At 64.9% G+C, this 57,671-nt stretch carries 50 protein-coding genes and 1 pseudogene (2 of these 51 running past the window's edge); 28 read left to right on the plus strand and 23 right to left on the minus strand.

Annotated features, from left to right (window positions below; genetic code table 11):
- Positions 1-624, minus strand: the 5' portion of a protein-coding gene (locus VF716_RS17910) for an ATP-binding cassette domain-containing protein (RefSeq protein ID WP_011912225.1). The gene continues 192 nt to the left of window position 1, outside the view; the window shows 624 of its 816 coding nt (coding positions 1-624); the start codon lies at positions 622-624; the stop codon falls past the left edge of the window.
- Between the two features lie 280 nt (positions 625-904).
- Between VF716_RS17910 and VF716_RS17915 the strand changes: the two genes are divergently transcribed.
- The 10 genes from VF716_RS17915 to VF716_RS17960 all read left to right on the plus strand — a co-directional run bounded on the left by VF716_RS17915 (position 905) and on the right by VF716_RS17960 (position 7,912).
- Complete coding sequence (locus VF716_RS17915) at positions 905-1,879, plus strand: KpsF/GutQ family sugar-phosphate isomerase (protein WP_125852603.1); 975 nt, start codon at positions 905-907, stop codon at positions 1,877-1,879.
- Positions 1,879-2,403: a KdsC family phosphatase gene (locus tag VF716_RS17920; RefSeq protein WP_011912223.1), complete on the plus strand. Its 525-nt coding sequence runs from the start codon at positions 1,879-1,881 to the stop codon at positions 2,401-2,403. Before VF716_RS17915 ends, VF716_RS17920 begins: the two co-directional genes overlap by 1 nt.
- Positions 2,404-2,411: 8 nt before the next feature.
- A complete protein-coding gene (gene lptC / locus VF716_RS17925; protein ID WP_045631864.1) occupies positions 2,412-2,984 on the plus strand; it encodes an LPS export ABC transporter periplasmic protein LptC in 573 nt (190 codons plus the stop codon).
- The gene (lptA, locus tag VF716_RS17930; protein WP_108241534.1) at positions 2,971-3,516 is read left to right on the plus strand and encodes a lipopolysaccharide transport periplasmic protein LptA; all 546 of its coding nucleotides are present in this window, start codon (positions 2,971-2,973) and stop codon (positions 3,514-3,516) included. The genes lptC and lptA overlap by 14 nt, the downstream gene beginning before the upstream one ends.
- A complete protein-coding gene (gene lptB, locus VF716_RS17935) occupies positions 3,516-4,241 on the plus strand; it encodes an LPS export ABC transporter ATP-binding protein (RefSeq protein WP_011912220.1) in 726 nt (241 codons plus the stop codon). The genes lptA and lptB overlap by 1 nt, the downstream gene beginning before the upstream one ends.
- A gap of 146 nt (positions 4,242-4,387) precedes the next feature.
- Complete coding sequence (locus VF716_RS17940) at positions 4,388-5,896, plus strand: RNA polymerase factor sigma-54 (RefSeq protein ID WP_440552828.1); 1,509 nt, start codon at positions 4,388-4,390, stop codon at positions 5,894-5,896.
- A gap of 74 nt (positions 5,897-5,970) precedes the next feature.
- Positions 5,971-6,279 (plus strand): ribosome hibernation-promoting factor, HPF/YfiA family, encoded by a 309-nt coding sequence (gene hpf / locus VF716_RS17945; protein ID WP_011912218.1) that lies wholly within the window; start codon positions 5,971-5,973, stop codon positions 6,277-6,279.
- 8 nt (positions 6,280-6,287) lie between these two features.
- Entirely contained in the window at positions 6,288-6,752 is a 465-nt protein-coding gene (gene ptsN, locus VF716_RS17950; protein WP_011912217.1) for a PTS IIA-like nitrogen regulatory protein PtsN, read from the plus strand.
- A gap of 15 nt (positions 6,753-6,767) precedes the next feature.
- Positions 6,768-7,625 (plus strand): RNase adapter RapZ, encoded by an 858-nt coding sequence (gene rapZ, locus VF716_RS17955; protein WP_011912216.1) that lies wholly within the window; start codon positions 6,768-6,770, stop codon positions 7,623-7,625.
- 14 nt (positions 7,626-7,639) lie between these two features.
- Entirely contained in the window at positions 7,640-7,912 is a 273-nt protein-coding gene (locus tag VF716_RS17960) for an HPr family phosphocarrier protein (protein WP_011912215.1), read from the plus strand.
- A 50-nt stretch (positions 7,913-7,962) separates the two neighbouring features.
- Here VF716_RS17960 and pmbA read toward each other — a convergent pair whose 3' ends face one another.
- On the minus strand, positions 7,963-9,309 hold the full coding sequence (gene pmbA, locus VF716_RS17965) for a metalloprotease PmbA (protein WP_440552829.1): 1,347 nt from the start codon (positions 9,307-9,309) through the stop codon (positions 7,963-7,965).
- 115 nt (positions 9,310-9,424) lie between these two features.
- Between pmbA and yjgA the strand changes: the two genes are divergently transcribed.
- Positions 9,425-9,946, plus strand: coding sequence for a ribosome biogenesis factor YjgA (gene yjgA / locus VF716_RS17970; protein ID WP_011912212.1), 522 nt, complete (start codon positions 9,425-9,427; stop codon positions 9,944-9,946).
- Positions 9,947-10,002: 56 nt separating this feature from the next.
- Here the strand turns inward: yjgA and tldD are convergent, their stop codons facing one another.
- The 9 genes from tldD to mreB form a co-directional block, all read right to left on the minus strand.
- Complete coding sequence (tldD, locus tag VF716_RS17975; protein ID WP_011912211.1) at positions 10,003-11,445, minus strand: metalloprotease TldD; 1,443 nt, start codon at positions 11,443-11,445, stop codon at positions 10,003-10,005.
- A 2-nt stretch (positions 11,446-11,447) separates the two neighbouring features.
- The gene (locus tag VF716_RS17980; RefSeq protein WP_053527254.1) at positions 11,448-12,293 is read right to left on the minus strand and encodes a carbon-nitrogen hydrolase family protein; all 846 of its coding nucleotides are present in this window, start codon (positions 12,291-12,293) and stop codon (positions 11,448-11,450) included.
- Between the two features lie 42 nt (positions 12,294-12,335).
- Positions 12,336-16,136, minus strand: a complete 3,801-nt coding sequence (locus VF716_RS17985) for a YhdP family protein (RefSeq protein ID WP_125872851.1) — start codon at positions 16,134-16,136, stop codon at positions 12,336-12,338.
- A gap of 49 nt (positions 16,137-16,185) precedes the next feature.
- Positions 16,186-17,643 (minus strand): ribonuclease G, encoded by a 1,458-nt coding sequence (gene rng, locus VF716_RS17990; protein WP_014595940.1) that lies wholly within the window; start codon positions 17,641-17,643, stop codon positions 16,186-16,188.
- Positions 17,644-17,730: 87 nt separating this feature from the next.
- Positions 17,731-18,321 carry a Maf family protein gene (locus VF716_RS17995; protein ID WP_020306511.1) on the minus strand — a complete coding sequence of 197 codons (591 nt, stop codon included), beginning with the start codon at positions 18,319-18,321 and terminating at the stop codon, positions 17,731-17,733.
- Positions 18,322-18,419: 98 nt separating this feature from the next.
- The gene (locus VF716_RS18000) at positions 18,420-19,568 is read right to left on the minus strand and encodes a PEGA domain-containing protein (RefSeq protein ID WP_125842214.1); all 1,149 of its coding nucleotides are present in this window, start codon (positions 19,566-19,568) and stop codon (positions 18,420-18,422) included.
- Positions 19,569-19,747: 179 nt separating this feature from the next.
- Positions 19,748-20,236 carry a rod shape-determining protein MreD gene (mreD, locus tag VF716_RS18005; RefSeq protein ID WP_095460656.1) on the minus strand — a complete coding sequence of 163 codons (489 nt, stop codon included), beginning with the start codon at positions 20,234-20,236 and terminating at the stop codon, positions 19,748-19,750.
- On the minus strand, positions 20,233-21,204 hold the full coding sequence (gene mreC, locus VF716_RS18010) for a rod shape-determining protein MreC (protein WP_013981912.1): 972 nt from the start codon (positions 21,202-21,204) through the stop codon (positions 20,233-20,235). The genes mreD and mreC overlap by 4 nt, the downstream gene beginning before the upstream one ends.
- Before the next feature lie 125 nt (positions 21,205-21,329).
- On the minus strand, positions 21,330-22,367 hold the full coding sequence (mreB, locus tag VF716_RS18015; RefSeq protein ID WP_003292433.1) for a rod shape-determining protein MreB: 1,038 nt from the start codon (positions 22,365-22,367) through the stop codon (positions 21,330-21,332).
- A 318-nt stretch (positions 22,368-22,685) separates the two neighbouring features.
- Here mreB and gatC point away from each other — a divergent pair, with 318 nt between their 5' ends.
- From gatC to VF716_RS18045, 6 genes are all read left to right on the plus strand, one after another.
- On the plus strand, positions 22,686-22,973 hold the full coding sequence (gene gatC, locus VF716_RS18020; RefSeq protein WP_011912202.1) for an Asp-tRNA(Asn)/Glu-tRNA(Gln) amidotransferase subunit GatC: 288 nt from the start codon (positions 22,686-22,688) through the stop codon (positions 22,971-22,973).
- Between the two features lie 14 nt (positions 22,974-22,987).
- Positions 22,988-24,439 carry an Asp-tRNA(Asn)/Glu-tRNA(Gln) amidotransferase subunit GatA gene (gatA, locus tag VF716_RS18025; protein ID WP_045159307.1) on the plus strand — a complete coding sequence of 484 codons (1,452 nt, stop codon included), beginning with the start codon at positions 22,988-22,990 and terminating at the stop codon, positions 24,437-24,439.
- Positions 24,440-24,452: 13 nt separating this feature from the next.
- Positions 24,453-25,898: an Asp-tRNA(Asn)/Glu-tRNA(Gln) amidotransferase subunit GatB gene (gene gatB, locus VF716_RS18030; protein WP_020306519.1), complete on the plus strand. Its 1,446-nt coding sequence runs from the start codon at positions 24,453-24,455 to the stop codon at positions 25,896-25,898.
- Between the two features lie 138 nt (positions 25,899-26,036).
- On the plus strand, positions 26,037-26,438 hold the full coding sequence (locus VF716_RS18035; protein ID WP_013981909.1) for a septal ring lytic transglycosylase RlpA family protein: 402 nt from the start codon (positions 26,037-26,039) through the stop codon (positions 26,436-26,438).
- Between the two features lie 70 nt (positions 26,439-26,508).
- Complete coding sequence (locus VF716_RS18040; protein WP_011912198.1) at positions 26,509-27,594, plus strand: calcium/sodium antiporter; 1,086 nt, start codon at positions 26,509-26,511, stop codon at positions 27,592-27,594.
- A 34-nt stretch (positions 27,595-27,628) separates the two neighbouring features.
- On the plus strand, positions 27,629-28,714 hold the full coding sequence (locus VF716_RS18045; protein WP_045159226.1) for a calcium/sodium antiporter: 1,086 nt from the start codon (positions 27,629-27,631) through the stop codon (positions 28,712-28,714).
- A 31-nt stretch (positions 28,715-28,745) separates the two neighbouring features.
- On the opposite strand, the gene VF716_RS18050 is transcribed toward VF716_RS18045, so the two are convergent.
- The 6 genes from VF716_RS18050 to VF716_RS18075 form a co-directional block, all read right to left on the minus strand.
- The gene (locus VF716_RS18050) at positions 28,746-29,171 is read right to left on the minus strand and encodes a bactofilin family protein (protein WP_045159225.1); all 426 of its coding nucleotides are present in this window, start codon (positions 29,169-29,171) and stop codon (positions 28,746-28,748) included.
- Between the two features lie 16 nt (positions 29,172-29,187).
- On the minus strand, positions 29,188-29,544 hold the full coding sequence (locus VF716_RS18055) for a hypothetical protein (RefSeq protein ID WP_013981906.1): 357 nt from the start codon (positions 29,542-29,544) through the stop codon (positions 29,188-29,190).
- The gene (locus VF716_RS18060) at positions 29,525-30,499 is read right to left on the minus strand and encodes a M23 family metallopeptidase (RefSeq protein WP_041755395.1); all 975 of its coding nucleotides are present in this window, start codon (positions 30,497-30,499) and stop codon (positions 29,525-29,527) included. The genes VF716_RS18055 and VF716_RS18060 overlap by 20 nt, the downstream gene beginning before the upstream one ends.
- Before the next feature lie 197 nt (positions 30,500-30,696).
- The gene (locus VF716_RS18065; RefSeq protein ID WP_011912193.1) at positions 30,697-31,638 is read right to left on the minus strand and encodes an AEC family transporter; all 942 of its coding nucleotides are present in this window, start codon (positions 31,636-31,638) and stop codon (positions 30,697-30,699) included.
- A 127-nt stretch (positions 31,639-31,765) separates the two neighbouring features.
- The gene (locus VF716_RS18070) at positions 31,766-32,326 is read right to left on the minus strand and encodes a response regulator transcription factor (protein WP_011912192.1); all 561 of its coding nucleotides are present in this window, start codon (positions 32,324-32,326) and stop codon (positions 31,766-31,768) included.
- 33 nt (positions 32,327-32,359) lie between these two features.
- Positions 32,360-33,613 carry an ATP-binding protein gene (locus tag VF716_RS18075; protein ID WP_013981903.1) on the minus strand — a complete coding sequence of 418 codons (1,254 nt, stop codon included), beginning with the start codon at positions 33,611-33,613 and terminating at the stop codon, positions 32,360-32,362.
- A gap of 153 nt (positions 33,614-33,766) precedes the next feature.
- On the opposite strand from VF716_RS18075, the gene VF716_RS18080 reads away from it, so the two are divergent.
- From VF716_RS18080 to VF716_RS18105, 6 genes are all read left to right on the plus strand, one after another.
- Positions 33,767-34,471 carry an SIMPL domain-containing protein gene (locus tag VF716_RS18080; RefSeq protein ID WP_013981902.1) on the plus strand — a complete coding sequence of 235 codons (705 nt, stop codon included), beginning with the start codon at positions 33,767-33,769 and terminating at the stop codon, positions 34,469-34,471.
- A 178-nt stretch (positions 34,472-34,649) separates the two neighbouring features.
- Positions 34,650-36,872, plus strand: coding sequence for a TonB-dependent receptor domain-containing protein (locus VF716_RS18085; protein WP_125872847.1), 2,223 nt, complete (start codon positions 34,650-34,652; stop codon positions 36,870-36,872).
- A 157-nt stretch (positions 36,873-37,029) separates the two neighbouring features.
- Positions 37,030-37,623, plus strand: coding sequence for a PepSY-associated TM helix domain-containing protein (locus VF716_RS18090; protein ID WP_017246392.1), 594 nt, complete (start codon positions 37,030-37,032; stop codon positions 37,621-37,623).
- Between the two features lie 9 nt (positions 37,624-37,632).
- Positions 37,633-38,142 (plus strand): DUF2271 domain-containing protein, encoded by a 510-nt coding sequence (locus tag VF716_RS18095; protein WP_014595931.1) that lies wholly within the window; start codon positions 37,633-37,635, stop codon positions 38,140-38,142.
- Positions 38,143-38,156: 14 nt separating this feature from the next.
- Positions 38,157-39,029, plus strand: coding sequence for a DUF4198 domain-containing protein (locus VF716_RS18100; RefSeq protein WP_049325324.1), 873 nt, complete (start codon positions 38,157-38,159; stop codon positions 39,027-39,029).
- Positions 39,030-39,099: 70 nt separating this feature from the next.
- On the plus strand, positions 39,100-40,653 hold the full coding sequence (locus VF716_RS18105; protein ID WP_041755394.1) for a sulfite reductase subunit alpha: 1,554 nt from the start codon (positions 39,100-39,102) through the stop codon (positions 40,651-40,653).
- Positions 40,654-40,712: 59 nt separating this feature from the next.
- Here the strand turns inward: VF716_RS18105 and VF716_RS18110 are convergent, their stop codons facing one another.
- Complete coding sequence (locus VF716_RS18110) at positions 40,713-42,974, minus strand: TonB-dependent receptor (protein WP_068506374.1); 2,262 nt, start codon at positions 42,972-42,974, stop codon at positions 40,713-40,715.
- 137 nt (positions 42,975-43,111) lie between these two features.
- Between VF716_RS18110 and VF716_RS18115 the strand changes: the two genes are divergently transcribed.
- The gene (locus VF716_RS18115; protein ID WP_011912183.1) at positions 43,112-43,792 is read left to right on the plus strand and encodes a Fe2+-dependent dioxygenase; all 681 of its coding nucleotides are present in this window, start codon (positions 43,112-43,114) and stop codon (positions 43,790-43,792) included.
- On the plus strand, positions 43,792-44,550 hold the full coding sequence (locus VF716_RS18120; protein WP_095460652.1) for a tetratricopeptide repeat protein: 759 nt from the start codon (positions 43,792-43,794) through the stop codon (positions 44,548-44,550). Before VF716_RS18115 ends, VF716_RS18120 begins: the two co-directional genes overlap by 1 nt.
- 58 nt (positions 44,551-44,608) lie before the next feature.
- On the opposite strand, the gene VF716_RS18125 is transcribed toward VF716_RS18120, so the two are convergent.
- A complete protein-coding gene (locus VF716_RS18125; protein WP_011912182.1) occupies positions 44,609-45,772 on the minus strand; it encodes a type III PLP-dependent enzyme in 1,164 nt (387 codons plus the stop codon).
- A 405-nt stretch (positions 45,773-46,177) separates the two neighbouring features.
- On the opposite strand from VF716_RS18125, the gene VF716_RS18130 reads away from it, so the two are divergent.
- Together VF716_RS18130 and VF716_RS18135 are read left to right on the plus strand one after the other, a co-directional pair.
- Positions 46,178-47,761 (plus strand): peptide chain release factor 3, encoded by a 1,584-nt coding sequence (locus VF716_RS18130; protein WP_013981893.1) that lies wholly within the window; start codon positions 46,178-46,180, stop codon positions 47,759-47,761.
- Positions 47,762-47,817: 56 nt separating this feature from the next.
- Positions 47,818-48,242 (plus strand): annotated as a pseudogene (locus tag VF716_RS18135) (endonuclease domain-containing protein).
- 448 nt (positions 48,243-48,690) lie between these two features.
- Here VF716_RS18135 and VF716_RS18140 read toward each other — a convergent pair.
- The 4 genes from VF716_RS18140 to ptsP form a co-directional block, all read right to left on the minus strand.
- Positions 48,691-51,081, minus strand: coding sequence for a membrane-bound PQQ-dependent dehydrogenase, glucose/quinate/shikimate family (locus VF716_RS18140; RefSeq protein WP_279645408.1), 2,391 nt, complete (start codon positions 51,079-51,081; stop codon positions 48,691-48,693).
- A gap of 122 nt (positions 51,082-51,203) precedes the next feature.
- Positions 51,204-52,943: a PTS fructose-like transporter subunit IIB gene (locus VF716_RS18145; RefSeq protein WP_279645407.1), complete on the minus strand. Its 1,740-nt coding sequence runs from the start codon at positions 52,941-52,943 to the stop codon at positions 51,204-51,206.
- Between the two features lie 17 nt (positions 52,944-52,960).
- Positions 52,961-53,896 (minus strand): 1-phosphofructokinase, encoded by a 936-nt coding sequence (gene pfkB / locus VF716_RS18150; RefSeq protein WP_279645406.1) that lies wholly within the window; start codon positions 53,894-53,896, stop codon positions 52,961-52,963.
- Positions 53,896-56,778, minus strand: a complete 2,883-nt coding sequence (gene ptsP, locus VF716_RS18155; protein WP_440552830.1) for a phosphoenolpyruvate--protein phosphotransferase — start codon at positions 56,776-56,778, stop codon at positions 53,896-53,898. Before ptsP ends, pfkB begins: the two co-directional genes overlap by 1 nt.
- 178 nt (positions 56,779-56,956) lie before the next feature.
- On the opposite strand from ptsP, the gene cra reads away from it, so the two are divergent.
- Positions 56,957-57,671 carry the 5' portion of a catabolite repressor/activator gene (cra, locus tag VF716_RS18160; protein WP_125459596.1) on the plus strand. It continues 275 nt past the right edge of the window, so only the first 715 of its 990 coding nucleotides appear in the window; the start codon lies at positions 56,957-56,959; the stop codon falls past the right edge of the window.

The following is a 57,671-nucleotide window of genomic DNA, read 5'->3' on the forward strand; positions in this document are numbered from 1 at the left end:
GGTTTCGGCCAAGTCGTGGGACACCACGATACTGGTGATGCCCAGCGCATCGTTGAGCAACCGGATCAAGCGGACCAGCACGCCCATCGCGATCGGGTCCTGACCGGCGAAAGGCTCGTCATACATGAGAATCTGCGGATCCAGCGCGATGGCCCGCGCCAGCGCGACACGCCGCTTCATGCCACCGGACAGTTCGTCGGGCATCAGCTCGATGGCACCCCGCAAACCCACCGCCTGCAATTTCATCAGCACGATGTCGCGGATCATTTCGTCGGGCAGCCGGGTATGCACGCGCAGCGGAAAGGCGACGTTCTCGAACACGTCGAGATCGGTGAACAGAGCTCCGCTCTGGAACAACACGCCCATCTGCTTGCGCATGTCGAACAGCTCGCTGCGCGAGAGGCTCGGCAGATTGTTGCCCGCCACCCAGACCTCGCCGCGCGCAGGCATCAGCTGCGCAGCGATCAGCCGCAGCAGCGTCGTCTTGCCACAGCCGGACGGCCCCATGATGGCCGTGACCTTGCCTCGCGGGATCGCGATGTCGACGTTATCGAAAATACTGCGCTCGCCGCGCTTGAAGGTTACTCCCTTCAGCTCGACCGCGTAGTCGTTGCAGGCGCTCATCTGGTCTCCTTGCATGCAGTCTGCGAAACAGACGGCTCCCGATGACGCCGGGATACTTCTGCCTGACCGTTTTCGGGCGCGCACTATAGCACCGCGCCAGGGGCCGCCCAACCAATGAGCGTTTCAGCAGATGACCAGCGAGACGCCTGTTCAGCCAGGGTTCAGCTTGGTGATGTACACAGCGCTGAGGGCGCCGCCCTGGCACCTGCCACATTTTCCATGAGCCACAAGTCGAATCTCGCTATAATCCTCGCCTTTTAATCGGACGACCTCGCCAGCCATGAGCCAAAGCAGTCAATTGATCGAAACCGCGCAGCGCACCATTCGCCTGGAAATCGAGGCAGTTGAGCAGCTGAACGCGCGTATCGATGCCAGCTTCGTACAAGCCTGCGAATTGATCCTCGCCTGCAAGGGCCGTGTCGTTGTGGTCGGCATGGGCAAGTCGGGGCATATCGGTCGCAAGATCGCTGCCACCCTGGCCAGCACCGGCACCGCCGCCTTCTTCGTGCACCCCGCCGAGGCCAGCCACGGCGACATGGGCATGATCACTCCGGACGATGTGGTACTGGCGCTTTCCAATTCCGGCACCACCAGCGAGATCGTCACCCTGTTGCCGTTGATAAAGCGCCTGGGCATCACCCTTATCAGCATGACCGGCAACCCCAGCTCGGTACTGGCCAAGGCCGCAGCAGTGAACCTGGATGCCAGCGTGGCTATCGAGGCCTGCCCGCTGAACCTCGCACCGACCTCCTCCACCACCGCCAGCCTGGTGCTCGGCGATGCCCTTGCGATTGCCCTGCTCGAGGCTCGCGGCTTCACTGCCGAAGACTTCGCCTTTTCCCATCCCGGTGGTGCCCTTGGCCGACGCCTGCTGCTCAAGGTCGAACACGTCATGCACACTGGCGAACGTCTCCCCAGCGTGCCCCGCGGCACCTCGCTGCGCGATGCCCTTCTGGAAATGACGCAGAAAGGGCTGGGCATGACCGTGATCGTCGAGACCGACGGGCGCCTGGCCGGGATTTTCACCGATGGCGACCTGCGTCGCGCCCTGGACAAAGGCGTGGACGTGCGCCAGACCCTCATCGACGAGGTCATGACCGTTCATGGCAAGACCGCCAACGCCGAGATGCTGGCTGCCGAGGCACTGAAGATCATGGAAGACCACAAGATCAGCTCACTGGTAGTGATCGATGAACAGGAGCTGCCCATCGGCGCCCTGAACATGCACGACCTGCTGCGTGCGGGGGTCATGTAATGCACGAACATCTTCTGCAGCGCGCACGTGACATCCGCCTGGCCATCTTCGATGTGGATGGCGTACTGACCGACGGTCGCCTGTACTTTCTCACCGACGGCAGCGAATTCAAGACCTTCAACACCCTGGACGGCCACGGCATCAAGATGCTGATCAACTCCGGCGTGCGCACCGCCATCATCAGTGGGCGCAAGACGCCAGTGGTCGAGCGCCGCGCGCAGAACCTCGGCATCCAGCACCTGTATCAGGGGCGCGAAGACAAGCTGGTGGTTCTCGACGAGCTGCTGGCCGAACTCGGGCTGAGCTACTCTGAAGTGGCCTATCTCGGTGACGACCTGCCTGATCTGCCGGTGATCCGCCGCGTCGGCCTGGGCATGGCGGTCGCCAGCGCCGACGCCTTCGTGCGCGACCACGCTCACGGCGTGACCCAGGCACGCGGCGGCGAAGGCGCGGCACGCGAGTTCTGCGAATTGATCATGCGCGCCCAGGGCACCCTGGCAGCCGCTCAGAACGCCTATCTGTAGAGGTCTGGATGCTCCGCAAACTGCGCTTTCCCGCCCTGCTCACGCTGATCGCTGCCGTATTGGTGGCCATCGGCTACTGGAACATCCGTCCGGAGAGTTTCATGCAGCAGCCAACCGTGGCCAGCGGCGAGACACCGGATGTGGATTTCTATGTGATCAATTCACGTACGGTCCAGTACCAGGCGGATGGCAAGCGCAACTACGAGATGACCGCGGAGAAGGTCGAACACATCAAGGCCAGCGACGTCAGCCTCTTGACCAAACCCGACCTGCTGTCCTACCGCGGCGGCGAGCACCCCTGGCATGTGCGCAGCGAGCGCGGAGAGGTTTCGGCGGAGGGTGACGAGGTCCTGCTGATCGACAAGGTCCGGGTCGAGCGGACCGACGCCAAGGGCCGCCCGACGATCCTCACCACCAGCCGGCTGACGGTGTGGCCGGACAAGGATTATGCCGAGACCAAGCAAGCCGTTAGAATCGACGCCGCCAATGGCGTGACCACGGCGACCGGCATGAAAGCGTATCTGGATGACGGCAGGATGCTCCTGCTGTCCAACGTAAGAGGCCAGCATGAGCTGCGTTAAGACTTTCCCCCTCCTGCTCGGTTTGAGCGCATTCTGGCTCGGCGCCAGTGCCTGGGCGCTTCCCGAGGATCGTGAACAGCCCATCCGCGTACAGGCTGACTCGGCCGAACTGGACGACCGACAGGGCGTGGCCGTGTACCGCGGCGATGTGGTGATCACCCAGGGCACCATGAAGATCACCGGCGACACCGTCACCATCACCCAGGACAGCAATGGCGATGTGGAAGTCTTCACCTCCATCGGCAAGCCGGCCTACTACGAGCAGAAGCCGGCCGTGGACAAGGAGATCGTCAAGGCCTACGGCCTGACCATCCAGTACTTTGCCGCCAACGAGCGCATCGTGCTGCTCGACCAGGCCAAGGTCGTCCAGGAAGGCAACACCTTCGAAGGCGAGAAGATCGTCTATGACACCCGCCGCCAGATCGTCAACGCCGGCCGCGCCACCAATACCGACGTCAGCACGCCGCGTCCGCGGGTCGACATGGTCATCCAGCCACGCAAGCGCGAGCAGGCCGCGGAGCAGCCCCAGTAATGGCCGTCCTCAAAGCCCAGCATCTGGCCAAGAGCTACAAGAGCCGGCAGGTCGTTCGCGACGTCAGCCTGTCCATCGAGAGCGGGCAGATCGTCGGCCTGCTTGGCCCGAACGGCGCCGGCAAGACTACCTGCTTCTACATGATCGTCGGACTGGTGAATGCCGATCAGGGTCGCGTGCTGATCGACCAGAACGACGTGACCCACCTTCCGATGCATGGCCGGGCCCGTGCCGGCATCGGTTACCTGCCGCAGGAAGCCTCGATCTTCCGCAAGCTGTCGGTCGCCGACAACATCATGGCGATTCTCGAGACCCGCAAGGATCTGGACCGCGGTGGCCGCCAGCAGGCACTGGAAGGCCTGCTGCAGGAATTCCACATCAACCATATCCGCGACAGCCTCGGCATGAGCCTGTCCGGCGGCGAGCGCCGTCGCGTGGAAATCGCCCGCGCCCTGGCTACGGCGCCGAAGTTCATCCTGCTCGATGAACCCTTCGCCGGTGTCGACCCGATCTCGGTGGGCGACATCAAGCAGATCATCCACCACCTCAAGGCCAAGGGCATCGGGGTACTGATCACCGACCACAACGTTCGGGAAACCCTGGACATCTGCGAGACGGCGTACATCGTCAACGACGGTCAGCTGATCGCCGAAGGCGATGCCCAGAGCATCCTCGCCAACCAGCTGGTCAAGGAAGTCTACCTGGGCCACGAATTCCGACTGTAAGAGCGGATTTTTTGCTCGGCTCGGCAAATCGGCTCTAGGCAAAGGCTTCGTCGGCAGGCATATAATTTGCTTTCATCGGCGCCCCGAGCGCCGCATGTCGGAACAGGCGCGGTTGCGCCGGCATACAAGGTTCGAAGTCCTCTGCCATGAAACCATCGCTAGTCCTGAAGATGGGCCAGCAGCTGACGATGACACCGCAGCTGCAACAGGCCATACGGCTCCTCCAGCTTTCCACCCTCGATCTGCAACAGGAGATCCAGGAAGCGCTGGATTCCAATCCCATGCTCGAGCGTGAAGAGGACGGTGACGACTTCGACGGCTCCGACCCCATGGCCGAGGCCGTCGATCGTGCGAGCGACGCTGGCAGCGAAAAGATCAGCACTCAGGAAAGCACCTATGAAGAGCCTTCGCACAGCGGCGAAGGCCTCGACGAGGCCGACTGGGGTGAGCGCATTCCCAGCGAGCTACCGGTCGACACCGCCTGGGAGGACATCTACCAGACCAGCGCCAGCAGCCTGCCGAGCAACGACGACGACGAATGGGACTTCACCAGCCGTACGTCCAGCGGTGTCAGCCTGCAGAGCCATCTGCTGTGGCAGCTCAACCTCGCCCCCATGAGCGACACCGACCGCCTGATCGCCACCACACTGATCGACTGCATCAACGATCAGGGCTATCTCGAGGAGTCTCTGCAGGAAATCGTGGACAGTTTCGACCCGGAGCTTGAAATCGAGCTCGACGAGGTCGAAGTCGTGCTGCGTCGCGTACAGCAGTTCGAACCTGCCGGTATCGGCGCACGGGATCTGCGCGAATGCCTGCTCCTGCAGCTGCGCCAGCTCCATGACCGCACCCCTTGGCTCAGCGAAGCCCAGCGGCTCGTGAGTGACCATCTGGACCTGCTGGGTAGCCGCGACTACAGCCTGCTGATGCGCCGCATGAAGCTCAAGGAAGACGAGCTGCGCCAGGTCATCGAACTCATCCAGAGCCTCAACCCGCGCCCGGGCTCGCAGATCGAGGCGAGCGAGCCGGAGTACGTGGTGCCGGACGTTATCGTACGCAAGCACAACGATCGCTGGCTGGTGGAGCTCAACCAGGACGCCATGCCCCGACTTCGCGTCAATGCCCAGTACGCCAGCTTCGTAAAGCGCGCCGACTCGAGTGCCGACAATACCTTCATGCGCAACCAGCTGCAGGAAGCGCGCTGGTTCATCAAGAGCCTGCTCAGTCGCAACGAAACACTGATGAAGGTCGCCACCCAGATCGTCGAGCACCAGCGTGCCTTCCTCGAACACGGCGACGAGGCGATGAAGCCGCTGGTGCTGCACGACATCGCCGAAGCCGTGGGGATGCATGAGTCGACGATTTCCCGCGTCACCACGCAGAAATACATGCATACGCCGCGTGGCATCTACGAACTCAAATACTTCTTCTCCAGCCACGTCAGCACGGCGGAAGGCGGCGAATGTTCGTCCACCGCGATCCGCGCGATCATCAAGAAGCTGGTCGCCGCGGAAAACCCGAAAAAGCCGTTGAGCGACAGCAAGATCGCTGGTTTACTGGAGGCGCAGGGCATCCAGGTGGCCCGCCGCACCGTTGCGAAATACCGCGAGTCGCTCGGTATCGCACCGTCCAGCGAGCGTAAACGATTGCTGTGATCGGCCACTGGTCGAACTGTCCCGGCGGCAGGCCTCAAGACCTGCTCTTCGCACAAGGCAAAGGAGATAGCAGTATGCAAGTCAACATCAGCGGTGTTCATCTGGAAGTTACCGATGCCCTGCGTGACTACATCGAGGAGAAATTCGACCGACTGGCCCGTCATTTCGACCGCATCATCAGCGTCCAAGTGGTCCTGCAGGTCGAGAAACTCAAGCAGAAAGCCGAAGCCACCCTGCACGTCGCCGGTCGCGAAGTGGTGGGCAATGCCGAACACGAAGACATGTACGCTGCCGTGGACCTGCTGGTCGACAAGCTCGACCGTCAGCTGATCAAGCACAAGGAGAAGCAGCTCGACCACACCCAGGGTGCCGTCACCCGCTGACGCTCATTATGATCCGACTCGAAAACATCCTGACCCCCGGACGTTCCCTGGTGAACGTCCCGGGCGGTAGCAAGAAGCGCGTCCTGGAGCAGATCGCCAAGGTGATCGCCCAGGACCTTTCCGACCTCGACTCCCAGACCATCTTCGAAAGCCTGATCGCCCGTGAAAAGCTGGGCTCGACCGGCTTCGGCAATGGCATCGCCATTCCGCACTGCCGCATGGTCGGCTGCAACGCCCCCGTGAGTGCCGTGCTGCGCTTGGAAACGCCGGTGGACTTCGACGCCATCGATGGCGCCCCGGTCGACCTGCTGTTCGTCCTGCTGGTCCCGGAAGCGGCCACCGACGAGCACCTCGAGCTGCTGCGCCAGATCGCCAGCATGCTCGACCGTGAAGAGGTACGCCAACGTCTGCGCGAGGCACCCAGCAACGACAGCCTGTACCAGGTCGTCGTGGATGTGCAGAACGGTGGCTAGCGCGATGGGGTACAGATGCGGCTGATCATCGTCAGTGGGCGTTCGGGCTCGGGCAAGAGCACCGCGCTGAACGTACTCGAAGACAACGGGTTCTACTGCATCGACAACCTGCCCGCTGGCCTGCTGCCCGAGCTTGCCGAGCGCGCCCTGCTGCACACCGAACTGCTGCACCCACAGGTTGCCGTGTCGATCGATGCGCGCAACCTGCCCAGCCAGCTCAAGCGTTTTCCCGAACTGCTCGAAGAGGTTCGCGCCCGGCATATTCAGTGCGACGTGCTGTATCTGGATGCCGACGACGAAACCCTGCTCAAGCGCTTCTCCGAAACCCGTCGGCGCCACCCGCTGACCAACGAAAGCCGTTCGCTGGCCGAGGCGATTCGTGACGAGGAGCTGCTGCTGGCGGCAATCATCGATCATGCCGACCTGAAGATCGACACCACGCACCTGAACCTCTATCAGCTGCGCGACATGCTCAAGCTGCGGCTGCTCAACAAGCCTGAGCCAGGCACGGCCTTTCTCATCGAATCGTTCGGATTCAAGCGCGGCATGCCGGTCGATGCCGACCTGGTATTCGACGTGCGCTGCCTGCCCAACCCGTACTGGAAGGCCGAATTGCGCGACTTCTCCGGGCTCGATCAGCCGGTGATCGACTATCTGGCCGCCCAGCCCGATGTGGAGGAGATGTTTCAGGACATCCACGCTTACCTGAACAAATGGCTGCCACGCTTCGCCGCCAGCAACCGCGCGTACGTCACCATCGCCATCGGCTGCACCGGAGGCCATCACCGCTCGGTGTACCTAGCCGAGCGACTCGGCCTGGCGCTCAAGGAGCCGCTGAAGAACCTGCAGGTCCGTCACCGGGATCTCGCCTAGGAATACGTAAACCCATGCCCGCCCGCGAAGTCACCATCATCAACAAGCTTGGCCTGCACGCGCGTGCGGCGGCCAAGTTCGTCGCCGTCGCCAACCGCTTCCCCTGCAAGATCCGGGTGGGCCGCTGTCCCGCCACGCTGGTCGATGGCAAGAGCATCATGGCCGTCATGATGCTGGCCGCCAGCAAGGGCACTACGGTGCATCTACATGCCGATGGCGAGCAGGAAGAAGAAGCCCTCGACGCCCTCGTGGCGTTGATTGACGACTACTTCGAAGAAGGCGAATAGCCGTCCGCTCATCCGGGCGTGCTCGCAGCGAGCACGCCACACCCTCCCGCTTACTTCCCGGCCACCATCATCCGCTCGATCAGCACCGAGCCGGTCCGCACGTTGCCGCGCGTCTCGATGTCGCAGCCAATGGCGACGATCTGGCGGAACATGTCGCGCAGATTGCCGGCGATGGTCACCTCCTGCACGGGGAACTGGATCTCGCCGTTCTCCACCCAGTAGCCGCCTGCGCCGCGTGAATAGTCACCGGTGACCAGATTCAGCCCCTGCCCCATCAGCTCGGTCACCAGCAGGCCGCGCCCCATGCGTCGCAGCAGGGCAGCCTGATCTTCCTCACCGTGGCTAACGAACAGGTTGTGCACGCCACCCGCGTTGGCAGTGCTCGGCATGCCCAGCTTGCGCCCGGAATAGGTCGAAAGCACATAGGAGATCAGGCGGCCGTTTTCCACGAAAGGCTTGGCGTAGGTCGCCAGGCCATCGCCATCGTAGCTGGCGCTGCCAAGCGCACGCGGGATATGTGGGCGTTCGTCGAGGCTCAGCCATTCGGGGAACAGCGTCTGGCCCAGCGCGTCCTCCAGATAGGAGGCCTTGCGATACAGGTTACCGCCGGAGATAGCGGCGATGAAATGGCTGAACAGCCCCGTCGCCAGCTCCGGCGCGAACAACACCGGCACCTCGCAAGTCGGGATCGGTCGCGCGCCCAGGCGTCGCACTGCACGCTCGGCTGCGCGCCGGCCGATGGTCCGTGGATCGATCAGCGCCTCGCCGATACGGTTGACGTCGTAAAAGTAGTCGCGCTGCATCTGGCCTTCGCTTTCGGCGATCATCACGCAGCTCAGGCTGTGCCGTGTGCTGCAATAACCGCCGATGAAGCCATTGCTGTTGCCGTAGGCACGGCAGCCCTGATGGGTGTTGAGACTGGTGCCGTCGGCGTTGCGGATGCGTGCATCGAAGTCGAACGCCGCGCTTTCACAACTCAGCGCCTGCTCGATCGCCTGCTCCGGGGTGATCGCCCATGGATGGTAGAGATCGAGATCGGGAAGCTCCCGAGCCATCAGCGTGGCGTCGGCCAGGCCGGCAAACTCGTCCTGCGAAGCGTGCCTGGCGATGGCCAGCGCGGCGGCCACGGTTTCCCGGATGGCCTCGTCGCCGCTGCCGGTGGTGCTGGCCGAGCCCTTGCTCTGGCCGACATAGAGGGTAATGCCGAAACCCTGGTCCCGATTGAATTCGACCGTTTCCACTTCACCCTGGCGCACCGTCGTGGACAGCCCCTGCTCCATGGAGACAGAGACCTCGCTGGCGCTGGCGCCCTGCCGCCGCGCTTCCTCGATGATGCGCTCGACCTTCTCGCGCAAACCGGGCAGCGCATGCGGACCGATGCCGTCTACTTCACTCATAAGCACTCCCAAAACAACACCTGCAATCAAATCAATTGCAGCCCGGCGCGGCCAGTCTGGAGCCTGCTGCCAGGGCTGCTGCTATCATGGCGGCATTTCCTAGTGGACCATCCCCATGTCTGAACACTCCGACGTCGATGATTTCGACGAAAAAAGCAAATCCCAGGTCAAGCGCGAACTGCTCGCCCTGCAGGAACTCGGCGAACGCCTGACCACGCTCAAACCCGACCTCATCGCCCGGCTGCCGCTCAGCGACGCGCTGCACAAGGCCCTGGCCGACGCCCCGAAGCACAAGGCGCATATCGCCCGCAAACGGCACATCCAGTACATCGGCAAGCTGATGCGTGATCAGGATGTCGATGCCATCGTCGCCCTGGTCGATCAACTCGACGCCTCGACCCGCCAGTACAACGAACGCTTCCACGCCCTCGAGCGCTGGCGCGACCGGCTCATCGCCGGCAATGACGAGACGCTGGAAGCCTTCGTCGTCGAATTCCCCGAAACCGACCGCCAGCACCTGCGCGGGCTGATCCGCCACGCCCAGCATGAAGCGGCGCGCAACAAGCCGCCGGCTGCCAGCCGCAAGATCTTCAAATACATCCGCGACCTGGACGAGACCAAGCGCGGCCTGCGATAAACCGGTCCTTTCTCACGTGCCGGCTGGCCCGAGTCGGCACCTGATGATCGGCAGCCTCAAGCGCCGGTCCCCCCCACCGTGATTTCGTCGATCTTCAGCGTCGGCTGGCCGACGCCGACCGGCACCGATTGGCCATCCTTGCCGCAGGTGCCGACTCCGCTGTCCAGTGCCAGGTCGTTGCCCACCATGGACACGCGATTCATCACCTCCGGACCGTTGCCGATCAGCGTCGCACCCTTGACCGGCGCAGTGATCCTGCCGTCTTCGACCAGATAGGCCTCACTGGTGGAGAAGACGAACTTGCCGCTGGTGATGTCCACCTGGCCGCCGCCGAGGCTGGCGCAGTAGATGCCCTTCTTCACCGAGCGGATGATCTCCTCGGGGTCGCTTTCGCCGGCCAGCATGTAGGTGTTGGTCATGCGCGGCATGGGCAGATGCGCGTACGACTCGCGGCGGCCATTGCCGGTCGGTGCGACGCCCATCAGGCGCGCATTGAGCTTGTCCTGGATATAGCCCTTGAGGATGCCGTTCTCGATCAGTGTGGTGCACTGCGTCGGCGTACCTTCGTCGTCGACGCTGAGCGAGCCGCGGCGGTCGGCCAGGGTGCCGTCATCAACGATGGTGCACAGTTTAGACGCGACCTGCTGGCCGATGCGCCCGCTATAGGCCGAGCTGCCCTTGCGGTTGAAGTCTCCTTCCAGACCGTGGCCGACGGCCTCGTGCAGCAGCACGCCGGACCAGCCCGGCCCCAGCACCACCGGCAGCGAACCGGCCGGCGCCGGCACCGCCTCGAGATTGACCAGCGCCTGGCGCAGCGCTTCGCGGGCATAGCCCATGGCGCGGTCTTCGCTGAGGAAGTACTGATACCCGGTGCGCCCGCCACCGCCCTGCCCGCCGCGCTCCCGGCGGCCGTTCTGCTCGACGATCACACTGACGTTGAAGCGCACCAGCGGGCGGATATCCGCCGCCAGTCCGCCATCCATGGCAGCGACGAGAATATGTTCCCATACGCCCGCCAGGCTCACCGTGACCTGCTTGATGCGTGGGTCCAGCGCACGGGTGGCTACGTCGATGCGCTTGAGCAGGTCCACCTTCTCGGCGCGGCTCAGGCCATCCAGCGGATTATCCTGATGATACAGCGGCGCGAAGGCCGCCCTGCCGAGCACCTTGACCTGCCCCTGCTGCCCGCTACGGGCGATGGAGCGGGCGGCCTGCGCGGCCTGACGCAGGGCATCGGCAGTGATCGCATTGCTGTAGGCAAAGCCGGTCTTCTCCCCCGACAGCGCCCGTACGCCCACGCCCTGCTCGAGGTGGAACCCGCCTTCCTTGACGATGCCATCCTCGAGCACCCAGGACTCGGATACCTGGTCCTGGAAATACAGGTCCGCGGCATCCACGCCGGGGCCGGCGAGCTCACCCAGCAAACCGGGCAGATCGTCGAGTCCCAGGCCTCCAGGGGTCAGCAGTCGCTCGGTGACGGGTAACAGCAGTTCACTCATATCTACTCCAAAGGTTCCGTGCCCAGGCACGGTACGGAAAATCGGCGGTGACGTTGCACCGGCATGCGTTGGCGGATAGCGGCCTGTTCGATTGCGTCTCGCTCGGCAAGCAGAGCCGCCTCACCGCTCGGCTGCTCGCACAGCAGCCGGCCCCATGGGTCAACGATAGACGAATGCCCATGGGTGATGCGACCACCAGGGTGCTCGCCGCCCTGTGCCGCCGCCAGGACATAGCACTGGGTCTCGATGGCCCGCGCGCGAATCAGCGCGGGCCAGTGGGCCTCGCCGGTCACCGCGGTAAACGCCGAGGGCACGCTGATCAATTCCGCGCCCGCCGCCCGCAAAGCGGTGTACAGCTCGGCAAAGCGCAGGTCGTAACACACGCTCATGCCCAGCCTTCCGAGCGGCGTATCGGCCACCACCACCTGACTGCCCGCCGCATAGTCATCGGACTCGCGATATCGGCCGCGGCTGTCGGCGACATCCGCGTCGAATAGATGCAGCTTGTCGTAACGCGCCACCCGCTGCCCCTGCTCGTCGATGAGCAGCGAGCAGGCGTTGGGCTTGCCCTGCGGGCAATCGTCGGGCGGTAACGGCAGGGTCCCGGCGACTATCCACAACCTGAGGTCGCGGGCGGCCTGTTTCAACCACGGCAGGATCGGGCCCTCGCCCATGGCCTCGGCGCGGCCGAGGCTCGGCAGATCATTGCGGCCCATGGCAGCGAAGTTTTCCGGCAGCACCGCCAGACGCGCACCGGCCTCCGCCGCCTGTTCGAGCAATTGCCGCGCCTGGGCCAGGTTGTGCGCGACCTCGGCCCCGGTGGCCATTTGAATCACGGCTAAGGACATAGGCTCCCCCTGGTGAGTTGCGAAGCCCGCTGCGAACCCGGCTCAGTTGGGCTTCTCGAAAGGTTTGTCGAAACTGATCTTCGGCGACTGCCACGGCCCCTTGACGTCGTACTGCACACTGGCGAAGCGCGCGACGCGATCCCCCAGCAGCTTGTCGGCCACGAACAGCGCGCCGCCGATCGCTGGCGCACCGACGATCAGCGCCGCCAGCGGCAGGTTGTTGCTGATCGGCAACGTAACCAGCAGCTTGGCGTCGATCTCGTCGCGCGCCATGTCGAGCGTGCCATCCAGCTCCAGATTGCTCGACGGGCCGCTCACGGTGATCGGTTCGCGGGTAGTGAAAACGCCAGCATCGGCCTGCAGGCTGCCGTCCAGCCGGTCATAGCTGAGGCCCTTGCCGAACAGATCGGAGAAATCCAGCCGTAGCCGGCGGCCGATGGAGTTGAAATTCAGCACGCCGAACACCCGCAGCGCCTGCGCGCTGCCGTCCACCTCGACGAACTGCCCCTTGCGCAGTCGGGGCTGCATGCTGCCGGAATAGCGCGCCATGGCGAACCAGGCTGGCGAGCCCGGCCAGCGCCCGTCGGCATCCAGGCGGAAGCTTTCGCTGGTCACCGAGGGCGCAAAGCCCCAGGCCAGCAGCACGTCGGCCAGGTTGCCGCCTTCCAGCCGACCCTTGTACCAGCTCTGCCCGGCGCCCCAACCTCCGTTTCCGCTGATCCTCAACCCCTTGAGCTGCAACGCGAGATCGCGAAACTCCACACCAGTGCCGACTGGGCGCAGCTTGAGCGCCCAGGCGCCGAGTAGATCGTCACCAAGGGAAACCCGCTCGATGGCCAGGTCCATCGCCGGCAGGCTTTGCGGATCCACGTCGGCCAGGGGATCCGACCGCGCACTGGCGGCTTCGCCAGGCTCTGCCGCCGGCAGGCGCAGGTGGGTCAGGTTGGCTACGATGATGCCGTCATCGGCGTCCGGCAGACGCACCGTGCCGCCGACGAGGGAACTGCGCAGGCCGAGGGACCAGGCAGCAGAACCGCGTTGCAAGTCGATGCTCAGCCTGTCGATACGGGTGCCGAAGCCCTCGAAACGATCGATATCGACCTGCACCTGCCGCAGCAGCGAGCCGGTCGTCTGCTGCGGGTCGCCCTTGCCATGCTGATCAAGCACGGCACGCCAGGCATTCCAGTCCAGCTCCGGCAGGCGCCCCTTGACGTACAGCCCGGGTCGCCCCGGTAGATTCGCCGCGCCGCCACCCAGGCGCAGCTCGCCGCGTCCCTGCGCCCAGGCATCAGGGGGCGCGACGAAGACCAGCGCGGCCAACTCGTCATGCCGTATGGAATAGCGTCGCTCCGCACCCTGCAGGGACATGCGCAATGTGCTGTCGCGCCGCACGCCGGCAGCCTTGCCGAACGGCGCCGGGAGGTCGATGCGCAGGCCCTGGAGCGACGAGTCGATCTGCAACTGGCTGCTTTCGGCCGCCAGCTCCAGGCGCAACTGATAGGGCAGTTCGCCGCTGGCCGGCACCGGCTGCTTGACGTCTAGCCATTCCAGCAGCGGTTTGAGTGCCACGCTGCCCCGCGCCTCGATGCGCGAGGCCGGCTTGCCGACCGAACCGGTCGCAACCGCCTTGCCGTTGACGGCGCGCCCGAACAGCCGTGCCTGAATCTCGTCGGCGCTCAGCCCACGCGCGGTGTCGTAGCGAAATCGGCCGCTGAGCCGCTCGAACGCCAGCGCTGGGTCCTTGATCTGTAGCGCCGCATCGCTGCTGGCAAAATCCACGACGACCCGTGGCGTGCCCTTGCCCAATGGAATCTGCAAATCGAGCACACCATCCAGTTCGCCCTGCCCTTGCCAGCCGGCGAAGGTCTCGCCGGTCCCGATAGGTGCCTCCTGCAGCAGGCGCAGCGCATCTGGCAGGCTGCTGCTGACCTGCCCCTTGATCGCCAATTGCGGCACCTGCCCGCTGCCGACATGAGCCACTTCCGCCGTCACGTCATGCACGCGACTGTCGAGAATCCGCCCTTCGGCAAGGCGCACACGGACGCCGCTGTCTTCCACCAGGACCTCGCCGCGCCCCTGCTGCAGGGCCGGCCAGCCCGGCTGGAAGGCCAGCTCGGCGTCACGCACCTTGAAGTACAGGCTGATGCTGCGAGCACTGTCGGGGGCACCTTTGTTCAACGCACCCTGATACTGGAAGTAGCCCTGCTCGACGGTGCCCGCGCGAATCGCATCCTTGAGCCAATCGACCAGCGCCGGGCTCAACGCCGGCGATTTCGTCGGCAGGTACTTCTCAGTGTAACGTGCATCACCCTCGCTGAGGCCGACGCGCAGGTCCATGTAATCCTCGACTTCGGGATCGCGCGCGAGGCGAATCAGGAAATCTCCGGCGATCCTGCCCTCCTCTCCGTCGACGCGCAGATAGGGGGCGGCGAGGGTGAAAGCCTGCTCATCCAGCGTCCAGGTCAGCCGGCCGGCGCCGTGCCGATAGCGCCAGGGTTCAGGATAAAGAGGCGCCAGATGCAGGCTGAAATCATCGCTGTCCAGGCGTAGCTCACCGCTGGCCAGGTCACCCTGGATGCTGCCGCTGCCATTGCCTACTGCGGGAATCCAGTTCTGCGCGCTGAAGCTGATCCGCTCCAGGTTGGCCGCAAAGCGCAGTCGCTGCGGCGAATCCAGCTGGGGGTAGAAGTCCGCGCGCAGATTGCGCAGCGTTCCGCTGGGCTGCAGCGCACCCAGCGTTTCCACCGCCGTCTCGGGCAGTGGCGCCAGCGCACGCGCAAGGTTGGCGATCGGCGCGACGTTCAGCCGATCGGCCTGCAGCCGCCAGTGCTGCTCGGCCCGACTCTCCTGCAGCAGCAGCCGCGCGTCGCCCCAGCGCTCGCCTTCAAGGTCGAAAGCCAGGCGGTCGAGCAGCAGCCGATAACCCTGCTCGGTCAGGTCGACATAGGCGTCGACCGCCAGATCCTCCAGCTGGACCGGCGGATGCTCGGCATAGGCGGCACGCAGCCGCGGCGCGTTCAACCGCAGCACGGCACGCTCGAGCTGCTGCGCCTTCCAGCGCAGCCAGAGCTCTCCCCCCAGCTGCGCCGTCTGCAGTTGCCAAGCGCCGGTCAATCGGCCTGGCAACCAGGCGGCCCAGTCGCTTTGCGGCAGGCTCAGATACAGCTGCGCCTCAGCCTGCGCCCAGCGCTGCGGCTGCACGCGCGCGTTCAGGCGCAGGGCCAGCGGCTGGCCATCCGGCAGCACACTGCGCCCGTCCAGTCGCAAGCGATTGCCATCGGTGCGTAGCGAAAGGTCCGTGTAGCTAAGGGTCAGCGGTGAATCACCGAAGGGCTCCAGGGTGATCTGGCTGTCGAGCAACGCCAGGCCACGAATATGCTGGAGCGCCTCGAGTATTTTCTGCGGATCGGGCGGCGTCGCATCGTCGCGCTCTGGCAGGCCCTTGACCTGCCATTTGCCATCTTCGCTCTCTAGCACAGACACGTGCACGCCGCTGAATTCCAGCGAACTCAGCCGCCATGAGCGTGCCCAGAGGCTGCCGGCCAGATCGGGCACGACGGCGATGCGATCCAGACGCATCGCACTGTCGCCCTCACCCAGCAGCACGTCATGCACCAGCAGGCGCGGCGCAAGACCTTCCCAACGCCCTTCCAGACGCCCCACTGTCACCGGCATATCGAGGGCGGTGCGCACCCTTTCCTGCAGTTCCGTGCGGTATTCGGCAACCAGCGGCACCAGCTGCCGACCCAGGCTGACATAAAGCGCAGCCAGAATCAGGCCGAACGCGGCCACCCAGAACAACTGGCGCGACAGCGTGACGAGAAAGGCGGCGAGGCGGTTCATGCCGATGCGCTCCGGTTATCCCGGCCCTGGCGGTCTGGTGTACCTCTGTTCAGAGCAGCACCACGTCGTACTGTTCCTGGGAATACATGCTTTCCACCTGGAACTTGATGGAGCGGCCGATGAAAGCCTCGAGATCGGCGACATTGCCCGACTCCTCGTCCAGCAGGCGATCGATCACCTTCTGGTTGGCGAGCACCCGATAACCCTCGGCCTGGTAGGCGCGGGCCTCTCGCAGGATTTCGCGGAAGATCTCGTAGCAGACCGTCTCCGGCGTCTTCAGCTTGCCGCGACCCTGGCAGCACATGCATGGCTCGCAGAGCACCTGTTCGAGACTTTCGCGGGTACGCTTGCGGGTCATCTGCACCAGGCCGAGCTCGGTGATGCCGATGATGTTGGTCTTGGCGTGGTCGCGCTCCAGCTGCTTCTCCAGGGTGCGCAGCACCTGCCGGCGATGCTCCTCGTCCTCCATGTCGATGAAGTCGATGATGATGATCCCACCCAGGTTGCGCAGCCGCAGCTGGCGGGCGATTGCAGTGGCCGACTCGAGGTTGGTCTTGAAGATGGTTTCCTCGAGGGTGCGGTGACCTACGAAGGCGCCGGTGTTGACGTCGATGGTGGTCATCGCTTCGGCGGGGTCGATGATCAGGTAGCCGCCGGACTTGAGCATCACCTTGCGCTCCAGCGCCTTCTGAATCTCGTCCTCGACGCCATAGAGATCGAAGATCGGGCGTTCACCGGGGTAATGCTCGAGTCGGTCACCCAGTTCGGGCATCAGTTCGCCGACGAACTGGCTGACCTTCTGGAAGTTCTCCCGCGAGTCGATGCGGATCTTCTCGATCCGCGGATTGACCAGGTCGCGCAGGGTGCGCATAGCCAACGACAGGTCCTCGTAGATCACCGTCGGGGCGGCGGCGGTCTTGATCTGGCCCGCGATCTGCTCCCAGAGTCGGCGCAGGTAGCGGATATCCATGAGGATTTCGTCGCGGCCCGCACCCTCGGCGGCGGTGCGCAGAATGAAGCCGCCGGCCTCCTGGATGCCTTCGGCCGCCACGCATTCGGCAACCACCTGCTTGAGCCGTTCGCGCTCGGCTTCGTCCTCGATGCGCAGGGAAATGCCGACATGGCTGGTGCGCGGCATGTAGACCAGATAGCGCGACGGGATCGACAGCTGGGTGGTCAGGCGCGCGCCCTTGGTGCCGATCGGGTCCTTGGTGACCTGGACCACCAGGCTCTGCCCCTCGTGTACCAGCGCATTGATCGGCTCGACCGCGTTGCCTTCGCGCGCGGAAATCTCCGAGGCGTGGATGAACGCCGCGCGGTCCAGACCAATATCGACGAAGGCGGCCTGCATGCCGGGCAGCACCCGCACCACCTTGCCTTTGTAGATATTGCCGACGATGCCACGGCGTTGCGTGCGCTCGACATGCACCTCCTGCAGCACACCGTTTTCCACCACCGCCACCCGCGATTCCATGGGGGTGATGTTCATCAGGATTTCTTCGCTCATTGTTGTTCTCGGCGGTGGCTTGATGGGCAGCTCTGGCTGCGGGTCCTGGGTGATTCTAACCGGCCTGCGGGCCGAAGCCGCAAGGCTCTAGCGTGAGGCTTTGGTCCAACGCGCCAGGCCGAACGCATCGAGCAGCTGCGCGGTTTCGCACAATGGCAGGCCGACCACCGCCGAGTAGCTGCCATGCAGTTGACTGACGAATACCGCCCCCCAACCCTGAATGGCGTAGCCACCCGCCTTGTCCAACGGTTCGCCGCTGGCCCAGTAGCGTTCGGCCTCGTCATCGCTGATGGTGCGGAAGGTCACTTCGCTGATCACGGTGCGCACTTCGCAAGCCTCGCGGCTGGCCAGGGCCACTGCCGTCATGACCCGGTGGGTACGCCCGGACAGGGCCGCGAGCATGGCCAGACCATCGGCACGATCGACCGGCTTGCCCAGAATGTGCTGATCGAGCACCACGCTGGTGTCGGCGCCCAGCACGCAGCCCTGGTCATCGCCCAGGTTCGCCAGTCCGGTCAATGCTTTGTCTCTCGCGACGCGCTCGACGTAGGCCTCAGGGGTTTCGGTCGGTGATGGCGTCTCGTCGACGGATACGCTGAGCAGGGAAAACGGAACGCCGATCTGCGCGAGCAGCTCGCGGCGACGGGGTGATGCCGAGGCAAGAAACAAAGCGCCCATGGCGGGTCCTCAACGATAAATAAGCGACAGCGTCGCATATCCGGGTACGTCGAGGAAGGCGCAGAGGCCGGCGTAAAGGCTACGCCGGCCGGGATGACTCAGAACCGGAAGTTGACCACTTGGTTGCCCTTGAGCGACAGCGTGCGCTTCTGGGTCGTGCCACCGGAAGTGATCTGAATATCGTAGATGCCTCCGTCGAGCATCAGCGAGACCGGCGTTGCGCCATGGTCCTGATCATTGATGCGCACCCGATCGTCGTACTTGTTGCTGCGTACGATCAGCGAATACATCTTGCTGTCGCACTGTTCGAACGGCACGTCGAGGATGGCGCAGGGCATCATCTGCTTGGCGCTGATGGTGGCCTCGACATTCATCAGGGCCTGAACGGTACCGTCCAGGCTCATGCTCGCCTGAGCGAACTCGGTACGGGTGCGGTAGCGATACCAGCTGGGATCCATCCTCAGCTCGGTAACCTGCTCGCGAATGTCGTCGGCCAGGACGCGCTGGTAGTTCTCCAGCACCCACTGCGACATCTGACCATCGTTGCGGTGCTCGGCGAGGCACGCGGCCAGGCTCTTGCTGGCCGAGCAACGGAAGGACACCGGCTGTTCGAAGCGGATGGTCTTGTCCAGCTTGCGCGCGATGCTCTGAATCTTCTTGCTGTTGCGCTCACGGATTTCAGCCGCCAGTTGCGACTTGAGGCGTTCGACGTCGCGCGCGGCGAGAGAAAACTTCAGGTGCTGGCTGCCCAGGTCCTTTTCCAGCGCCTCGACACGCCCGGAAATGGCCGCCACAGCCTCTGCATTGCGCTTGTGCTCGTCGAGCAGCTCGTCGAGGCGCTTGCGCTCGGCGCTCTGCCCGAGAAACTCGTCTACCTCCATGCGAATCAGCTTCTTGCTGTTCGCCATTTGCAATTGCGCAGCCGCCAGTTCGCTCTTCTCGGTGCGAAGGGCGTCTTCGAGCTTCTGTTTTTCGAGAAGGATGGCGTCGAGTTCGGCGATCTTGCTGCTCAGCTGCTCAGCACGCGGCGATTCGGCGGAGGCTTCAACGGCGGAGGTACCGCCCGCAGCAGGAGATTCGGGTGCCGCCGGGGTGGATAGCTGTGATGCCTGCGGGGCAGCGTCGGCCTGGGTGTAGCTGCTGTTCATGCCCAGCGCCAGCAACGCTCCGACTGCGCTGATTGCCAGCAGAACGCGCGGAGCGCGAGTGCCTTCGGCCTTGGAAAAAATCGAAATGCCAGCTTCCATACTCGTCGCCCGTGCTGTTGTGCTTGTCGTGGTCTGAAGCGGAACAGGTGATGGCTGAACGCCATCCCGGCGCGGATGATTTCAGAAATGCCATACATCATCAAGGCACGGCCCGTGCCGAGCGACACAAACCCACACAAAACAGCAGACTTTTGACCGGATGCGCAGCGCGCGGAGGATCAATAAACGGCAAAACGCTGGCGCATTCCCTGCAACGCCACGAAGACCCATGGCCAGAGCAGCGCGCTGATGGGCACCGGCACCAGGAACAGCAAGGTCGGCGGACGATTGCCGGTCAGCGTGTTGAGCCAGAGCTGGACCAGCTGCGCGAGGCCAAGCACGACCAGCAGCACCATGCTCTGCTGCCACAGGGGAAACATGCGCAGACGCTGCTGCAGGCTCAGCACCAGAAAGGCGATGAGAATCAGCGGCAACGCGCTCTGGCCGAACAGGGTGCCGGCGAGCACGTCCTGCGCCAGCCCGAAGCAGAAGGCTGCACCCAGGCCGCCGCGATGCGGCAACGTCAGCGACCAGAAGGCAATCGCCAGGCCCAGCCACAACGGCCGGGCGATTTCCGCACTGCCGGGCATCGGCGCGACGCTGAGCAGCAATGCGAGCGTCAGACTGAACCAGATGACCCAACCGTTGTTCGGACGCCCACTGATCATTGTCCCGCCTCCTGGGCTGGTGCCGCCGGCGCGGCACCGGCGGCCGGTTGTGCGCCTTCGGCAGCGCTGCCGGACTCGCCAGGCGCCTGGCTCGCCGCGGCCCCTTCGGCGGCAGCTTTCTGATCGGCGTCGGCCTGCGCTTCGGCGGCAGCGGCCGCGCGCTCTTCGGGTGTCCGCGAATCACTGAAGACCAGCATCAGGTAGCGGCTACGATTGAGCATCGCCGTCGGCACCGCACGCACGATGGCGAAGGGCTGACCGGAACCGTGCACCACCTCGGTCACCTGCGCCACCGGGTAACCGCTGGGAAAACGCTGCCCGAGCCCGGAGCTGACCAACAGGTCGCCGGCCTTGATGTCGGCGGTCTCGGCCACGTGGCGCAGCTCGAGGTAGTCGGGGTTGCCGGTTCCCACCGCAATGGCGCGCAGGCCGTTGCGGTTGACCTGGACCGGAATGCTGTGGGTGACGTCGGTCAGCAGCAGGACCCGCGCGGCGTACGGCAGCACTTCGACCACCTGCCCCATCAGGCCGCTGGCATCGAGCACCGGCTGCCCCATGAACACGCCGTCCTTCTCGCCCTTGTCGATCAGGATGCGGTGGGTGAAGGGGTTGGGGTCCAGGCCAATCAACTCGGCAACCAGCACTCGGTCGTCGACCAGCGCCGAGGAGTTGAGCAGCTCGCGCAAGCGCACGTTCTGTTCGGTGAGCGTGGCCAGCTTCTGCAGCCGCCGCTGCATCAGCAGCGCCTCGGCCTTGAGCCGCTCGTTCTCTGCCATCAGGCTGTTGCTGGTGGCTATCTGGGCCGTTGCCCCGCGCCAGATACGCACCGGCATATCGGCGACCCAGTAGAATGGCGTCAGCACCAAGCCCATCTGGCTGCGGACGGTCTTCAGCGCGTCGAAGCGGGCATCCACCACCATCAGCACGACACAAAGCACGACGAACACCAACAGGCGTACGCCGAGCATGGGTCCTTTGGCAAATAGCGGCTTGATCGCGACTACCTCTTGGCTGATGGCTGGGGCTAAACGCGACAAGCCGAAAGCCGGCGCAACCGGAGCTTTCGGCTTGTCATGAGCGACGAGGCGCTAACTCACTCAGTGGACAGCAGGTCCATGGCGTGACGATCCATCATTTCCAGCGCACGACCGCCGCCACGGGCAACGCAGGTCAGCGGCTCTTCGGCAACGATCACCGGCAGACCGGTTTCCTGGGCCAGCAGCTTGTCCAGATCACGCAGCAGCGCGCCGCCACCGGTCAGTACCAGACCGCGCTCGGCGATATCGGAGGCCAGTTCCGGCGGCGACTGCTCCAGGGCACTCTTGACCGCCTGAACGATGGTCGCCAGGGACTCCTGCAGGGCCTCGAGCACCTCGTTGGAGTTCAGCGTGAAGCTACGCGGCACGCCCTCGGCCAGGTTGCGGCCACGCACGTCCACTTCACGCAACTCGCCGCCCGGGAAGGCGGTACCGATTTCCTGCTTGATGCGCTCGGCGGTCGATTCGCCGATCAGGCTGCCGTAGTTGCGCCGCACGTAGGTCACGATGGATTCGTCGAAGCGATCGCCACCGACCCGCACGGATTCGGCGTAGACCACGCCGTTGAGGGAGATCAGCGCGATCTCGGTGGTGCCGCCGCCGATGTCCACGACCATCGAGCCACGCGCCTCGTCCACCGGCAGGCCGGCGCCGATGGCTGCGGCCATGGGTTCTTCGATCAGGAACACTTCCCGCGCACCGGCACCGAGAGCCGACTCGCGGATCGCGCGACGCTCGACCTGGGTCGACTTGCAGGGTACGCAGATCAGCACACGTGGGCTGGGCTGCAGAAAACTGTTCTCGTGCACCTTGTTGATGAAGTACTGCAGCATCTTTTCGCAAACGCTGAAGTCGGCAATCACACCATCCTTCATCGGGCGGATCGCATTGATGTTGCCCGGGGTACGGCCCAGCATGCGCTTGGCCTCGGTGCCTACGGCGACGACGCTTTTCTGGTTGCCGTGGCTACGGATGGCGACCACCGACGGCTCGTCGAGAACGATACCGCGATCGCGCACATAAATAAGGGTATTGGCAGTGCCCAGGTCGATCGACAGATCACTGGAAAACATGCCACGCAGTTTCTTGAACATGGGAAAAGGGCCCTGGGGCAAACGCGTGGGGAAAAAAGTGCCGCAAACTCTAACAATGGTGCGAACTTAGGGCAAGGCGCGAGTCCGCCCGCGTAGCGCCAGACGTGAGCCATTACGCGCTAGGCCGCAACATGGCACCACAAGGGGCGCGCATTGGCCGCAGTGCCCTGCGCACGCTACCGATAAGCGCCTGGGGCATGTAAGATTGACGGCTTTTCCGGGCCCGAAAGCCCATTGCTGCGGCCAAACCCGCGCCGCCACGCGCCCCGTCAATCGACGGAAGGTGCAGCCCGATTCGCTTTCCGCTGGAGATACCCGATGGCGCTTGAACGCACCGAGGTGGAAAAGATCGCTCACCTGGCCCGCCTGGGCCTGTCTGAAGCCGACCTGCCCCGCACCACCGAGACCCTCAACAATATCCTCGGCCTGATCGACCGCATGCAGGCGGTCGACACCACCGGCATCGAGCCTCTGGCTCACCCGCTGGAAACCACCCAGCGCCTGCGCGCCGACGTGGTCACCGAACGCAATCAGCGCGACGCCTACCAGGCCATCGCACCGGCCGTGGAAGAAGGCCTGTATCTGGTTCCCCGGGTGATCGAGTGATGAAGGACACCGCCATGCACAACCTGACGCTCGCCGAGATTGCCCGCAACCTCGCGGAGAAGCGCTTTTCTGCCGAAGAGCTGACACGCACCCTGCTGGCGCGCATCGAACAGCTCGACCCGCAACTGAACAGCTTCATCAGCGTCACCGATGAACTCGCCATCGCCCAGGCGAAGGCCGCCGATGCGCGTCGCGCCGCCGGCGAGAACGGTGCGCTGCTCGGTGCGCCAATCGGTCACAAGGACCTGTTCTGCACCCAGGGTATTCGCACCAGCTGCGGCTCGAGGATCCTCGACAGCTTCAAGGCGCCCTACGACGCCACCGTGGTGGAACGCCTCGCCGCCGCCGGCACGGTCACGCTCGGCAAGCTGAACATGGACGAATTCGCCATGGGCTCGGCCAACGAGTCGAGCTACTACGGCCCGGTGAAGAACCCCTGGGACCTGTCCCGCGTACCGGGCGGTTCCTCCGGCGGTTCCGCAGCGGCCATTGCGGCACGTCTGCTGCCAGCTGCCACCGGAACCGACACTGGCGGTTCGATCCGCCAGCCGGCTGCGCTGACCAACCTCACCGGTCTCAAGCCCACCTACGGCCGCGTCTCGCGCTGGGGCATGGTGGCCTACGCCTCGAGCCTCGACCAGGGCGGCCCGATGGCGCGCACCGCTGAAGACTGCGCGCTGCTGCTCTCGGCCATGGCCGGCTTCGACCCGAAGGACTCGACCAGCGTCGAGCAGCCGCTGGATGACTACCTCGCCGCCCTTAGCCAGCCGCTCGCCGGCCTGCGCATCGGTCTGCCGAAGGAGTACTTCGGTGCCGGCCTCGACCCGAAGATCGCCGATGCCGTCATGGCGTCCGTCGAGGAGCTGAAGAAGCTCGGCGCCACGGTCAAGGACATCAGCCTGCCGAACATGCAGCATGCGATTCCTTCCTATTATGTGATCGCGCCGGCCGAGGCCTCTTCCAACCTCTCGCGCTTCGACGGCGTGCGCTTCGGCTATCGTTGCGAGAATCCGGTCGATCTGACCGACCTCTACAAGCGCTCGCGCGCCGAAGGCTTCGGCGACGAAGTCAAGCGGCGCATCATGGTCGGCACCTATGCGCTGTCGGCCGGCTACTACGATGCGTACTACCTCAAGGCCCAGAAGATCCGCCGCCTGATCAAGCAGGACTTCGTCGCAGCCTTCGAGCAGGTCGACCTGATCCTCGGCCCGACCACGCCGAACCTGGCCTGGAAGCTGGGCGAGAAGAACGCCGATCCGGTTTCTGCCTATCTGGAAGACATCTACACCATCACCGCCAATCTCGCGGGCATACCGGGCTTGTCGATGCCGGCCGGCTTCATCGACGGCCTGCCGGTGGGCGTGCAGCTGCTCGCCCCGTACTTCCAGGAGGCGCGCCTGCTCAACGTGGCGCACCAGTATCAGCAGGTCAGCGACTGGCACCTGCGCGCCCCGGCCGGATTCTGAGGAGATCGAACAGATGCAATGGGAAACCGTGATCGGGCTGGAAATCCACGCACAGCTCAGCACCCAGTCGAAGATCTTTTCCGGCAGCGCCACCACCTTCGGCGCCGAGCCCAACACCCAGGCCAGCCTGGTCGACCTCGGCATGCCCGGCACCCTGCCGGTGCTCAACGCCGAAGCCGTGCGCATGGCCTGCAAGTTCGGTCTGGCCATCGATGCCGAGATCGCCGAGAAGAACGTCTTCGCGCGCAAGAACTACTTCTACCCCGACCTGCCCAAGGGCTATCAGACCAGCCAGATGGATCATCCCATCGTTGGCAAGGGCCACCTGGACATCACCCTGGAAGACGGCAGCACACGTCGCATCGGCATCACCCGTGCGCACCTGGAAGAGGATGCCGGCAAGAGCCTGCATGAAGACTTCCATGGCATGAGCGGCATCGACCTGAACCGTGCCGGCACGCCGCTCCTGGAGATCGTCTCGGAGCCGGACATCCGCAGCGCCAAGGAGGCCGTCGCCTACGTCAAGGCGATCCATGCGCTGGTGCGCTACCTGGGCATCTGCGACGGCAACATGGCCGAAGGTTCGCTGCGCTGCGACTGCAACGTTTCCGTGCGACCCAAGGGCCAGGCGGAGTTCGGCACCCGCGCCGAGATCAAGAACGTCAACTCCTTCCGCTTCATCGAAAAGGCGATCAACCACGAGGTGCAGCGTCAGATCGAGCTGATCGAGGACGGCGGCAAGGTGGTGCAGGAGACCCGCCTGTACGACCCGAACAAGGACGAGACGCGCTCCATGCGCAGCAAGGAAGAAGCCAACGACTACCGCTACTTCCCCTGCCCAGACCTGCTCCCGGTGGTGATCGAGCAGAGCTTCCTCGATGAAGTGCGCGCCAGCCTGCCCGAGCTGCCTGGCCAGAAGCGCGAGCGCTTCGAGCGCGAGTTCGGTCTGTCCACCTATGATGCCAGCGTGCTCTCGGCCAGCCGCGAGATGGCCGACTACTTCGAACAGGTCAACGCCACCTGCGGCGATGCCAAGCTCGCCGCCAACTGGGTGATGGGCGAGCTGTCCAGCCTGCTCAACAAGGAAGGCCTGGACATCGAGCAGTCGCCGGTTTCCGCCGAGCACCTGGGCGGCATGATCCTGCGCATCAAGGACGACACCATCAGCGGCAAGATCGCCAAGATGGTCTTCGAAGCCATGGCTGCCGGCGAAGGTTCGGCAGACGAGATCATCGAGAAGAAGGGCCTCAAGCAGGTCACCGACTCCGGCGCCATCGAAGCCATGCTGGACGAAGTGCTGGCGGCCAACGCCGAGCAGGTCGAACAGTACCGCGCCAGCGACGAAGCCAAGCGCGGCAAGATGTTCGGCTTCTTCGTCGGCCAGGCGATGAAGGCTTCCAAAGGCAAGGCCAACCCCGGTCAGGTGAACCAACTGCTGAAGAAGAAACTCGAAGGCTAAGCTGAGCGAAGCGACGCCACGGTTGCAGCCCCTGCAGCCGTGGCGTCGCCGCATCGAGCCCTCGGCGCTGCCCGAACTTCGCCATGCCTGCCGCGGGCTTTCGCCGTTCGAGCGATCGACCCAACGGAAGGATTCCCCATGCGACTGACTCGCTTCACTGCCCTGCTGGTTCTGGCCCTGCTGGCCAGCGGCTGCGCCGAGCGTCAACCGACGCAACCACCGCAGGCATCGCCCCCGACACAGGAACGCTTCACCCAGAGCGGCAAGGCCTCCTATTACGCGCGCATGCATCATGGACAGCGCACGGCCAATGGCGAGACCCATGATCAGAATGCACTGGTCGCCGCCCATCGCAGCCTGCCGTTCGGCACGCGCGTGCGAGTGACCAACCAGCAGAACGGCAAGCAGGTAGTCGTGCGCATCAACGACCGCGGACCGTTCCGTCGTGGCCGCATCATCGATGTCTCCCGCGCCGCGGCTGCGCAACTGGACATGCTGGACCGCGGCGTGGTCCGCGTACGTATCGAAACCCTTCCATGAATGAGCCGATTTCGCCCCTGAACCCGATGACGACCACAGAATCCATTTTTGCCCCCACCGGAGCGCATGCATGTCGCTGATCACCTTCGCCTACCTCATCGGCGGCCTGGTGCTGCTCGTTGTCGGCGCCGAAGCGCTGGTCCGCGGCGCCGCCCGACTGGCCAGCCGCTTTGGCATTCCACCGCTGATCATCGGGCTGACCGTGGTCGCCTTCGGCACCAGCGCACCGGAAACGGCGGTCAGTGTGCAGGCCTCCCTGGGCGGCAGCGGCGATATCGCCGTGGGCAACGTGATCGGCAGCAATATTGCCAATATCCTGTTGATCCTCGGCCTCTCGGCGCTCATCGCACCGCTGGTGGTGTCCCGCCAACTCATCCGGCTCGACGTGCCAGTGATGATCGGCGCCGGCCTGCTCTGCTACGCCCTGGCCTGGAACGGCAGCATCAGCCGCCTGGATGGTGCCCTGCTGCTGATCAGCCTGATCGGCTACACACTGTTTCTGGTGGCCGCCAGCAAGCGCGAGAAGGCGCCGGCCGGAGATGATGAGTTCGCCACGGAGTTCGGCCCGGACGAGAGCGACAAGCCCTTCGCCTGGGTGTTCCAGCTGTTGCTGATCCTGCTCGGCCTCGGCCTGCTGGTCGGCGGCTCGAATCTGCTGATCGAAGGCGCGGTCGGCCTGGCGCGGGCGCTGGGCCTTTCGGAGCTGGTCATCGGCCTTACGGTGGTAGCGGTCGGCACCTCGATGCCGGAGCTGGCTACCTCGGTGCTCGCGGTGATCAAGGGTGAGCGCGACATCGCGGTGGGCAATGTGGTGGGCAGCTGCATCTTCAACCTGCTGCTGGTGCTCGGGGCAGGTGCGGCGGTCGCGCCAGGCGGCCTGTCGATTTCGCCCAACGCACAGTCGTTCGACTTTCCGGTGATGCTGGCGGTATTCGTCGCCTGCCTGCCGATCTTCTTCTCCGGTTACTGCATCCGTCGCTGGGAGGGGCTGCTGTTCTTTGCCTATTACGTCGCCTACACGCTCTATCTGGTCATGTTCGCCACCGGGCTCGGCGCCATCGACCTGTTACGTGATGCAATGCTCTGGTTCGCCTTCCCCTTGACGGCCGTCACGCTTTTGGTGATCTTCCTGCGCGCTTGGCGCCACCAGCGCTGAACCCCGATCCTTTTCCTTAGTGGAGCCCTCTATCGTGACCCTGATGACCTTCGTCTATCTCATTGCCGGCCTGGTGCTGCTCGTTGCCGGCGCGGAGGTACTGGTACGCGGCGCAGCCAGGCTCGCCGCGCAGTTCGGCATTTCGCCGCTGGTCATCGGCCTGACCGTGGTCGCCTTCGGCACCAGCGCACCGGAAACGGCGGTCAGCGTGCAGGCTTCGCTCAATGGCAGTGGCGATATCGCCATTGGCAACGTGGTCGGCAGCAACATCGCCAACGTGCTGCTGATCCTCGGCATGACGGCACTGGTTGCGCCGCTGGTGGTGTCGCGCCAGTTGATCCGCCTCGACGTGCCGATCATGATCGGCGCCAGCCTGGTCACCTTCGGCCTGGCCTGGGATGGCCAGCTCAGCCGCATCGACGGCGCCATCCTGTTCAGCGCCGTGGTGATCTACACCCTGTTCCTGGTGATCAGCAGCCGTCGCGAGAGCGCGGCCGCTGCCGATGACGAGTTCGCCAAGGAGTTCGGTCTCGACGAACCGGCCAAACCCCACGCCGGCCTGATCAATGCCGGCCTGGTGCTCGCTGGGCTGGTACTGCTGGTCGTCGGGTCCAACTTCCTGGTCGAGGGTGCCGTCGCGCTGGCACGCGCGCTCGGCCTGTCGGAGCTGGTCATCGGCCTCACCGTGATCGCGGTCGGCACTTCGCTGCCGGAACTGGCCACATCGATCATGGCGGCCTTCCGCGGCGAGCGCGATATCGCGGTGGGCAACATCGTCGGCAGCAACATCTTCAACCTGCTCTGCGTGCTAGGCCTGGCCTCGCTGGTTTCGCCGCAGGCGATCGGCGTGTCGTCCAACGCACTGGCATTCGACTTCCCGGTAATGATCGCGGTCGCCGTGGCTTGCCTGCCGATCTTCTTCGCCGGCTACTGCATCAAGCGCTGGGAAGGCGCGCTGTTCCTCGCCTACTACGTGGCGTACACGCTGTACTTGGTACTGACCAGCACCGGCCGACCGTTCGCCGAGACCTTCGGCGATGCGATGATCGGCTATGCCATGCCGCTGACCGCCATCACCCTGCTGGTCATCGCCGCCCGCGCCTGGAAGGTCCAGCGCTAACGCCCTGGGCGGGCCGGAGCGGCCCGCCCGTTCAGCCTTCGCGCACCTGCGGCCGAGGCAGTTCGAGCACCTGCGCCGTTTCCTCTTCCTCCCCCATACGGCTGAGGGTGCCGTCGACCACGGCGCCATTTTCCATGCTCAGCTGGCGATAGCGGATATTGCCGCGAACCCGCGCATTGGAATGCAGCTCCAGCAGATGCTCGACAACAAGATCGCCAATGATGGTGCCGTCGATCAGCGCATCGTAGCTGCTGACATTGCCCTCGATCCGGCCCTCGGCGCTGAGTGCGAGCAGGCTGTGGGTGCCGGCCTTGTGGCGAACATTGCCTCGCACCTCGCCACTTACCTTCAGCCCTTCTTCGAACGTCACGTCGCCGACGAGCGACAGGTTGCCGGAGATCAGGCTGGAAAACTGGTCGATGGTGACGCGCGCCACCGGCTTCTTCTTGTTGAACATCACTCACTCCAGAAAGTTAACGAGCCTTCTTCTGTTGCCGGAAGAAGGCCAGGTCGGTCTGCAAGCGCTCGACCTGCGCGGAAAGGGTGGCGATACGCCGTAACAGCTGCTCCTCGGTGGCCTGGGCTTCCTGCCGCTGCAGCCGGGCATGCTCCAGCTCGGCACTGAGCGTCAGGTTTTGCTGATGCAGCACTTCGATCTGCCGCGCCTGGGCCGCCTGTTCGTCGAGCCGCAGGTACAGCAGTGCGCCGATCACGCAAAGCAAGGCGAGGATGATCAGGCGCCCCGCGCGAGCGCCGCGTGCTGCCTGCAGCCGATGTTCGGCACGTACCAGCTCGCGCGTGGACGGCCGCCTAGTCTTCAGCCAGGCCATCGCTGGCGCGCTCCAGATCGCCCAGTGCCAGAAAACGCTGTGGATCGACGAAGCGCCCCTTGTGCAGCACTTCGAAGTGCAGATGCGGGCCGGTCGAACGCCCCGTCGACCCCACCGCCCCGATGCGCTGCGCCGGCGTGACCACGTCGCCCTTGCGTACATCCAGCCGCGACAGATGAGCGTACCGCGTGACCAGGCGGTTGCCATGATCGATCTCCACCAGCTTGCCGTATGCGCCACGGTAGCCGGCGAAGCGCACCCGACCGCCGGCGGCCGCAACCACATCGGAGCCGCTCTTCAGCGCGAAGTCCACGCCGGAATGAAAGGCCAGGGTCTTGCGGAAGGGATCGATGCGGTTGCCAAAGGCAGAGCCCAGGCGCGCCTCGCCCACCGGCCGCCGGGATGGGATCGCCATCAGTGCCGCATTGCGCTCGGCCACCCGCTGCATCAGGCCATCGAGCAGCACGCGCATGCAGCGCGCCGAGGTCTCGCTGCGCCGCAGATCGGCCAGGGTCAGCGTCTCGCCATCCTGCGACAGCTCGCCGGCGCAGCCGCGGGGCGGCAACAGCACACCGCCCTGCCCTGCGCCGACGGGACGTTCCGGCGCCAGCACCGGCAGCAATGTCGGATCCAGCGCTGACAGCTGACCGTGCAGCTCACGCTGCTGGTCCAGCATCTGCTGTAAGGCGAGCAGATCGGACTCGAGGGATTTCAATCGGCCGACCACCTCGCCGACACGCGCAATGGCGAAGCGGCCCTCATCGGCGAGAGCAGGCTCGTCCAGCTGGACGCTCTCCTGCGGGCGCAGGTCGCTGCCAACCCAGACGCCGCCGGCGAAGCTGCCCAGACTCAGGCCCAGCACCAGAACAAGGCCCGGCACTGCCAGCCGCCGCAGATTCACCACGCGGATATCGTCACGCGTCAGCGACCGGTTCGAAGGTGTGAAAAATGCCATGAAAGATTTCCTGGAACACAAACCGGCTGCCTTGCTGGCATGCCGTCGAACGTTCCGGGCAATTTGACGGAAAAGCGGTTTTTTTTCTGAGGTCTGATGACCGATTACGACCATGGCGCAGTGATTCTTAAGCCATAAAGCCGATATCGATCACATTGACGATAAGCGGTAGCCGTCGCACCGTACTGATGGACGACTCAGGTCCAGCCCAGCCATCCCAGCACGAACAACCCGGCATTGATGCTCAGGGCCGCCATTAGTGTGGTGATGACGATGATGGTGGCGGCAAGCTGGTGATTGGAGTTGACGGCACGCGCCATGACGAAGCTCGCCGCGGCCGTAGGGCTGGCGAAATAGAGAAACAGGATGCCCAGTTCGGCGTTGCGGAACCCGCAGGCCCAGGCACCGAGCGTTGCAAGCGCCGGCAGCCACACCATCTTCATCAGGCTCGAGCTCAGCGCGCTGCCGCTGCTGGTACGCAGGGCGTCGAGCGACAGCGTGGCACCAATGCAGATCAGCGCCAGCGGCAGCGTCATCTGGGCGAAGTACTGCCCGGACGTCATCAGCCACCCCGGCAAGGCGATCTGCCAAAGGGCGAACGGCACCGCGGCGACAACACCGATGATCAAGGGATTGCGCAGGATGCTGAGCAGGATGTCCTTCGCCCCGACCTGGCCGGTCGGACTGTAGATGGCCAGGACCATCGCCGAAAGGCTGTTGTAGACCAGGATCACCACCCCGGCCAGCACCCCGCCGACCGAGAGCCCGTAGTCGCCGTAGAGGCTGCTGGCCAAAGCCAGCCCGACGATGCCGTTGTTGCCGCGAAAGGCACCCTGAACGTACACACCCCGGTCGGACACGGGGCAGCGCCACAGCGCCCAGACCCAGGCGACGAAGAACGTGGCTATCGTGGCGACGACGAAGTACAGCAATAGCGCAGGCTGCAGCGCCGCATTCAGGTCGGCCTTGATGATGGAGATGAACAGCAGGGTCGGCATGGTGCCCTTGAACACCAGCGCCGACGCGGTATAGACGAATGCCGAGTCGATCCAGCCGAGGCGCTTGAGCGCGACGCCGAGAAACAGCATGGCAAACACCGGAGCGGTAACGCTCAGGGTCTGCAGGATGAGGGGAAGCATGGATGACGCCTGCGACTACGGAAGCGCAAGCATAAAGCATGAGCGCCGCCCGGGCCCAACCGCCGCAGAGTGGACGGTCAGCCCCTGACGCTCGCCAGGCGGGCGTGCCCGGCGCTGGTGCGTTGGCTCAGCGACGAACCGGTCGCTTCTGCAGCTTGCGTTGCAAGGTCCGCCGATGCATCCCCAGCGCACGCGCAGTGGCGGAGATGTTGCCGTCGTGCTCGCTCAGCACGCGCTGGATATGCTCCCACTGCAGGCGATCGACCGACATCGGGTTTTCCGGCACCAGACTGTCGAGGTCGGCATGCTGCGACAGCAGCGCGGCCAGCACATCATCCGCATCGGCGGGCTTGCACAGGTAATTGCAGGCGCCGCGTTTGATGGCTTCCACCGCCGTGGCGATGCTGGAGTAGCCGGTCAGGATCAGCACCCGCATCTCCGGGTCGAGCTCGAGCAGCTTGGGCAACAGCACCAGGCCCGAATCACCCTCCATCTTCAGGTCGAGGACCGCGTAATCGGGAACGTCCTGCTTGGCCAGCGCCAGGCCCTCTTCGGCCGAACCGGCGATACTGACCTGCAGTCCGCGACGGCTCATGGCGCGCGCCATTACCCGGGTGAACGTGGGGTCGTCATCCACCAGGAGCAGATGAGGCTGTTCCTCACCCTCTTGCTGCAACTCGTCGGTCATCTGTGCATTTCCTCGCATTGGTCACGATCAGGTTCACGCGCGTACCGAGCCGTGCGGCAGGCGCAGCTCGGTCAGTGTGCCACCTTCTTCGTGATTGTAGAGCTTCACCGTGCCGCCAGCGCGGGTGACGCTGGCCTGACTGAGAAACAGACCAAGGCCGAAACCTTTGCCCTTGGTCGTGATGAAGGGGCGGCCAATCTGCTCGGCAATGGCCAGCGGCACGCCGGCGCCATGGTCGCGAATGGTCAGCCGGATCCACTGCGCATCCCAGTCCAGACGAATCTCGAGATCTTCCGGGCTGGCATCGGTGGCGTTGTTCAACAGGTTGAGCAGCGACTGGCTGAGGTCCGCCGGTGGCATCAGCTTGGGCGCGCTGCCAAGGCCCACGCAGTGGAAGCGGTAGGTGGCCTCGGGACGCATGAGGTGCCAGCGCTGCAGCACCGATTCGACCCACTCGCGCGCCGTCTGCTCGACCACGGCCTGCCGCCGGTCCGCCTCGGCGGCGCGAACCAGCTGGCGCAGGCTTTCCTTGCAGAGCTGGACCTGCGACTGCAGCAGGCCGAGATCCTCGTTCAACTGCGGGTCGTTGTATTCCTGGCGCAACTCCTTGAGCAGCACGCTCATGGTCGCCAGCGGCGTGCCCAGCTCATGGGCGGCACCGGCGGCCTGGGTCGCCACGGCCAGCAGCTGCTGGTCACGCATGCTCTCCTCACGTCGCTGGGCCTGCTGCTGCTCCTGGCGGCGCAGTTGCTCGGCCATGCGCGCGACGAAGAAGGTGATCAGCGCCGCCGCCAGGGCGAAGCTCAGCCACATGCCATAGACCTGCAGCGTGGCGCGCTCGAACGGCGGCAGGGTGAGCGGGTCGTACCACACCAGCATCAGCGTGTAGCCCAGCAGCGCCAGCCCGGAAAGCACGATGGAATACAGCCAGGGCAGTGTCGCCGCGGCGATGGTCAGCGGAACCAGGTAATAGGAGACGAAGGGGTTGGTCGAACCACCGGAGTAGTAAAGCAGGGCGCTGTGGATCAGCAGGTCGCAGCCCAGATGCACCGCATATTCGAGCTCGGTGACCGGCCAGGGCCCGCGCAAGCGCAGCGCCGTTCCCAGGCAAAGCACAGCGGACACCGCCAGGGTGATTCCCAGCGCCAGCCAGGGCAGCGTCAGCAGCTGGGTTGCGTAGGCCACACCCACGGCACCGGACTGTGCGGCCAGCACCACGATGCGAATTAGGGTCAGAAGCCGAAGGTTCTGCCGGCTGGCGGACAGCAGCGGGACGGATGCGTACATGGAGTCTCCAACAATTCGGCGGAGTATAACCAAGCCGTTCGCAAGCCAGCCCAAAATGCGGCAACTCGACGCACGGACTGCTGCACACATTCGCTGGCGGAGTTAGAGTCTTGAGCTACCGCACCGCCCCGGTGCCCATGCCAAGGACCCGTTATGCACCCATCCCTCCTCCGCCGCGCAGCCTTCGTCGCCGTGCTCGCGAGCGCTACCAGCCTGCCCGCCATGGCCGAAGAGGCCCGCTACAACCAGGTGGCCCTGCGCGCCGAAGTCAGCAGCGAAGTGGCCCATGACCGTATGCACGTCACGCTCTACAGCGAAGCACAGCACAGCGACCCCGCCGAGCTCGCGGCGCAGACGACTCGTGCGTTGAACCAGGCGCTGCAGACCGCTCGCCAGAACAAGGACGTGATCGTCAGCCAGGGCAGCCGCAACAGCTATCCGGTCTACGACGACAAGGGTCAGCAGATCACCGGCTGGCGAGAGCGTGCCGAGCTGCGCCTGGAAAGCGGCGATTTCGCCAGCCTGTCGAAACTGACTGCCGAACTGATGAAGAGCCTGAAGATGGGCGGCATGTATTTCAGCGTCTCCGATCCGATCCGCAAGCAGAACGAGGACGCTCTGCTCAAGGATGCCGTAGCCGCGTTCCAGGCCCGCGCCCAGCTGGCGACCGAAGCCCTGGGCGGCAGCGGCTACAAACTAGTGAGCCTCAACCTCAACGGCGGCGGCTTTCAGCCGGTCATGCGTAGCAGCGCGATGAAGATGGACATGATGGAATCAGCACCGGTACCGGAGATCGAGGCAGGCACTCGCCAGGTGACGATCAACGCCGACGGCGTCATCGAAGTTCAGATGCCATGACCGAAACTGACCGTTCGGACCACTTTTAAATATCTGCTTACAAATGGCCAGCCCGCGCCATGCAAGGGCTGGCGACCGATTGGACATTACAAATGAGAACTTGATGCAGTAAAGCGTAAATTCTCGTTTACGAATGATTATCATGCGGGCGCCAACGAGACGGCTACAAGGAGCCCGCATGTCTATCCCCTTCGCACGTACCGCCCTGTCCTGCGCCATGATCGGCTGCAGCTGGACGGCCCTGGCCCAGAACGCGCCTGTCACGCTCAACGACACGGTCGTCAGCGCCTCCGGCTTCGAACAGAAGATCACCGAAGCACCGGCGAGCATCAGCGTCATCAGCCGTGAAGATCTGCAGCAGAAGCGCTACAACAACCTGGCGCAGGCTCTGGGCGACGTGGAAGGCATCGACATCGGCCAGGGCACGGGCAAGACCGGCGGATTGAATATCAGCATCCGCGGCATGCCGAGCCAGTACACCCTGATCCTTATCGACGGGCGCCGTCAGAACGCGGCGGGCAATGTCACGCCCAACGGCTTCAATGAAACGTCCACCAGCTTCATGCCGCCACTGTCTGCCATCGAACGCATCGAAGTCATCCGCGGCCCGATGTCGACGCTCTATGGTTCTGACGCCATGGGCGGCGTGATCAACATCATTACCCGCAAGGTGGCCAAGGAATGGACCGGATCGCTGACGCAGGACTACACCTACCAGGAAGATCGCGACTTCGGCGATACCCGCAACACCAGCATCTACGCCAGTGGCCCGCTGGTCGATGGCTTGCTGGGCCTGCAGCTGCGCGGAAGCCTGTTCGATCGCGAAGCGTCCGACCTGAGCTACGGCAACGGCATCGAAGTGAGCAAGCGCGGCCCCTCTCCGGTCGAGGGCCGCACGCATAACCTGGGCGCCCGCCTGAGCTTGACCCCGCACGAGGATCACGATTTCGGCCTGGACGTGGAACGTGGTCGCCAGGTCTACAACAACGACGAATGTCAGCTCGGCAGCCTTGATGGCCAGAATCAGGAATGCACCGCCAATGCGGCCACCCGGGCAAATGGTTACGCCGACGAGCTTCGTTTCGAACGTGAGCAGATCGCGCTCACCCATACCGGCCGTCTGGGTTTCGGCACGCTGGAATCCAGCCTAATGCACAACACGACCGAAACCATTGGCCGCACCATTCCGGGCACAATCGGCACCCCGACCGCAGTCCCGGGTGCCATCGGCGGTGCGCCACGCGAACTGGAGACGACCAATCTGGTACTGGACACCAAACTGGTCGCGCCGGTGGGCGAATCGCACATCGCCACGGTTGGCGGCCAGTGGTGGAAAGCCGAGATGGACGACGGCATCGCTCAGACCACGTTCGAGCAGAAAACCTGGGCCGTCTTCGCCGAAGACGAGTGGCGCCTGCGCGAAGATCTGGCGTTGACACTGGGTGCCCGCTACGACGATCACGAAGCCTTCGGCGGTCATGTCAGCCCACGCGCCTACCTGGTCTGGAATACCTCCGAGAATTGGACCATGAAGGGTGGTGTGAGCCGCGGCTACCGCACGCCGGACCTGAACGATCTCCACTCCGGCGTGAATGGCGCCACACGTCAGGGCCAGGTCATCACCATCGGCAACCCTGATCTCGAGCCGGAAACCACGACGAGCACCGAATTCGGCGTGTATTTCGACAGCCTGGCTGGCTTCAATGCCAACGCCACGCTGTTCCACAACAAGTTCAAGGACAAGATCGCCAGCGGCGACCCCATCCAGATCACCGGACGCCCGGGAATTCCCGACGGCAGTTATGCGCAGCAGATCAACATCGACGAGGCCGTCACCCAGGGCCTGGAACTCGCCGCAAGCTGGGCATTCGCCCCAGCCTGGACGCTGAGCGCCAATTACACCTACACCGACAGCGAGCAGAAGAGCGGTGACAACAAGGGCGAACCCCTGACCAACACGCCGGAGCACCTCGCCAATGCGAAGCTGAACTGGCAGACCACCGACCGCCTGAATCTCTGGTTGAAGAGCGAGTACCGCGGCGAGCGTGCCCGCTTCACGTCCTCGTACGAGAACCTTGCCGATAACGGCCGTTACTCCACCAATCAGTCCATCTACGACACACTGGGCAAGAACACCAAGGCGTACACGCTGTTCCATCTGGGCGGCTCGTACCGCGCCTCGGAAAACCTGACGTTCAACGCCGCCATCTACAACCTGCTGGACAAGGACTTCGTCGATGGCAGGGCTTACGGCACTTACAGCTATGCCAACTCTAATCCTGCGACTCTCCCAACCATAGGCACCGCCTATGGCACCGACTTCTCCCACTCCACCGCCGGGACTACCGGGGTGATGGAAGAAGGCCGCCGTCTGTGGCTATCCGCCAACTTCACCTTCTGACCGCCCAGAAGACGACGAGCCGGGTTGGACCCGGCTTCGTTGTTTCCGGTACAGCCTGACAGCAAAGACGCGAATGTATGCTGTTTGTAAATCTTTAGCATCTCTGTGAGCAGGCACCCTAGAATTCGCACCACTCTTCTCCAAGGTAAGGATCACCATGCGTCTGTGGCTCGGCACGTTGCGCCAATGGCACTGGATCAGCTCCGCGCTGTGCCTGGTTGGCATGCTGCTCTTCTCGGTCACGGGCATCACCCTCAACCACGCCGGCCAGATCGAAAGCAAACCGCAGGTGCAAAGCCGCGCTGCGCAGCTTCCCGAATCGCTGCTCGCCAAACTGCAAACCGAAACGCCCGAGTCGGGTCTGCCCGTCGAACTGCGCGCTTGGCTGGAGCAGACACTGGACATTCGCCTGGCCGGGCGTGAGGCCGAATGGAGCGATGGCGAACTCTATGTCGCCCTGCCGCGCCCCGGCGGCGATGCCTGGCTGAGCCTGAGTAGCGAAACCGGCGAACTGGAATACGAGTCGACCGACCGCGGCTGGATCGCCTACTTCAACGACCTGCACAAGGGCCGCCACACCGGTGAGGCCTGGAGCTGGTTCATCGACTTCTTCGCCGTTGCCTGTGTGGTGTTCAGCCTCACCGGCCTGCTGCTCCTGCAACGTCACGCCGGCAACCGGCCCAGCACCTGGCCGCTGGTAGGCCTGGGGCTGGTGGTACCGCTGCTGCTGGCGCTGCTCTTCATTCATTAAGGACTGCCCATGCGTAAACGCCTGTTGTTGCCCCTCGCCCTGCTCAGCGCCCCGCTGCACGCGGCGGACCTGCAGCTGGACGTGGAAATCCCGCGTCTGGATGTCGCCGAGTACCACCGCCCCTATGTCGCCATCTGGCTCGAGCGACCGGACCAGGGCCATGTCGCCAATCTGGCGGTGTGGTACGACACCAAGCTCAAGGACAAGGAGGGCGAGAAGTGGCTCAAGGACCTGCGCCAGTGGTGGAGACGCAGTGGCCGCAGCCTGGAAATGCCGGTCGACGGTGTCAGCGGTGCCACCCGTGCCGTGGGCAGTCACAGGTTGCAGTTCTCCGACCGGCAGGCGCCACTCAAGACGCTGGAAGCGGGCGAGTACCGCGTCGTGGTCGAAGCAGCCCGTGAAGTCGGCGGCCGCGAACTGCTGCGTGTGCCGTTCAGCTGGCCGCCTAAACAGAGCGCCGAGCACCAAGCCCAGGGTCAGAGCGAACTGGGCGCAATCACCCTCAAGCTGACCCCATGAACAGGACCCACGCCATGAAACCCGTCATCAAATGGACCACCCTGGCGCTCGCCGTCTGCCTGCCGTTGTCGGCCCAGGCCCACCGCGCCTGGATGCTGCCCTCGGCCACCGTACTCTCCGGCGAAGAGCCGTGGATCACCGTAGACGCTGCCGTTTCCAACGATCTGTTCTACTTCGAACACGTACCGATGCGCCTCAAGGGCATCGGCGAGGCAGCCCAGGCGCCGGCAGGCGGCCCGCCGGGCATGCGCCGGCCGGTTCCCGAACTGCAGATCATCGCGCCGGATGGCTCGAACGTCTCCGCGCAGAACGGCAGCATCGGCCGCTACCGCAGCACCTTCGATGTACAGCTGAGCCAGAAAGGCACCTACAAGCTGGCCGTGGCCAATAATGGCCTGTTCGCCAGCTGGAAGGAAAACGGTCAGCCGCGCCGCTGGATGGGCACCGCGGAAAGCTTCACCAAGGAAGTCCCGGCGAAGGCCGAAGGGCTCAAGGTCAGCCAGACCAGCAACCGCATGGAAGTGTTCGTCACCTCCGGCGCGCCATCCACCGAAGTGCTCGCACCGACCGGCCAGGGCCTGGAGCTCAAGCCCGTCACCCACCCCAACGACCTGTTCGCCGGCGAAGCGGCAGACTTCGTCTTCCTGCTCGACGGCAAGCCGGCCGCCGATGTCGAGATCAGCGTGATTCCGGGAGGCAACCGCTATCGCGACGAGCTCGGTGAGATAAAGGCGAAAACCGACAAGGACGGCAAGGTGAGCATTACCTGGCCAGAAGCGGGCATGTACTGGATGGAAGCCGAGCTGACCACCGACAAGGGCGTCAGCAAGCCGGCCACCGAGCGCCGCGCCAGCTACAGCGCAACCCTGGAAGTGCTGGCGCCCTGACGCGCCGACCAGGTCCGAGCCGTCGTAACGGCTCGGGCCAGCCTTTTCCCCCTCGTCGATGAGCCTTCCGTTGCACTCATCCCTCTTAGCGCTTCTGCGCGCCTGGCCGCTGTACAGCTGTATCGCCGTCGCGTCCTGCCTGCTCTGGTGGCAACCGGCGCGGGAGGTCAGCGCGGCAGTGGTGATCGCGCTCTATCTCGCGCTTTCGCTACGCTGCTGGCATGGACGGTTGCGCCCGCGCGCGGCCGTCGATGGCCCGGCACAGCTGGTGATCGCCTATGCCAGCCAGGGCGGTCAGGCACAGGACTTCGCCGAACGCAGCGCAGCGCAGCTGCGCGACGCGGGCCAGCAGACGCTGCTGCTGCCGCTCAATGCGCTGGACCCGAACCACTGGGCGGCCCCGCGCATCCTGTTCGTCGTCAGCACCTACGGCGAAGGCGAGGCACCGGACAATGCGGCCCGCTTCGAGCAGCGGCTCGCCGCCGATGGCATTCATGCGCAATCGCTGGAATATGCCGTACTGGCCTTCGGTGATCGCCAGTACCGGGATTTCTGTGCCTTCGGCCGCCGTCTCGACGAGCGTCTGCGCCAGCTGGGGGGCTTGCCGTTGTTCGACCGGCTGGAAGCCGATCGCGGCGATCCTGGCGTGCTGCGTCACTGGCAACATCAGCTGGCCCACCTGAGCGGCGACAGCAATTTCAGCGACTGGCTGCCGGCACCCTATCAAATCTGGCGCCTGACCGGCCGGCACTGCCTCAACCCTGGCAGTTCCGGTGCGCCGGTACAACTGCTGACTCTTGCACCGCCGAGCGAACAGACATCATGGTGCGCAGGCGATATCGTCGAGGTAGGCCCGCGCCACGCGCTCGCACGCATCGAAGCCTTGTTGCACGATGTGGGCCTCGACCCTCATGAATTGTTCGACGGCCAAAGCCTGGCCGCACAACTGTCCAGAAGGCATCTGCCCGCCACGGGCGACCTGCACGGCCTCGACGCCGAGGCACTGCTGGCCTTGCCGCCGTTGCCACACCGCGAATATTCCATCGCCTCAATACCGGCGGACGGCGCCGTGCAGCTGGTGGTACGCGAAGCCTTCCAGGCCGATGGCACTCCCGGACTCGGTTCCGGCTGGTTATGCCGCTACGCGGCCATTGGCGAAGAGATCGATCTGCGCATCCGCAGCAATCCCGCATTCCACGGCCCGGACGCCGCCACACCACTCATCCTGATCGGCAACGGCACGGGCATTGCCGGACTGCGTGCGCACCTGCGCGAACGTGCCGCCCATCCGGGCTCGCGCAACTGGCTGCTGTTCGGCGAGCGCAACGCGGCACATGACTTTCTCTTCCACGAAGAATTGGCACAGTGGCGTGAAAGCGGCCATCTGCAGCGGCTGGACCTGGCGTTCTCTCGCGACCAGCCTGAGAAGCGCTACGTGCAGCACGTCCTGCGGGATGCGGCAGACGACCTGCGCCACTGGGTCGCACAGGGCGCGGCGATCTATGTCTGTGGCAGCCTCGAGGGCATGGGCCAGGAGGTGCAGCAGATACTGCTGGGGCTGCTCGGCCAGACGCGACTGGAGCAGTTGAGCGAACAGGGACGCTATCGCCGCGACCTGTACTGACGCCTGATAACGACAAAGGCCGCTTCGAAGAGCGGCCTTTGTTCTTTCACGCCTGCGGATCAGAAGTGGAAATTGGTGCTCAGCAATGCGGTCCGACCGGCTGCGACATGAGCATAGTGGCTGCCGTAGACCTGATCGAAGTAGCGCTTGTCGGTCAGGTTCTGCACGTTCAGCTGCAAGTCCAGGTTCTTGTTCACGCGATAGGCCGCCATGGCGTCGTAGCGCCAGTACTCAGGCACCTCGATGTTATTGGCCGCATCGCCGAAGCGGGAGTCGACATAGGTGGCGCCGCCACCGATGGTCAGGTCCTGGGTGAGGTTGTAGGTGTTCCAGAAGCTGAAGCTGTGCTTCGGCGTGCTGGGCACCTCATTGCCGTCATACAGGCCCTCGACGTAGATCGGGTTGGTCCGCGTGCCGATATTGGCGGCACCGGACTTGACCAGTTCGGCGTCCAGGTAGGTGTAGCTGGCGAACACCTGCCAGTTGCGGGTGAGTTGACCAGTGGCGCCCAGTTCCAGGCCATCGACCCGGGTTTCACCGATGCTTTCCTGGAAACCGCTGGCGTTGGTCACCCGCGCGTTGGTCTTCTCGGTGCGGAACAGCGCGGCGGTCAGGCCGAGACGCTCATCGAGGAAGTCCCACTTGGTGCCGATCTCGTAGTTACGGTTGCGCTCGGGATCGAGAATCGCGTTGTTGACGCTGAGCGCATCGGCACCCTCTCCACCGGTCTCGCCGGACGGGTTGCTGGAGGTCGACCAGGCCGCGTAGAGGCTGCCGTTGGGCAGCGGATTGAAGACCAGGCCTAACTGGTAGTTCCAGAAGTGGCTCTTGTTCTCCGGCCGCGTCACCACTCCGGCGGTGGAGACGGCCTTCTGCTCAGTTTCGTAGTCGTCGTAGCGCAGGCCCATGTTCAGCGACCATTGCTCGTTGAACTTCAGCGTATCGAATACATAGGCCGCCAGCGTTTCGGTGTCGGTATCGGTCGTCGCGGTGCTGCGCGCAATGCTGCCGGTCCAGGCATCCTTGGGGCTCGGGTTGTACAGGCTGGTGCAGTCACCGGACGCCAGGTGCGCCGGCGTACAGGTGTTGCCGCTGGTACCCGGAGTCACTATGTAGGGTCGGTTGTGCACCCCCACATCGCTGATCTCGACGCCCGTTACCAGGGTGTGCTCGATGCTGCCGGTATCGAACCGTGCGGTCAGGTCGGTCTGGTTGACCCAGCTCTGGGTGTTGGAGTTGCGGCTCTTGGCAGAGCGCGAAACCAGGCCATTGGCCACGTTGCCACGCGAATCATCCGGGTTGGTGACGATGTAGTCCAGGGTGGTGCGGGCGATACGTGTGGTGTTGGAGACGGTCAGGTTCTCGTTCAGGTCGTGCTCCAAACGGATCGTGCCGGCATCCGTGGTGCTCTCGCGGAAATCGCGACCTTCCAGGCCATAGAAGTTGTCCCGATCGACCTTGGCGGGCTCGCGGCGCGGATTGCTCGGCGTCGCCACCGTCAGCGGAATGCCGTAATCCGGGATGTCGTCGGTTTCCAGGTGGTAGTACGACAGCGTCGCGCGGGTCGGCGTATCGAAGCCGAAGGTGATGGTCGGCGCCACGCCCCAGCGGCTGACGTCAACGCCATCGCGCCCGGCGACGTTGGCTTCGTGCTTCATCAGGTTCAAGCGCCCGGCGACGTTGTCGCCGAGCACGCGGTTGACGTCCAGCGTGTAGCGGCGCGTCTGGTCCGAGCCGAGGGTGACGCTGGCGTCGCCGAAGTCGCGCTGCTTGGCGGTCTTGCTGATCAGATTGAGGCTGCCACCCGTGGAGCCCGCGCCAGTGTAGGCCGACCCCGGCCCCTTGCTCACCTCGATGCGCTCGACGTTGAAGATCTCGCGGGTTTGCGAGCCGACATCACGCAGGCCATCGATAAAGGTGTCGCTCTCGGCGTTGAAGCCGCGAATGATCGGCCGGTCACCCGCCGGGTTGCCGCCCTCACCCGCACCGAAGGTAATGCCGGAGGTGGTACGCAACGCGTCGACCAGCGTGAGCGAGCCGGTGTCGCGGATCACCTGATCGGTGATCACGGTGACCGATTTTGGGGTCTCGCGCAGCGGCGCGGTGTACTTCTTCGAAGCGGAGGTATCGGCTTTGTAGCTTTGCTCCTGCTCGCCGATCACGGTCAATTCGTCGAGCGCGACCGGCGCATCGCCGCGGGCGGCAGTGGTGTCCGGCACGGACTGGGCAATGGAGGGGGCGGAGAAAGCGGTTAGGGCAACACCGATAGCCGAAGCCAACACGCGGGGTGGCTGGGCCAGTTCGAGAGACTGACGCGACATGGAATGCAGATCCTCAGGAGTTAATGCAACTGCGAATTGCTATTATTAGCGGATGGCATTCTGATACATTCTGTCGCACTCTGAAACATCTAAATGCAAACTAATATCGTTCAACCTTTTCCTTCTGCCGGTGTCCCATGCTGCTACGCATTGCCAATGTGTTTTCCCGCGAAGAAACCGCCCGTATCCGCGTCGCGCTGGAACAGGCTGCCTGGCAGGACGGTCGGGTAACGGCCGGCTACCAGTCGGCCAAGGCGAAACACAACCTGCAGCTGGCCGAAGACGACCCGCTCGCCCGCGAGATCGCCGAAGCCATGCTGCAGCGTCTCTGGCAACATCCGCAGTTCATGTCCGCCGCGCTGCCGAGCAAGGTCTTCCCACCCCTGTTCAACTGCTATACGGCCGGCGGCGAGTTCGGCTATCACATCGATAACGCGGTGCGGCAGGTGCGCAACAGCGCCGAGCGCGTGCGCACCGACCTGTCCGCCACGCTGTTCTTCAGCGACCCCGACGAGTACGACGGCGGGGACCTGGTCATCCAGGACACCTACGGCACCCAGCGGGTCAAATTCGCTGCCGGCGACATGGTGCTCTACCCCAGCACCAGTCTGCACAAGGTCGAGCCGGTAACCCGCGGCGCACGGCTGGCCTCGTTCTTCTGGATTCAGAGCCTGGTGCGCGAGGACGCTCAGCGCACGCTGCTTTACGAGATGGATCAGGCCATTCAGCAGCTGACTGCCGATGTGCCAGACCACCCGTCCCTGGTGCAGCTGACGGGCACTTATCACAACCTGCTGCGGCGCTGGGTCGAGGTCTGATGCAGCATCTTCTGCGCCGTGAGGAAACACTCGACACCACCCAGCTGGGCGATCTCGCCGAACAGCCGCAGCGTGCCGCGCGATTGGTACTGGCGGCTGCGGCGAACGGGGAAATCGAGGCCCAGGCACTGCTCGGTCAGATCCTGCTGGAAGGTTACGGCATCCAGGCCGATCCGACGCTGGCCCTGACCTGGTTCGACATCGCCGCCGAGCGCGGACATGCCATGGCCTGCAACATGGCCGGGCGCTGCCACGAACACGGCTGGGGTTGCACAGCCGATACGAAGCGCGCCGCCGACTACTACCGCCGCGCCGCCGATCTGGGGCTGGACTGGGGCATGTACAACCTCGCCAACCTGCTGGCCACCGGACGTGGCGTGGTGAAGGACCACACGACCGCCTACCGGCTCTATCGTCAGGCTGCCGAGCTTGGTCATGCCAAGTCGATGAACCTCACCGGCCGCTGCCTCGAAGACGGCTGCGGCGTGGCCCGGGATGTCACCGCGGCACACGCCTGGTATGCACGCTCGGCCGAAGCCGGCGACTTCCGCGGGCAGTTCAGCCACGCTGCCGTACTGCTGGCACAGGGCCAATGGGAGCAGGCCCGCGGCTGGCTGGAGCGCGCCTTGCGGCTCGGCCATCTCAGGTTTATCGAGACCGCGCTGGCCAGCCTGCAGGTGGCCGAGCTGCCACCGATCGCCGATATCATCGAGGCCTACGCGCGACGACGCGACGAGCTACGCGCCGGGGCGCGGTGAGCGAAAGGCGGAAACGAAAACGCCCCGCAGGGCGGGGCGTTCGTGCAGCGACTAAGGCTTAGATGTAGTAGGCCTTCAGCGGCGGGAAGCCGTTGAATTCGACGGCGCTGTAGCTGGTGGTGTAGGCACCGGTGGACAGCCAGTACAGGCGGTCACCGATGGCCAGATTCAGCGGCAGGCCGTACTTGTAGTTCTCGTACATGATGTCCGCGCTGTCGCAGGTCGGACCGGCGATCACCACTTCCTCCACCTCACCCTTCTTCTCGGTGTAGATCGGGAACTTGATGGACTCGTCCATGGTTTCGATCAGACCGCTGAACTTGCCCACATCGACGTACACCCAGCGCTCCACGGCGGTGCGCGACTTGCGTGCCACCAGCACCACTTCGCTCACCAGAATGCCGGCATTGGCGATCAGCGAGCGGCCCGGCTCGAGGATGATTTCCGGCAGGTCGTCGCCGAAGTCTTCCTTGAGGAAGCGGATGATCTCCTCGGCGTAGGTTTCCAGGCTGTTGGTGCGGGTGATGTAGTTGGCCGGGAAGCCGCCACCCATGTTGATCATCTTCAGCTCGATGCCGTCTTCTTCCTTCAGGCGCTCGAAGATCACCTTGACCTTGGCGATGGCGGCGTCCCAGACGGAGATGTCGCGCTGCTGCGAGCCGACGTGGAAGGAAATGCCGTACGGTTCCAGGCCCAGCTGGCGGGCAAGAATCAGCAGATCCATGGCCATGTCGGTCTGGCAGCCGAACTTGCGCGACAGCGGCCAGTCGGCCGTGGTCGATCCTTCGGTAAGGATGCGTACATAGACCTTCGCGCCCGGCGCGGCCTTGGCGATGTTGCGCAGGTCGGCTTCGGAGTCGGTGGCGAACATGCGCACGCCCTTCTCGAAGAAGTAGCGGATGTCCCGGGATTTCTTGATGGTGTTGCCGTAGCTGATGCGCTCCGGACCGACGCCGCGGGACATGACCTTGTCCAGCTCGTAGATCGAGGCGATATCGAAGCTCGAGCCCTTGTCACGCAGCAGGTCGATGATTTCCACCGCTGGGTTGGCCTTGACGGCGTAGTACACCTTAGCGAATTCGAAACCGGCGCGCAGGTCGTCGTAGGCCTTGCTGATGGTTTCGGTGTCGATCACCACGAACGGGGTTTCGTGCTGGTCGGCGAAGGCCTTCATCTTCTGGAAGGTGGCGCGCGGGAAATAGTCTTCGATCTTGACCGTCATGCGTGGGACTCCAAAAACGGGAAACAAAAGTCGGATGAGGGGTGAAGGGCGTCAGCCCTGACAAGAACGCCTGATCAGTTTCCCCACTTTGGTTCGCCTACTTCCCAAGGCATGTCGCCGAGTATCACGTGGATCTCTCGTCGTCAGTACTTGAGCCGGATGGATCGTTGCCAGCATGGACGTTCGGGCGCGAACTTTAGGACCAAGGGGGGCATAGATCAATCAAAAAAACGTCCCGATTGCGCATCCGTTTCGAGTTGTTGTCGATTCAAAACAAAGCGTCATGGAAACTGCACAAAACGGCCGATTTCCGCTGCCGTGCGGGCCGCAGGGAAATCCATTTGCCGCTATAATCGCCGCCTTTTTTGACAGACCGACTACTCGTCGACGGGTTCCTTAATTCCGATGACCACTCAGGCCGCCGAAGTCGCGAAGCGCCGTACCTTCGCCATCATCTCGCACCCCGATGCGGGCAAGACCACCATCACCGAAAAACTGCTGCTGATGGGCAAGGCGATCGCCGTCGCCGGCACGGTGAAATCGCGCAAGTCCGACCGCCACGCCACCTCCGACTGGATGGAGATGGAAAAGCAGCGCGGCATCTCCATCACCACCTCGGTGATGCAGTTCCCCTACCGCGAGCACATGATCAACCTGCTCGACACCCCCGGCCACGAGGACTTCTCCGAAGACACCTACCGCACCCTGACCGCGGTGGACTCGGCACTGATGGTGCTCGATGGCGGTAAAGGCGTCGAGCCGCGCACCATCGCCCTGATGGACGTCTGCCGCCTGCGGGATACGCCAATCGTGAGCTTTATCAACAAGCTCGACCGCGATATCCGCGACCCCATCGAACTGCTCGACGAGATCGAGGCGGTGCTGAAGATCAAGGCCGCGCCGATCACCTGGCCGATCGGTTGCTACCGCGACTTCAAGGGCGTGTACCACCTGGCCGAGGACCGCATCATTGTCTTCGTGCCCGGCCATGGCCACGAACGCATCGAGACACGGGTCATCGACAAGCTCGATTCCGACGAGGCCCGCGCGCACCTGGGCGACATGTACGACGATTTCGTCGAGCAGCTGGAACTGGTCCAGGGCGCCTGCCACGAATTCGACAAGGACGCCTTCCTGCGCGGCGAGATGACCCCGGTCTTCTTCGGCACCGCGCTCGGCAACTTCGGCGTTGACCATGTGCTGGACGCCGTCGTCGACTGGGCACCGAAGCCGCTGGCGCGCGTCGCCAACGAGCGCACCGTGGAGCCGGTCGAGGAGAAATTCACAGGCTTCGTGTTCAAGATCCAGGCGAACATGGACCCCAAGCACCGCGACCGCATCGCCTTCATGCGCATCTGCTCGGGCAAGTACGAGAAAGGCATGAAGATGCGCCACGTGCGCATCAAGAAGGACCTGAAGATCGCCGACGCGCTGACCTTCTTCTCCAGCGAGCGGGAGATGCTGGAGGAAGCCTGGGCCGGCGACATCATCGGCCTGCACAACCATGGCACCATCCAGATCGGCGACACCTTCACCGAAGGCGAAGTGCTGGGCTTCACCGGCATCCCGCACTTCGCCCCGGAACTGTTCCGCCGCGTGCGCCTGAAGGATCCGCTCAAATCCAAGCAACTGCGCCAGGGCCTGCAGGAGCTGGCCGAGGAAGGCGCCACCCAGGTGTTCTTCCCCGAGCGCAACAACGACATCATCCTCGGCGCGGTGGGCGTGCTGCAGTTCGACGTGGTCGCCAGCCGCCTGAAGGAGGAATACAAGGTCGAGTGCGCCTACGAGGCAATCAATGTCTGGTCGGCGCGCTGGATCGAGTGCAGCGACGAGAAGAAGCTCAAGGAATTCAAGGACAAGGCCTACGAGAACCTTGCGGTGGACGGCGGCGGCCACCTCACCTACCTGGCCCCGACCCGCGTCAACCTCAGCCTGATGGAAGAGCGCTGGCCGGAGGTGAAGTTCCGGGCGACGCGCGAGCATCATTGAGGCAACCGATCGCCTCGCGCTGATCAAGCGAGTTCTCGCACGGATGCGAGAGGCCTATACCGACACAAGGATGTGCGACGCCTGCCGAACGCCCATCGCCCGAACACCGTCACTTCGCCCGATCGCTTCGCAGCCAGCTCACCGATTGCGAGCGCCTGCTGTGGCGGCAGCTGTACAATCGCGGCTTAGCGGGATTCAAGTTCCGGCGGCAGCCCCCGTGGCCGCCCTATGTGCTGGACTTCTATTGCGCCGAGCTGCGGCTGGTGATCGAGCTCGATGGCGGGCAACACCATGACGCCGCCGGGCTTGCGCGGGATCAGCTGCAGCGCATCTGGAGCGCCAGGGGCTGGAGGTGCTGCGTTTCAGTAATCTGGACGTATTGCAGAATCTGGACGACTTTCTGACGGAGCTGTTGCGCAGGATCGAAGCCCGCGCCCCTCACCCCAACCCTCTCCCCAGCGGGGAGAGGGGGCCTGAATGAAGCCACCGAATCATCCGTACTTGGCGGGCACATCATGCATTCCACCCTACACCGGACCGGCAACCCAACTCGGTGCAGTCCCCTCGCCCCTCCGGGGAGAGGGCTAGGGTGAGGGGCTGGCCGCCATGCCTAGCGCCGCAACTAAAACCCACAGCCCTATCAGCTACTCCTCAAGCGTCCAGGCGATCAATGAATCACCCAGTTTGGTACCGAGCGAGTTATGCCGGTATGGGTCGAAGCCCGGCCTCGCCCCTTCCTCCCCAACGGGGAACGGTGGCCTGAGTGAAGCCACCGAACCATCCTTAGATGGCAGGCACATCATGCATTCCACCCTACACCGGACCGGCAACCCAACTCGGTCCAGTCCCCTCTCTCCTCTGGGGAGAGGGCTAGGGTGAGGGGCTGGCGGCCATGCCTAGCGCCGTAACTACCCCTTACCCCCTATCACCTACTCCTCAAGTGTCCAGGCGATCAAGGAATCACCCAGCTTGGTGCCGAACGAGCCATGCCCGCCGGCCATCTGCACCACGTACTGCTTGCCGGTCTTCTCGGACACATAGGTCATAGGCGTCGCCTGGCCACCGGCGGGCAGGCGGCCTTTCCACAGCTCCTTGCCGTTTTGCAGATCATAGGCGCGCAGGTAGTAATCCAGGGTGCCGCTCATGAAGGCCACACCACCGGCAGTGACGATCGGCCCACCCAGCGCTGGCGTACCCACCGGCAGAGGGATGCCCAAGGGCGCGCTGTCGCGGCTGGTGCCGTTCTTGTGCATCCAGACCTTCTTCATGCTGCGCAGGTCCAGCGCGGTGACGTAACCCCAGGGTGGCGTCTGGCAAGGCAGGCCGAGCACCGACAGGAAGGGCTCCAGCCGCACCATGTACGGCGCGCCGAGGTTCGGCTGCAGACCGGTCTCGCCGCCACCGGAGCGCTCGTTCGGGTCGACGTCGCTGCGCTTGACCATGGTCGAGACGAAGGCCAGGTAGTTCGGTGCGCCGAACAGCAGCTGGCGGCTCGGATCGACGGCCACGGACGGCCAGTTGAAGGTTCCCACGTTGCCCGGGTAGATCAGCGAGCCCTGCTCCGACGGCGGCGTGAAATCGCCCTCGTAGCGCAGCTGGCGGAACTGGATGCGGCACATCATCTGGTCCAGCGGCGTGCCACCCCACATGTCGCGCTCGCGCAGTGGCTCGTCCGGCGCGTAGCTTACGGCCGAATAGGGCTGCGTGGGCGCGGTGAACTCGCCGTAGTCGGTGCCTTGCGGCACGGGCATCTCGTCGACCGGCACGATGGGCTCGCCAGTACGCCGGTCGAGGATGTACAGGTCGCCGCGCTTGGTCGGCTGGATGATGGCCGGGACCTTGCCCTGCGGCCCGTCGATATCCACCAGCGTGGGCTGCGAGGGCAGGTCGCGATCCCAGAGATCGTGGTGCACCGTCTGGAATTCCCAGCGCACCTGGCCGCTCGCTAGGTCCAGCGCCACCAGGGTGTCGGTGAAGCGCTCGGATTCCGGCGTGCGCGGTTGCGCCCACTGGTCCGGCGTCTGGTTGCCGGTGGGGATGTAGACCAGCCCCAGCGACTCGTCGGCGGTGGCGATCGTCCAGGAGTTCGGCGTGCTGCGCACGTAGGTTTCGCCGGGGGCCAGGGGCTCGGTGGCGTCCGGATTGCCCGGGTCGAAATTCCATACCAGCTCGCCGCTGCGCACGTCATAGGCGCGGATCACCCCGCCGGGGGAATCCACCGCACCGTTGTCGGTGATCGAGCCACCGACGATGACCAGCTTCTCGGTCACCACGGGCGGCGAAGTCGGCAGGTAGACGCCCAGCGCGCCCTCGCCCAGCCCGGCCTTGAGGTCCACCGTGCCGGCATCACCGAAGTCCTCGCAGGGCTTGCCGTCGGCAACGTCCAGGGCGATCAGCGTGCCGTCATTGGTCGGCAGGAACAATCGGCGCTCGCAACGCGCAGCCGGCTCGGCCGCAGAGGCCGGCGCCTGGCTGTAGGCCGTGGCGTCGTGGTAGGCCAGACCGCGGCAGGTCATGTGCTGGTAGTACTCGGCATCGCGATTGATGCTCGGATCGAAGCGCCAGCGCTCCTCGCCGGTGTCGGCATCCACCGCGATGGCGATGCTGTGCGGGGTGCAGATGAACAGGTTGTCGCCAACCTTCAGCGGCGTGACCTGGTAGGTGATCTCGCCGGGGTCGCCCTCGCCCGGCAGATCGCCGGTGTGGAACTCCCAGGCCTTCTTCAGCTTGCCGACATTGGCCGGCGTGATCAGGTCCGCCGGTGCGTAGCGGTCGCCCCGGTCGGAGCCGCCATAGGCCGTCCACTCGCTGGCCCGGCGTCCGGCCTGACCTTCCGGGGCCAGACCCTGCATCTGCGCGTCGCTGAACTCACCGGTGATCGAGTGGTAGTCCTGCGTCAGCGAATAGCCTGCCATCAGCGCACCGGCCAGCAGGCCGATCCCGAGCAGACCGCTAGCACCGTCGCGCCAGATCAGCCGATCGCTGACATGGCGATTGACGAAGGGCAGGATCAGCCAGAGCCCGAGGATGCACCAGAGATCGATCCGCGGCGCCAGCTGCCACCAGTCGAAGCGCACTTCGTAGAACGTCCAGGCCAGCGTGCCCAGCAGCAACGCCGCGTACAGCCAGATCGCCGCGCGCCGCCGGGCGAGCAGCAGGCCGGCCACCACCAGCAAACCGACACCGGCGGCCAGGTAGTACCAGGAACCGCCCAACGTCGCGAGGTAACCGCCGCCGATGGTCATGAGCGCACCCAGCACCAGAATCACCAGGGCGGTCAGGGTGATACGCAGGGGCCGCGGCCCGTAGTCGATACTCATCGCAGTCTCCAGCCAGATCGATGCAAAGCAAAAAGCTGGCGAAACCTTCTGACACAAAGTCTTCGCCAGCTTGTAGTGGATACGGCGCGGAGCGCTTTAGTTCAGCCCTTTTGGCCTGCCGGTCAGGCGGCAGCACCGACCGCAAGCGGCTGAGTCTCGGGCCGCTTGATCAGCGCATAGACCACCCCGGTCAGCAGGCTCCCGGCCAGGATCGCGACCAGGTAGAGCAATGCATGGTTGATCGCGTTGGGGATCAGCAGCACGAAGAGGCCGCCATGGGGCGCCAGCAGCTTGGCACCGAACGCCATGGACAGCGCGCCGGTCAGCGCACCGCCGGCGATGCTGGCGGGAATCACCCGCAGCGGGTCCTTGGCAGCGAAGGGAATCGCGCCCTCGGAGATGAAGCAGCAACCCAGCACCAGCGCGGCCTTGCCCGCTTCGCGCTCGGTCTGGGCGAACTTGCGCCGTGCGATCAGCGTGGCGATGCCCATGCCGATCGGCGGCACCATGCCGGCGGCCATGGTCGCGGCCATCGGCGCGTAGCTTTGCGAGGCGAGCAGCCCGACGGAGAAGGCATAGGCCGCCTTGTTCACCGGCCCGCCGAGATCGACGCACATCATGGTGCCCAGCAGCAGCCCGAGCAGGATGGCGTTGGAGGTGCCGATGGTGTCGAGGAACTCGGTGAGCCCGGCGAGCAGCTTCGCCACCGGCGTGCCGACGACGTAGATCATCACCAGGCCCGTCACCAGGCTGGCCAGCAGCGGAATGATCAGGATCGGCTTGAGCGATTCGATGCTGGCCGGCAGTGGAATCCAGCGACTCACCGCCTTGGCCGCATAGCCGGCGACGAAACCGGCGATGATGCCGCCAATGAAGCCCGCGCCGAGCGTGCCGGCCAGCAAGCCGCCGATCATGCCGGGCGCCAGGCCCGGGCGGTCGGCGATGGAATAGGCGATGTAGCCGGCCAGCAGCGGCACCATCAGCTGGAAAGCGGTTTCGCCGCCGATCTTCATCAGCGCGGCGGCCAGGGTGCCCTCCTCCTTGAACGCCTCGATGCCGAACACGAACGACAGTGCGATCAAAAGACCGCCGGCCACCACCATCGGCAGCATGTAGGACACCCCGGTGAGCAGGTGCTTGTAGACGCCGGTCTTCTCCGCTTTCTGTTCCCCTGTCGCGGCGCCTGCCGTGACGCCACCGCCGAGCACGGCCGCTTCCTGCAGCGCACGATCCAGCGTCGCCTCCGGTTGCTTCAGTGCGACACCGGTGCCGCAGCGGAACACGCGCTTGCCGGCGAAACGGGTGACATCCACCTCGATATCGGTCGCCAGCAGCACCGCGTCGGCCGCCTCGATGGCCTGGGGGTCCAGCACGTTGCGCGCGCCCACCGAGCCACGCGTCTCCACCTGCAGGTCGTAGCCCTTGCGCGCGGCGGCCTGCTGCAGCGCCTCGGCGGCCATGAAGGTGTGCGCCACGCCGGTCGGGCATGCGGTGATGGCCACCAGCTTGGGTTTGCCGGCGGACGGCGCGGCGTCGGCTCCGTCAACCGGCGGCAATTCGGTCGCGGTATCGGCGGCGCTGCGCAGGAAGCCTTCCGGGTCGAGCAGGGCCTCGGACGGGGTCGACTGCACGACACGCTTGCCGACGAAACGCGCAAGCGGCAGAGGCCCGGTCTTGACCACCACAACCAGGTCGGCCTCGGCGATCTGTTCGGCCGTGAGCGGCGAGCCGATGGCCTTGGGATCGTGGACTTCCACGGCGGTCGACCAGCCCAGGCGATGAGCCGCGGCTTCGAGCAGGCGCGAGGTCAGCACGCTGGTGACCATTCCGTTGGGGCAGGCCGTGATGATGAGCAGATTCATTCCTTCACCTCTTGTAATTATTGGCTGAGCGGCTGCAACCGCACGGCCGCTTCAAGCTCGGCCAGTTGCGCCCGATCAGTGATGCCGAAGCCGATTTGGCCGACGGCCTGAGCGGCAATCGCCGTGGCATGCGCCAGGGTTCGCTCGGCCGGCCAACCCGCCAGCAAGCCGTGGAGCATGCCGGCCAGCAGCGAATCCCCGGCGCCCACGGTGCTGACCACCCGCACCTTCGGCGGCTGGGCATGCCAGGCGGCAGCCGGCGAAAACCAGCTGACCCCTGCGGCGCCCTGGGACATCACGACATGTTCGATGCGGGCATTCAGGCGGCGCGCCTCGTCGGCCAGGGCCTGCGCGTCGGCCGGATCGAGGCCGCGGGCCTGGGCCAGTTCCTCTTCGTTGGGCTTGATCAGCCAGGGTGACAGGGCCAGCCCTTCGCGCAGCGCCGCGCCACTGGTGTCCAGCGCGACACGCGCACCGAGCCGCGCGAGCCGCTGCAGCAGCTCGACGAACCACGGCAGCTCGACGCCGCGCGGCAGGCTGCCGGCCACCACGACCAGCTCATGGCCCGGCACCAGGCGCTCGAGGCGGGCGAGCAGCTCGTCGCGCTGGGCGGCACCGACCTCCAGCCCCGGGCCATTGATATCGGTGATCCGCCCATCCGCCTCGGCCAGCTTGATGTTGCTGCGGGTCTCGCCCGCCACGCGGACGAATTCGTCGGCAAAGCCCCGCGCACTGAACAGCTGCTCGAAAGGCTGCGCATTGGCTTCGCCGAGAAAGCCGGTCACGGTCAGCTGATGGCCGAGATCGGCCAGGACCTGGGCGACGTTGAGCCCCTTGCCCGCAGCGTGCGCCTGCAGGTTGTCGCTGCGATTGACTTCGCCCAGACGCAGCGCGGGCAGCTGCACGGTGAGATCCAGCGCGGGATTGACGGTGACGGTCAGTACGCGCGCCATCAGCAATGCTCCCCGACGAAGGCGCGCACTTCATGGGCGCCGGGCAACATCAGGGCCTGCTGAGCCAGCCTCTGGCAGGCGGCGAAGTCCAGCTCGCGCACCCGCGCCTTGACCAGCGCGATGCTGCGCGCCGACACGCTCAACTCATCAACGCCCAGCCCCACCAGCATCGGTATCGCCAGCGCATCGGCGGCCAGCTCGCCGCAGACGCCCACCCATTTGCCCTGCGCATGGGCGGCATCCACCGTCATGCCGATCAGGCGCAACACGGCCGGGTGCAGCCCATCGGCCTGGCCGGACAGCGTCGGGTGGCCGCGGTCGATTGCCAGCGTGTACTGGGTCAGATCGTTGGTACCGATGCTGAAAAAATCGACTTCCTGCGCCAGCACCGGCGCGATCAGCGCGGCGGACGGGATCTCGATCATGATGCCCACCTGCAGGTCGGCCACCGGCAATTCGACGCGCAGGCGATCGACCAGCGCCTTGGCGGTGCGCCATTCCTCGATATTGCCGACCATGGGAAACATGATCCGCAGCGGCCGGCCGTCGGCGGAGGCGAGCAAGGCACGCAGCTGGGTTTCGAGGATGTCCGGGCGCTGCAGGCTCAGGCGAATGCCGCGCACGCCGAGGAAGGGGTTCTCCTCGGGCGGCATCGGCCAGTACGGCAGCGGCTTGTCGCCGCCGACATCGAGCGTGCGCACCACCAGGGGCCGGCCTTCGAGGGCTTCCAGTACACGGCGGTATTCGGCTTCCTGGGTCGCCTGATCCGGCGCCTGAGCGTGGTTCATGAACACCAGCTCGGTGCGCAGCAGGCCGATGCCCTCGGCACCGAGCGCCACCGCCTCGGGCGTCTCGCCGGCGGCGCCGATGTTGGCAGCGATCTCCACCGGATGGCCGTCACGGGTGATCGCCGGCTCCAGACGTCGCTCATGGGCCAGGCGCTTGCGTTCCTCCCGCGCGGCGCGCTCGCCCCGGGCCTGTTCGAGCTGCGTATCGCTCGGCGCCACCAGCAGCTCGCCGCGCTCGCCATCGAGCAGCAGCAGGGTGTTGGGCGCCAGGCCGAGCACACCGGCCCCCGCGCCGACGATGGCCGGAATACCCAGCGCCCGGGCAATGATGGCGCTGTGCGAGGTGGCGCCGCCGCCGGCGGTGAGAATGCCGGCGACGCGCTGGGCATTGAGGGTGGCGACGTCCGACGGCGCCACCTCGTCCATCACCAGAATGTAGGGCTCATCCGGGGCCTGCTCGGCTTCGACACCGGCCAGGCAGGCCAGCACGCGGCGGCCCACGTCGCGCAGGTCGGCCGCACGCTCGGCGAGCAGCTGGTCATGCAGCGCCTCCTGCTGCTGCGCCGCGCTTTCAATTTCCTCCATCCAGGCCGCCTCGGCGCTGAGGCCTTTCTGCAAGCGCACCTGCACCTCTTCGCGCAGGGCGGGATCCCTGAGCATGGCCTGGTGGGTGGTGAAGATGTCGCGGATGCTGGCGACCTGGCTCTGCGCGATCAGCGTGCCGATTTCGGCGAACACCTTGTCCAGCGCTGCGTCGAGCCGCTGCAGCTCGACAGCAGGGGATTCGCCGCGCCGCGGATAGTCGATCGCCTGCGGCTTGCGCACCAGCACCGGGCCGATGGCGATGCCGGGCGAGGCGGCGATGCCGATGACCTGCTCGCCGGCCCGCAGGGCGGCCACGTCCTGGGCGGCGTCATTCAGTTGCACGGTGGCAGCTGGCTGCTCCGCCGGTTCCCCGCCGGTTGGCAGCGGCTCGATTTCCTCGCCCAGCCCTTCTTCCACCGCGCGCACCAATGCCGGCAGCGCATCATCGGCGATCGAGGGCTCGGCGATGAACTCCAGCACCTGCCCACGATGCGAGCCCATCGCCAGCAGCTTGCTCAGGCTCTTGGCGGACACCCCCGCGCTCTGACTGCCGGCCAGGCGCACGCGGATCTCGCCGGCAAAGGCCTGTGCGACCTCGGTCAGCACCTTGGCGGGCCGTGCGTGCAGGCCATGGGCATTGGCCAGCGGCACGCGGGCACTCGGCCAGTCCGCCGGCACGTCGCCGCCCAGGGCTTCGAGCACTGTGCGACTGGAAGTCGCCTGGCTCAGCTCTGCGCCGCGCCCCTCGATCAGCAGGTTGCACAGGCGTTCGAGCATCGCCCGGTGCGCTTCACCGAGACTGGCCAGCACGAACAGGCCGTTGAGCGGCTGACCGTGATGATCCAGCGACGCGGCGGGTGTGACGAACGCCAGCCCCGGTCGCTGCACCGACTGCTCGCTGCTCAGCCACCAGAGGCCCTCACCCAGCGGCAAGGCCTGGTCGAGCGCGAGCCCGGCATTGAAGCCAGCGACCACGCATTCGGCGCGCTTGAGCAGCTTGACGCCCTGCCAGGCCAGCTCATCGAAGTCCTCGGCGGCGACGCCCAGCCCCACCAGCTCGCCATCGAGCGCCAGTTCCTGCGGCGCCCCCTGCAGCAGCGCGATGATCGCCTCGGGGCTTTCGGCCTTCTGCAGCGCCTCACTGAGGTCGCCCTCGCCGAGGGCGCGGGTCAGCAGCTGCAGCAGACGCAGATGCTCATCGGAACGCGCGGCGATGCCGATGGCGAGGTGGACCTGCTGGCCGTTGCCCCAGTCGACGCCCTCCGGAAAATGCAGCAGCCGCACGCCCGTGGTGAACACCTGATCGCGGGTTTCCGGGGTGCCATGGGGGATCGCGATGCCCTGGCCGAGAAAGGTCGAGCCCTGGGCTTCGCGTGCGCGCAAGCCGTCGAGGTAACCGGGCGCCACCAGCCCGTCGGCGACCAGCACCTCGCCGAGCAGGGCCAGCGCGGCCGGTTTGTCCGCCGCGACCTGATGCATGTGGATGTGCTGCGCGTTCAACTCAAGCATGGAGAACTCCTGCGGGGCTCGCGATTGTTGTGGCCGACGGTGCGCCGGCATTGCCCGAATCCTGGGCTGGCGCTTCAGACCTGAAAGCTGCTGAAACGTTTCAGCCAAGGCTGGCACATTACGCAATATTGGGTAATTCTAGAAGCCCGAGTTCATACCACCCGTCTTAGGCCCCCAGTTGAAACTGACCGACATCGCCCGCCTCGCCAACGTTTCGGTAACCACCGCCAGCTACGTGCTCAACGGCAAGGCCGCGCAGCGACGGATCAGCCCGGCCACGGTCGAGCGCGTGCTGGCGGTCGCCGAGCAGCAGGGTTTTCAGCTCGACCAGCAGGCCGCCGGTCTGCGCCGCGGGCAGTCCCGGACCCTCGGTTTCATCGTGCCGGACCTGGAAAACCCCAGCTATGCACGCCTGGCCAAGCTGCTCGAGCAGCGTGCGCGACAGCGCGGCTACCAGTTGCTGATCGCCGGGACCGACGATGAGCCGGACACCGAGCGCCAGGTCATCCAGGTGCTGCGCTCGCGACGCTGCGATGCATTGATCGTCGCCAGCGGCCTGCCGGCGGACGATGCCGGGTACCGCAAGGTCCAGGCGACCGGCACGCCGGTGATCGCACTGGACCGTGCGCTGGATGCCGAGCACTTCTGTTCGGTGGTCAGCGACGACCGCGAAGCAGGCGCGCAGCTGACCCGCTCGCTGGACGTGCCGCCCGAGGCGCATGTCGCCCTGATCAGCGCGCGCCCGGCGCTGCGCATCAGCCAGCAGCGCGAGGAAGGTTTCCAGCAGGCGCTGGCGCAGCACCTCGGGCCGGTCAGCATCCTGCGTGCCGAGCAGTTCAGCCGCGCCTGCGGCCGCGCGCAGATGCTCGCCCTGCTCGACCGCGGCGCGCTGC

This window comes from Stutzerimonas sp. Brlt_14 (assembly GCF_051948915.1).
GTDB lineage: Bacteria > Pseudomonadota > Gammaproteobacteria > Pseudomonadales > Pseudomonadaceae > Stutzerimonas > Stutzerimonas stutzeri.

Bases quoted from the DNA above. Each gene is read 5' to 3' on its own strand.
- VF716_RS17915 (WP_125852603.1), top strand. From the start codon at position 905: ATGAGCCAAAGCAGTCAATTGATCGAAACCGCGCAGCGCACCATTCGC.
- VF716_RS17920 (WP_011912223.1), top strand. From the start codon at position 1,879: ATGCACGAACATCTTCTGCAGCGCGCACGTGACATCCGCCTGGCCATC.
- lptC (WP_045631864.1), top strand. From the start codon at position 2,412: ATGCTCCGCAAACTGCGCTTTCCCGCCCTGCTCACGCTGATCGCTGCC.
- lptA (WP_108241534.1), top strand. From the start codon at position 2,971: ATGAGCTGCGTTAAGACTTTCCCCCTCCTGCTCGGTTTGAGCGCATTC.
- lptB (WP_011912220.1), top strand. From the start codon at position 3,516: ATGGCCGTCCTCAAAGCCCAGCATCTGGCCAAGAGCTACAAGAGCCGG.
- VF716_RS17940 (WP_440552828.1), top strand. From the start codon at position 4,388: ATGAAACCATCGCTAGTCCTGAAGATGGGCCAGCAGCTGACGATGACA.
- hpf (WP_011912218.1), top strand. From the start codon at position 5,971: ATGCAAGTCAACATCAGCGGTGTTCATCTGGAAGTTACCGATGCCCTG.
- ptsN (WP_011912217.1), top strand. From the start codon at position 6,288: ATGATCCGACTCGAAAACATCCTGACCCCCGGACGTTCCCTGGTGAAC.
- rapZ (WP_011912216.1), top strand. From the start codon at position 6,768: ATGCGGCTGATCATCGTCAGTGGGCGTTCGGGCTCGGGCAAGAGCACC.
- VF716_RS17960 (WP_011912215.1), top strand. From the start codon at position 7,640: ATGCCCGCCCGCGAAGTCACCATCATCAACAAGCTTGGCCTGCACGCG.
- pmbA (WP_440552829.1), bottom strand. From the start codon at position 9,309: ATGAGTGAAGTAGACGGCATCGGTCCGCATGCGCTGCCCGGTTTGCGC.
- yjgA (WP_011912212.1), top strand. From the start codon at position 9,425: ATGTCTGAACACTCCGACGTCGATGATTTCGACGAAAAAAGCAAATCC.
- tldD (WP_011912211.1), bottom strand. From the start codon at position 11,445: ATGAGTGAACTGCTGTTACCCGTCACCGAGCGACTGCTGACCCCTGGA.
- VF716_RS17980 (WP_053527254.1), bottom strand. From the start codon at position 12,293: ATGTCCTTAGCCGTGATTCAAATGGCCACCGGGGCCGAGGTCGCGCAC.
- VF716_RS17985 (WP_125872851.1), bottom strand. From the start codon at position 16,136: ATGAACCGCCTCGCCGCCTTTCTCGTCACGCTGTCGCGCCAGTTGTTC.
- rng (WP_014595940.1), bottom strand. From the start codon at position 17,643: ATGAGCGAAGAAATCCTGATGAACATCACCCCCATGGAATCGCGGGTG.
- VF716_RS17995 (WP_020306511.1), bottom strand. From the start codon at position 18,321: ATGGGCGCTTTGTTTCTTGCCTCGGCATCACCCCGTCGCCGCGAGCTG.
- VF716_RS18000 (WP_125842214.1), bottom strand. From the start codon at position 19,568: ATGGAAGCTGGCATTTCGATTTTTTCCAAGGCCGAAGGCACTCGCGCT.
- mreD (WP_095460656.1), bottom strand. From the start codon at position 20,236: ATGATCAGTGGGCGTCCGAACAACGGTTGGGTCATCTGGTTCAGTCTG.
- mreC (WP_013981912.1), bottom strand. From the start codon at position 21,204: ATGCTCGGCGTACGCCTGTTGGTGTTCGTCGTGCTTTGTGTCGTGCTG.
- mreB (WP_003292433.1), bottom strand. From the start codon at position 22,367: ATGTTCAAGAAACTGCGTGGCATGTTTTCCAGTGATCTGTCGATCGAC.
- gatC (WP_011912202.1), top strand. From the start codon at position 22,686: ATGGCGCTTGAACGCACCGAGGTGGAAAAGATCGCTCACCTGGCCCGC.
- gatA (WP_045159307.1), top strand. From the start codon at position 22,988: ATGCACAACCTGACGCTCGCCGAGATTGCCCGCAACCTCGCGGAGAAG.
- gatB (WP_020306519.1), top strand. From the start codon at position 24,453: ATGCAATGGGAAACCGTGATCGGGCTGGAAATCCACGCACAGCTCAGC.
- VF716_RS18035 (WP_013981909.1), top strand. From the start codon at position 26,037: ATGCGACTGACTCGCTTCACTGCCCTGCTGGTTCTGGCCCTGCTGGCC.
- VF716_RS18040 (WP_011912198.1), top strand. From the start codon at position 26,509: ATGTCGCTGATCACCTTCGCCTACCTCATCGGCGGCCTGGTGCTGCTC.
- VF716_RS18050 (WP_045159225.1), bottom strand. From the start codon at position 29,171: ATGTTCAACAAGAAGAAGCCGGTGGCGCGCGTCACCATCGACCAGTTT.
- VF716_RS18055 (WP_013981906.1), bottom strand. From the start codon at position 29,544: ATGGCCTGGCTGAAGACTAGGCGGCCGTCCACGCGCGAGCTGGTACGT.
- VF716_RS18060 (WP_041755395.1), bottom strand. From the start codon at position 30,499: ATGGCATTTTTCACACCTTCGAACCGGTCGCTGACGCGTGACGATATC.
- VF716_RS18065 (WP_011912193.1), bottom strand. From the start codon at position 31,638: ATGCTTCCCCTCATCCTGCAGACCCTGAGCGTTACCGCTCCGGTGTTT.
- VF716_RS18070 (WP_011912192.1), bottom strand. From the start codon at position 32,326: ATGACCGACGAGTTGCAGCAAGAGGGTGAGGAACAGCCTCATCTGCTC.
- VF716_RS18075 (WP_013981903.1), bottom strand. From the start codon at position 33,613: ATGTACGCATCCGTCCCGCTGCTGTCCGCCAGCCGGCAGAACCTTCGG.
- VF716_RS18080 (WP_013981902.1), top strand. From the start codon at position 33,767: ATGCACCCATCCCTCCTCCGCCGCGCAGCCTTCGTCGCCGTGCTCGCG.
- VF716_RS18085 (WP_125872847.1), top strand. From the start codon at position 34,650: ATGTCTATCCCCTTCGCACGTACCGCCCTGTCCTGCGCCATGATCGGC.
- VF716_RS18090 (WP_017246392.1), top strand. From the start codon at position 37,030: ATGCGTCTGTGGCTCGGCACGTTGCGCCAATGGCACTGGATCAGCTCC.
- VF716_RS18095 (WP_014595931.1), top strand. From the start codon at position 37,633: ATGCGTAAACGCCTGTTGTTGCCCCTCGCCCTGCTCAGCGCCCCGCTG.
- VF716_RS18100 (WP_049325324.1), top strand. From the start codon at position 38,157: ATGAAACCCGTCATCAAATGGACCACCCTGGCGCTCGCCGTCTGCCTG.
- VF716_RS18110 (WP_068506374.1), bottom strand. From the start codon at position 42,974: ATGTCGCGTCAGTCTCTCGAACTGGCCCAGCCACCCCGCGTGTTGGCT.
- VF716_RS18115 (WP_011912183.1), top strand. From the start codon at position 43,112: ATGCTGCTACGCATTGCCAATGTGTTTTCCCGCGAAGAAACCGCCCGT.
- VF716_RS18120 (WP_095460652.1), top strand. From the start codon at position 43,792: ATGCAGCATCTTCTGCGCCGTGAGGAAACACTCGACACCACCCAGCTG.
- VF716_RS18125 (WP_011912182.1), bottom strand. From the start codon at position 45,772: ATGACGGTCAAGATCGAAGACTATTTCCCGCGCGCCACCTTCCAGAAG.
- VF716_RS18130 (WP_013981893.1), top strand. From the start codon at position 46,178: ATGACCACTCAGGCCGCCGAAGTCGCGAAGCGCCGTACCTTCGCCATC.
- VF716_RS18140 (WP_279645408.1), bottom strand. From the start codon at position 51,081: ATGAGTATCGACTACGGGCCGCGGCCCCTGCGTATCACCCTGACCGCC.
- VF716_RS18145 (WP_279645407.1), bottom strand. From the start codon at position 52,943: ATGAATCTGCTCATCATCACGGCCTGCCCCAACGGAATGGTCACCAGC.
- pfkB (WP_279645406.1), bottom strand. From the start codon at position 53,896: ATGGCGCGCGTACTGACCGTCACCGTCAATCCCGCGCTGGATCTCACC.
- ptsP (WP_440552830.1), bottom strand. From the start codon at position 56,778: ATGCTTGAGTTGAACGCGCAGCACATCCACATGCATCAGGTCGCGGCG.